This is a genomic window from Pseudomonas sp. dw_358 (genome assembly GCF_018449655.1).
GTDB lineage: Bacteria > Pseudomonadota > Gammaproteobacteria > Pseudomonadales > Pseudomonadaceae > Aquipseudomonas.
On sequence record NZ_JAAVUX010000026.1, the window covers coordinates 1 to 57671 of the forward strand.

Genomic DNA, 57671 nt, shown 5'->3' on the forward strand with positions numbered 1-57671 from the left:
ACGCACGGACTTTACCAACCAGACGGTTTCGTTGAAGTTGAAGATGCCGTTCTAATCGGTAGCTCTCAGACGACCTTCACGGGCAACCGCTATAGCGATTGCCCGTGAAGGCAGCCGTGCCATGTTCAGATCAGCCCCCTCTATAAATGCACATGAGGCATTTATACCGACCTCTTAAATTCCTCTTTTTAATAATTACCTTAGAACAAAATCGAACTTCACAGCCCCTCGACCGAGCATTATCGTCACCTCCATGGGAACGCAGCGAGCCTGTCGCCGCCCCAACGACCCAAGGAGAAACGATGTCTCAGGTACGCCACCCCGAGCGCTTGCGGGCGTTCATCGGCGCCCTTGCCGAACTGCTCGACAGTGCCCCCCGCGAAGGCGACACGCTGCACCGCGGCGGCCAACTGCTCAGCCAGTTGGTGAGTTACGATGACTGGCTGCCGGATGAATACGCCCAGCCCGACCCCGATCGCTATCAACAGTTTCTCCTCCACGCCGACTCCCGCCAACGCTTCTCCATCGTCAGCTTTGTCTGGGGCCCCGGCCAACAGACCCCGATCCACGACCACCGCGTCTGGGGCCTGATCGGCATGCTGCGCGGCGCCGAGTACGCCCAGAACTACCAGCGCGCCGCCGATAACAGCCTGCATCCGGAGGGTCCGCGCATTCGCCTGGAACCGGGCCACGTCGAAGTGGTCTCGCCCGACACCGTGGACATTCATCAAGTGAGCAATGCCTTCGCCGACCGAGTGTCGATCAGCATTCACGTGTACGGCGCCAACATCGGCGCGGTACACCGGGCGGTGTACCAGCCCGACGGCACGGAAAAACTGTTCATCTCCGGCTATTCCAACCGCACGCTGCCCAACATCTGGGACCTGTCCAAAGAGACCCCTGCACCATGAGCGCAACCAAGACCCGTTCCTTTGCCGATATCCGCCACGCCCTGCTGGAGCGCCAGGAAGTCGCCCTGATCGATGTGCGTGAAGAAGCACCGTTCGCCGAAGCCCATCCGCTGTTTGCCGCCAACATTCCCCTGTCGAAACTGGAAGTCGAGATGTACCCGCGTGTCCCCCGGCGCGACACAGCGATCACCGTCTATGACCATGGCGAAGGCCTCGCCGAGCGCGCCATCGAGCGCCTCGGGGCACTGGGCTACACCGATCTGGCGTTGCTGGAAGGCAGGCTGGACGGCTGGCGCCAGGCCGGTGGCGAGTTGTTCATCGACGTCAACGTACCGAGCAAAGCCTTCGGCGAACTGGTGGAGCACGAGCGCCATACGCCTTCCCTGGCGGCCGAGGAAGTCAAGGCGCTGCTCGATCAGGGGGCCGATGTGGTGGTCCTCGACGCGCGCCGCTTCGACGAATATCAGACCATGAGCATTCCCACCGGCATCAGCGTACCCGGCGCCGAGCTGGTGCTGCGCGCCCGAGAACTGGCCCCGGACCCGGCCACGCGGATCATTGTCAACTGCGCCGGGCGCACCCGCAGCCTGATCGGCACCCAGTCGTTGATCAACGCCGGCCTGCCCAACCAGGTCGCGGCCCTGCGCAATGGCACCATCGGTTGGCTGCTCGCCGGCCAGACCCTGGATCACGGGCAGGCCCGTCAATTCAGCAACACCGACGAAGCCACCCGCCAGATCGCCAGCGCCGACGCCCGCCGCGTGGCGGACAAGGCCGGCGTTGGACGGGCCCGTCTGGCCGACTGGCAACAATGGCAGGCCGAGCCCGGACGGACCACTTACCTGTTCGACGTGCGCACCCCTGAAGAATTTGCCGGCGGGCACCTGCCGGCGGCCCGCTCCAGCCCCGGCGGTCAACTGGTGCAGGAAACCGATCATTATGCCAGCGTGCGCGGTGCGCGAATCGTGCTGGCCGACGACGACGGCGTGCGCGCCAACATGAGTGCTTCGTGGCTGGCGCAGCTGGGCTGGGAGGTATTCGTCCTCGACGACCTGCAAGTCGAATCCTTTTGCGAGACCGGCGCCTGGAAACCGGCGATTGCCCAGGTGGCGCCGTTCGAAACCATCAGCCCGCAAACCCTGGTCGAGTGGCAGCAGACCGGCGACACCCAGCTGCTGGATTTCACCACCAGCGCCAACCACGTCAAGGCCCATATCCCCGGCGCCTGGTGGACCCTGCGCGCGGACCTCGCCTCGGTGCTGGGCAAGATCCCCGCCGCCGAACGCTATGTGCTGACCTGCGGCAGCAGCCTGCTGGCGCGCTTTGCCGTCGGCCAGGTCGAAGCCCTGACCGGCAAGCCGGTGTTTGTGCTGGGCGGGGGCACCGCCAGCTGGCTGGCAGCCGGTTTGCCCATCGAAGCCGGTGAACAACGCCTGGCCTCGCCCCGGATCGACCGCTATCGCCGCCCCTATGAAGGCACCGAGGCGCCTCGTGAGGCGATGCAGGCGTACCTGGACTGGGAGTTCGGCCTGGTGGAGCAGTTGGGCCGGGACGGCACTCACGGCTTTTTCGTGATCTGAGCAGGCCGCTGTTCCTCCGGCACCGGCTGCCGGTGCCGACGGCCAGGCGGTTTGCCCCTGGCCGAATAAATCCCCTAGACTGCGGCCATCGCCACCGGAACCGAGCCGTCATGTCCGCCCTTGTCCAATCGTTCTTCGATCATGCATCCTCGACCTTCAGCTATGTGGTCCACGAGGGGGCGGGCAGCGTCTGCGCCATCATCGACTCGGTGCTGGACTACGACCACAAATCCGGCCGCACCGGTACCGAGCAGGCCGATGCCATCACCGCTTTCGTCCAGCAGCAGCAACTGACCGTGCAGTGGCTGCTGGAAACCCACGCCCACGCCGACCACCTGTCCGCCGCGCCCTTGCTGCGCTCGCGGCTGGGCGGCAAGATCGCCATCGGCGAGGGGATTCGGCAAGTGCAAGCCGCGTTCAAGGCGGTGTTCAACCTGGAACCGGCGTTCCGCCTGGACGGCTCGCAGTTCGACCACCTGTTCACTGCCGACGAAGTCTTTACCATCGGTCATCTGCAAGCCCGCGCCCTGCCCGTGCCAGGGCACACGCCGGCGGACATGGCCTACGTGCTGGAAGAGACGATGATCTTTGTCGGTGACAGCCTGTTCATGCCCGATGTCGGCACGGCCCGCTGCGATTTTCCCGGCGGCGACGCACGCCAGCTGTACCAGTCGATCCGCCGTCTGCTGGCCTTTCCCGCGCAGACCACGCTGTACCTGTGCCACGACTATCCACCGGCGGGGCGCGGCCCGCAGTCCAGCATCAGTGTCGGCGAGCAGCGCCAGCGCAACATCCACGTGCGCGACGGCATCGACGAAGCCAACTTCGTGGCCATGCGCACCGCCCGCGACGCCACCCTGCCCATGCCGGTGCTGTTGATGCCCGCCGTGCAGGTCAACATCCGTGCCGGACAGCTGCCGCCGGCGGAAACCAATGGCGTGCGCTACCTGAAGATCCCGCTGGATCACCTGTAAGCCCCATCCAACTATCGGCTCCGAACAAAGTCCCATACCTGCGGGACTTAATTCAAACCGGGCGTGGACGCCCTGACGGGGAACGATGAGCTTTATCCTCTGCATGGCCGTGCTGGGCAGCCTGTTACTGCTGCTGGCGCTGGCTTCTTCCTATCTGCGCTGGTTGCCGGTGACCACCTCGGCCGTGTGCCTGGGCTTCGGCCTGGTGACCGGACCCTGGGGCCTGGACCTGCTCAAGCTCGACATTCAGGACGCCGCCCCGTGGCTGGAGCGCCTGACTGAAGTCGCCGTACTCTTCTCGCTGTTCAGCACCGGGGTCAAACTGCGTCTGGGCTTTCACCGCTCGGCCTGGCGCTCGGCCTACCTGCTGGCCGGCCCGGTGATGATCGCCACCATTGTCGGCACCTGCCTGGCGGCCCGCTACCTGCTGCATTTGCCTTGGGACCTGTCCTTGCTGCTGGGGGCGATGCTGGCGCCCACTGACCCGGTGCTGGCAAGCATGGTTCAGGTCAGCAGCGCCCATGATTTCGATCGCGTGCGCTTTGGCCTGTCCGGCGAGGCCGGGTTGAACGACGGCACCGCCTTCCCCTTCGTGATACTGGCCTTGAGCCTGATCCACTACGGCCACTTCGACGGCGACTGGGTCTCGGCCTGGGCGGTGAAGAACCTGGTCTGGGGCGTGCCGGCCGGCCTGTTGATCGGCTATAGCCTGGGCCGCCTGATCGGTCACCTGATGATCCGCCTGCGCATTCGCAACGCCGACAGCACCAGTTCGCCCAACGATTTTCTAGCCCTGGCGCTGATCGCGCTGTCCTACGTGGCCGCTTACTGGGTCGATGCCTTCGGCTTCCTCGCCGTGTTCGCCGCCGGGCTGGGGCTGCGCCAGGCCGAGGCGCGCACCTCCAACACCGACATACCTGCCGAGCACCTGGCCAAGCCGGTGCTGGGCCACAGCGAGTTGGCCCCGGAACATGCCATCGTCGGCAAGCGCGAGGAACTGGAAGACAGTCAACTGGCCGCCGGAGTGATGATGGGCGATATCCTTGCCTTCGGCAGCCTGGTGGAGCGCTCCATGGAAGTGCTGCTGATTTTCCTGCTGGGCGCCGCGCTGGCCAGCTACTGGGACTGGCGCGCGGTCACCCTGGGGCTGGTGTTGTTCGGGGTGATCCGGCCAGTGTGCGTGTGGCTGTTCACCGGTCCGCGCCTGCTGGACCGGCACCAGCGCCTGCTGCTGGGTTGGTTCGGCATCCGTGGCATCGGCTCGATCTACTACCTGTGCTACGCCCTCACTGCCCACCTGCCCGACAGCATCGAGCGCAGCTGCATCAGCCTGACGCTGTCGGTGGTGGCCCTGAGCATTCTGCTGCACGGGGTCAGCACCCAGCCGCTGCTGGAACATTACGAGCGACGGCTGTCCCGCGACCGTCAACGTGCCGAAGCGGCCAACAATGCGGCCAGGTCACGGTAATGCTCGGCCCGGTGAAAACCGGGCCGGCCGGCATAGAGGCTGAAGTCGGTGTCCACCCCATACCCCGCCACTTGGGTGCCCGCCGCCAGACCGGCCTGGACCCCGGCGTGGCTGTCTTCCACCAGCAGGCACTCGTGGGGCGCCAGTTCCAGCAAGTGGCACGCGGCGAGGATCAGACCCGGCGCCGGCTTCCACGAATTGACTTCGTAGGCACTGACGATGCGATTCTCGAACCACGGCAACAATCCGGCCGCTTCCAAGGTGGTTTCGATCTTGTCCCGGGGGCCGTTGGAGGCCACGCAGCTGGGCAGCTGCAGCGCCTCGACAAAGGCCAGCGCCCCCGGCATCGGCGCGAGCCCCGAGCGGAACTGCGCCAGACTGGCGGCGCGAAAGTTGCTGACGAAACGGTCGATGTCCAGCTGCGGCGCCTGCAACGCCACATCGGCCATGAACAGGGCGAACTGTACCCCGCGAAAGCGCTCCAGTACCTGATCGGCGTCCAAGGCCACACCCTGCTCGTTGAGCATCTGGTGCAGCAGGGCCGAAGCCATGCGCTCGCTGTCGACCAGGGTGCCGTCGTTGTCGAAGATGATGCCTTTGATGTTCAATGCGTGGGCTCCGGGGGGCAGTGGACGAGTGGTCAGCGTAGGGGGTCTGGCGGATGGGTGCAATGTGCGGCCCCCCCTTAACGCTCAACCCCGCCACAACCACCTCAGCACCCAAGCCAGATTTCCCAGCAAACCCAATACAGCCAACATTCGCCACACCTTCAGCGGATTGCGCTGCAACAGCGGCCGAGGCCCGAGACTGTCCTGGCGTTCGCCTTTGTCCAATTGCAGCAGCGCTTCTTCGGCGGTCTCGAAGCGCCGTTCAGGCTCGGCATCGAGGCAGCGCAGCAACCAGTCTTCCAACCATTGCGGCACATCGGCGCGCGCCGCCCGGGCGCTGGCGGGTGTGCCGTGGCGCGGGGTCTGGAAAGGTTCGATCTCGCCATAGGGGAAGCGCCCGGTGAGCAGACGGTACAGCGTCACGCCTGCGGCAAACAGATCCTGGCGCGGCGTCAGCGCGGCGCCGTGATACAGCTCCGGGGCCAGGTAGGACGGCGTTCCCGCCACGCTCGTCGGCGCGGTGCTCAGCCCTGGGCAATGCACCAGACCGAAATCCAGCAGCCGCAGCTCGCCATCGCGGCCCCAGTGCAGGTTCTCCGGTTTGATGTCGCGGTGCAGCAGGTTGCGTCGGTGCAGCTGTCCCAACGCTCGCAGCAAGCGGCTGGCGCACTCCAGCCAGTGGGCCATGGGCAGCGGGCCGTCGGCATGGAGCTGGGCGGCCAGGGTCCGGCCGGGGTACTCACGCTGAACGTAGTAGAGGGATTGACGGTTCGGGGTCGGATGCACTTGCACAAAGGCTCGGCCCGACACCCGCCGCAGGAACCACTCTTCCATCAGCAGGGCCTGCGCGGCCTCGGTGTCATCGGCCAGCTGGGCCGGCAAGGTCTTGAGCAACCAATCATCGCCCTGGCTGTCGCGCACCCGGTACAGCGTGGACTGGCGTGAGGCACTGAGCGCTTCGATCACCTGCCAGCCCTCGAACTGACTGCCGGGGCGTAGCGTCCGGGGCACGGGCATTCGCTCGCCCGGCACCCGCCAGTCGCTGGCGGGCAACTGGTCCACCCACACCACCAGCGCGCTGGCGTTGTCCTGGCTGCCGGCGCGGTGGGCGGTCTCCACCAGCAGGCGTGCAGCCACGGCGGGGTCTTCGGTGCCTTGCAGGATGTCCCGCAGGCCCCGTTCGCCCAAGGTCGCCCAGACGCCGTCGCTGACCAGTACATAGCCGTCGCCCTCGACCACCGTAAAGTCCTGAAAGTCCACCAGAACGTGACCCTCCAGACCCAGCGCACGGGTCAGCACGTGCTCCATGCCCGGCTGCTGCCAGGCGTGGTCCTGAGTCAGCTGCTCCAGGCTCCCGGCGCGCCAGCGGTAGGCGCGACAGTCGCCGACATGGGCCAGGGTCATGCGCTGTCCGCGCAGGACCAGCGCGGTCAGGGTGGTCAGCAGCGACTGGCCGCGGGCCGCACTGTGCAACCAGCGGTTTTGCGCGGCCAGCACCCGCTCCAGCGATTGCGCTACCGCCCAGGTCTGCGGTGTGGCGTAGTAGTCCTCGGCCAGCGCCTGCACCGTCGAATGGGCGGCCAGGCGCCCGTCGGCACAGTGGCTGACGCCGTCGGCCAAGGCCAGCAGGCAGCCCTTGCTGGCAATGAGATCGGCCTGCGGCTGGACCCAACGGATAGCGTCCTGATTCTCCGCCCGTGGCCCGGTGGCGCTGGCGTGGCCAACGCGCAGGCGCAGGGGGGGTAACGCTTGCAGAGCGGTCAACGACTCAGACCCGCGCCGCCGTCAGGCCGACGCTGCCCCAGGTGGTGCGCCAGCGACGCTTGACCCCGAACAGGCCGAACCACGCCAGCAGGCACAACCCGGCAAACAGCCACAGGCCCGCCTGGTAGTCGCCGGTCATCTGCTTGATGGCCCCCAGCCCCGCCGTCAGGGCAAAACCGCCGACGCCGCCGGCCATGCCCACCAACCCGGTCATGGCGCCGATTTCCTTGTTGAAGCGCTGCGGTACCAACTGGAACACCGAACCGTTGCCCGCGCCCAGGCAGAGCATGGCGCCGACGAACAAGGCCAGGGCCGCAAACGAACTGGCCAGATGAAAGCCGACCAGTGCAATGCAGATGCCCGCTGCGACGTACAGCACCAGCAGTGCCTTGATCCCGCCGACGCGATCGGCCAGCGCCCCGCCCAGCGGGCGCATCATGCTACCACCGAAGACGCAGGCGGCGGTGTAATACCCGGCCATCACCGGGTCCAGCTGGTACTGGTCATGGAAGTAGCCTGGCAAGGTGCTGGCAAGGCCCAGGAAGCCGCCAAAGGTCACGCTATAGAAGAACATGAACCACCAGCTGTCCGGATCGCCCAGAGCCCGTGCGTAATCCGCGAGCTTTTTCGGCGCCGGACGCGAAGGCGCATTGCGTGCACAAAGGATGAACAACGCCAAGGTGATCACCAACGGAATCAGGGCAAAGCCGAACACATTGCTCCAGCCGAACGCCTTGGCCAGCGCCGGGGCAAACAGCGCGGCAAACACGGTGCCCGAGTTGCCGGCCCCCGCAATGCCCATGGCCTTGCCCTGATGCTGCGGCGGGTACCACTGCGACGCCAGCGGCAGCGCCACCGCAAACGAGGCCCCGGCGAAGCCCAGACAAACCCCCAGCAGCAAGGTCTGCTCATAGGTTTTCACCCCCGCCAGCCAGGCCACTGCAAGGCCGGCAATGACGACGCATTGAGCGACGATGCCCGCGGTTTTCGGCGAATAGCGGTCGGCGAAATACCCCAGGATCAAACGCAAGATCGCCCCGGCCAGAATCGGCGTGGCCACCATCATGCTGCGCTGCTGCGTGCTCAGCTGCAGGTCAGTGGCGATCTGCACCGCCAGCGGCCCCAGCAAGTACCAGACCATGAAACTGAGGTCGAAATACAGAAATGCCGCCAACAGGGTCGGCGGATGCCCGGCTTTCCAGAAACTTGAATTCATCAGAGCGACCTCGGCCAATCAGAGAAAAGGGGTTATTCGGCAGCCGCCTCAACAGCGGCAAAAAACGGTGACAGGCTGACGTGTACCTGCTCGTCGTGAATCCGCACCGGCCACACGCGCAAGCGCTGCTCGGGGTCTTCCAGGCAACTGCCGTCGCGCAGGCGAAAATGCTGCTTGTACAAGGGCGCGGCGACCACCAGATCGCCACCCACCTGACCGACCAGACCCCGGCCGATCACGTTGGCACCGGATTTCGGGTCATGGTTGTCGATGGCGAACAGGGTCTGGCCGTCTGCATCGGGCAGGTAGAACAGGGCGATCTGCGCGCCGTCCAGCCAGGCCACGACGCCGGATTGCGCCACCAGGTCGTGCACGCTGCACAGGGGTTGCCACTCCATCTCAAGACGGGTCATCACATCACCTCCTCGCGCACTGCGATCCGTTGTTCATCGGCCCGGGCCGGCCGGGGCTGTTGGCGTTCGGTGACGAACTGGATGTCCGGGTCGGCGCGCCGGTCGTTGACGAAGGTGCGGAAGCGCTTGAGCTTCTCCGGGTCCTTGAGGGCGTCGGCCCACTCGCATTCGTAGCGCTCGACCACCAGGGCCATCTGCGCTTCGAGCTCGGCGCACAGGCCGAGGCTGTCGTGGATGATCACGTCCTTGAGGTAGTCCAGACCGCCCTCCAGGCTCTCGCGCCAGACCGAGGTGCGCTGCAGTTTGTCGGCGGTGCGGATGTAGAACATCAGGAAGCGGTCGATGTAGCGAATCAGCGTGGCGTCGTCCAGGTCAGTGGCGAACAGCTCGGCGTGGCGCGGGCGCATGCCGCCGTTGCCGCTGATGTAGAGGTTCCAGCCATTCTCCGTGGCGATCACGCCGACGTCCTTGCTCTGAGCTTCGGCGCACTCGCGGGTGCAGCCGGACACCGCGAACTTGAGCTTGTGTGGCGAACGCAAGCCCTTGTAGCGGTGTTCGATGTCCAAGGCCATTTTGACGCTGTCCTGTACGCCGTAACGGCACCAGGTGCTGCCCACGCAGGACTTCACCGTGCGCGTGGATTTGCCGTAGGCGTGGCCGGTCTCGAAACCGGCGGCGATCAGCGCTTCCCAGATGTCCGGCAGTTCGTGCAATTGCGCGCCGAACAGGTCGATGCGCTGGCCGCCGGTAATCTTGGTGTAGAGATTGTATTTGGCCGCGACCTGACCGATGGCAATCAGCCCTTGCGGGGTGATTTCGCCAGCCGGAATTCGCGGCACCACTGAATAGGTGCCGTTCTTCTGCATGTTGGCCATGAAGGTGTCGTTGGTGTCCTGCAACGGCACCAGGGACGGGTTCATGATCGGCCGGTTCCAGCACGAGGCGAGGATCGACGCCACCGCGGGTTTGCAGATGTCGCAACCCACGGCGCCGCGACCGTGGCTGTGCAGCAGCTGCTCGAAAGTCTCGACGGCGCCAACGCGGACGATGGCGTACAGCTCCTGGCGGGTGTAGGCGAAGTGTTCGCACAGGCTCTTGTCCACCACCACGCCACGGGCGCTCAGTTCGTGTTCGAAGACCTGCTTGAGCAAAGCGCTGCAACCGCCGCAGCCGGTGGCGGCCTTGGTGCAGGCCTTGAGGCCGGCCATGTCGCCGCAGCCGTTTTCGACGGCTGCGCAGATCGCCCCTTTGCTGACGTTGTGACACGAACATACGGTGGCCGTGGCCGGCAGGGCATCCACCCCCAGCGCGGGTGCAGCTGAACCCTGTGGCAGAATCAGGATCGAGGGGTCGGCAGGCAGGGCGATGCCGTTCTGTACGTATTGCAGCAGGGTGTCGTAGTAGCTGTTGTCGCCCACCAGCACGGCGCCCAGCGCGGTCTTGCCATCGGCAGACACCACCAGCCGGCGGTAGCTGGAAGTGGCTTCGTCGGTGAAACGATAGCTGCGTGCACCCTCGATCGCACCGTGGGCATCGCCAATGGAGCCGACGTCGACCCCCAGCAGTTTGAGCTTGGTGGACATGTCGGCGCCGCTGAACACGTGGCCACTTTCACCGCACAGGGCGGCTGCGACGCCACGGGCCATCTGATAGCCAGGCGCGACCAGGCCAAAGATGCTGCCGCTCCAGGCGGCGCATTCACCGATGGCATAGATGTGCGGGTCGACTGTCCTGCAGTCGTTGTCGATGGCCACACCCCCTCGCGGACCCAGGTCCAGGCCAGACTGACGGGCCAGCGCATCCTGCGGGCGAATGCCGGCGGAGAACACCACCAGATCGGTCTCCAGGAAGTCGTCGCCGGCAAAGTTCATGCGGTAGCGATAGGCCATGCCCGCGCTGATGGACTGGGTGGCCTTGGCCAGGTGCACGCCCACGCCCAAGGCTTCAATCCGCTGTTTGAGGGCCAGCCCGCCCGGTTCGTCCAGCTGCACCGGCATCAGGCGCGGGGCGAACTCCACCACATGGGCTTCCAGGCCCAGGGACTTGAGCGCATTGGCCGCCTCCAGCCCCAGCAGGCCACCGCCGACCACCACGCCCCGGCGTGCCCCCTGGGCGGCGGCGCGGATGCGGTCAAGGTCATCCAGGGTGCGATAGACCAGCCGCGAATCGCCCTCGGCGCCGGGGATCGGCGGCACGAAGGGATAGGAGCCAGTGGCCAGCACCAGCTTGTCATACGCAACGGGGCCGGCGGCGGTCAGCAGTTGCTGAGCCGCGCGGTCGATCCCCAGCACGCAAGTGCCCAGGTGCAAGGTCAGGCCCTCCTGTGCATAGAAGCCCTCCTCGCCCATGGCCAGGCCCTCGGCGTCGCGACCGGTGAAGTACTCGGACAGGTGCACACGGTCATAGGCGCGCACCGGCTCTTCGCCCAACACATGAATGCGGTAGTGCGCCAGGGCGCCGCGCTCGATCAGTTGCTCCACACAGTGGTGGCCGACCATGCCATTACCCACCACCACCAGGGTGGGCAGGTCGTTGTGCAAGCCGATGCTGGAGTTCATGGGGTTGGCCTCTGGGTTGGGTAAAAAAAAGCAAAAAAAAACGCCCGGACCGTTGAGGATCCAGGCGTCTTTGCCAGTATTCGTTCAGATTGTGGGCAGGCGGTTGAAGCCTGCGAAGGGGTCATTGCACGGGTTGTGCCAGTTTTACCGGGGCGCCCGGATTCGGGCCTCTGGCGGCTGTTCGGCCCGGTAAGGCGCCCGATAAAAGCCACAAAAGAGTGCGATTTCGCGCTGAGCGCACAGTCATGAGGCTACGCCGCCCCTGTGGGAACAGCGCTTGGGCGTGAGGCCAGCGCCGCGCAATACCGCCAGGCCGCGTCGCCTGCATCGCGGCCCAGGCCCACCCCTACAGGGTCTGCGCCGGACGACCGTCCGTGTGAGAGCAGGACCGGGCGAAACTGGCCTGCCCCTTGCAACCCCCTCGACACAGCAATCGGAGAAATGATTGCCTCGTTCACGACAAAGGCGCCGTGTCCCTCCCGTTTATGACGGAGAGCGATCAGGCGCCTTTTTTGCGTTGGGTGCAGGAAGGTGCAATGACAACCACATCGATCAAAAGCGTGTGCCCCTACTGTGGCGTCGGCTGCGGCATCGTCATGCAAGTGCAGGACAACACCGTAGTGAAGGTCATCGGCGACAAGCACCACCCGACCAATTTCGGCCGCCTGTGCACCAAGGGCACCACCTGCGGCCAGGCCATCGCCGTCCCCGGCCGGTTGACCCATGCCTATACACGCCCCTCGCGAGATCAGGAGCCGGTGCGCACCGGCATCGACCAGGCCATCGACACCACCGCGCTGCGCCTGCGTGAGCTGCTCGACCGGCACGGCCCGCAAGCGCTGGCCTTCTACGTCTCCGGACAGATGTCGCTGGAAGCGCAATACCTGGCCAATAAACTGGCCAAGGGTTTCGTCCGCACGCCCCACATCGAATCCAACTCGCGGCTGTGCATGGCCAGCGCCGGCAGTGGCTACAAGCTTTCGCTGGGTAGCGACGGGCCACCGGGCTCCTATCAGGATTTCGATCACGCCGACCTGTTCTTCGTCATTGGCGCCAACATGGCCGACTGTCACCCGATCTTGTTCCTGCGCATGATGGACCGGGTCAAGGCCGGTGCCCGGCTGATCGTGGTCGACCCGCGCCGCAGCGCCACCGCCGACAAGGCCGGGTTGTTCCTGCAAATCAAGCCCGGCACGGACCTGGCGCTGCTCAACGGCTTGCTGCACCTGCTGGTGAAGAACGGCCACACCGACCCGGCGTTCATCGCCGCCTTCACCGAGGGCTGGGAGGCGATGCCGGAGTTCCTCGAGGATTATGCCCCCGACACCGTCGCCGCGATCACCGGTCTGGCCGAAGCCGATATCCGTGAGGCGGCGCAGTGGATCGGCAACGCTGCACAGTGGATGAGTTGCTGGACCATGGGCCTGAACCAGAGCACCCACGGCACCTGGAGCACCAACGCCCTGTGCAACCTGCACCTGGCCACCGGCGCCCTGTGCCGCCCCGGCAGCGGGCCGTTCTCCCTGACCGGCCAGCCCAACGCCATGGGCGGCCGGGAAATGGGCTACATGGGCCCCGGCCTGCCTGGCCAGCGTTCGCTGCTGGTGGAGGCCGATCGCGCCTTCATCGAAGACCTTTGGCAGATCCCCCCCGACCACCTCCCCCGCAGCGCCGGCAACGGCACGGTGGCCATGTTCGAACAGATGCGTGCTGGCCAGATCAAGGCCTGCTGGATCATCTGCACCAATCCGGTGGCCAGCGTGCCCAACCGCCAAACGGTGATCGACGCCCTGCAGAGCGCCGAGTTGGTGATCACCCAGGACGCCTACCTGGACACCGAAACCAACCGTTACGCCGACATTCTCCTGCCCGGCGCTCTCTGGGCCGAGGCGCAAGGGGTGATGATCAATTCCGAGCGCAACCTGACCTTGATGCAAAAGGCTGTGGAGCCGCCGGGTGACACCCTCGCCGACTGGCAGATCATCGCCAGGGTGGCCTGCGCCATGGGGTTTGCCGAGTCGTTCAGCTACGCCTCGGCCGCCGAGGTGTTCGAGGAAATCAAACGCGCCTGGAACCCCAAGACCGGCTACGACATCCGTGGTGCCAGCTACGCACGCCTGCGCGAGGCACCACTGCAATGGCCGTGCGCCGCTGCCGACTCGGCCGAGCGCAACCCCATTCGCTACCTCAACAACGGCATCAGCCAGACCTTGGCCCGCGATGCTTGCGGCCAGGCCCCGGCGCTGGTCTTCCCCACTGATAGCGGCAAGGCCCACTTCCTCCCGCGCCCGCACATGGACCCGGCGCAGATGCCCGACGAGGCCTTCCCCTTCGTGCTCAACACCGGTCGCCTGCAACATCAATGGCACACCCTGACCAAGACCGGCAAGGTGGCAACCCTGAACAAACTCAACCCCGGGCCCTTTGTGGAAATCCATCCGCAGGATGCGGCCGCGCTCGCGATCAAGGACAAGGATCCGGTCGAGATCCGTTCCTCGCGCGGTCACGCCGTGTTGCCGGCAGTGGTCACGGACCGGGTGCGGCCGGGCAACTGCTTCGCACCCTTTCACTGGAACGATGTGTTTGGCGACGATCTGGCCATCAATGCCGTGACCAGCGATGCGGTCGACCCCCTGTCGCTGCAACCTGAATTGAAGTTCTGTGCAGTGGCCTTGCGCCGGCTCGCGTTGATCGGCCACCAGACCCTCGAGGACGTCAGTCCGCAAGCGGCCACGGAGCCCGCCGACATCACCCTGCTCTGGGCTTCTCAAACCGGTAATGCCCAAGCCCTGGCCGAGGGCGTGGCCCAGCAGTTGCGCGATGCCGGTCGCAGTGTCGAACTGAGCGCGATGAACGATTTTACGGTCGCGCGCCTGGCGCGCATTCGCGAGCTGGTGCTGATCAGCAGCACCTTTGGCGACGGCGATGCCCCAGATAACGGCGCCGTTTTCTGGAAGGCCCTGCTGGCTGACGCGCCCCCGTTGCCGTCGCTGCGTTACGGGGTACTGGCGCTGGGCGACCCGAACTACGATCAGTTCTGCCATCACGGTCGGCAGTTGGACCGGCGCCTGCATGAGTTGGGCGCCATCCGCCTGCTGGACCGGGTGGACTGCGACACCGATTACACGGCGCCCGCCAGTGCCTGGATGGGCCAACTGCGGCAATGCCTGGGCCTGGCCGTCGCCCCGGCACCGAGTGCGTGCGCAGGCGAGGCCTCGGAGCCGAACAAAGCGCGGCCCTACGCCGCGCGACTGGTGATCAATCGGTTGCTCAACCAGCAGAGCGAGGAAAAGGAAACGCGCCTGTTCGCGTTGGACCTGGCCGATTCGGGCATTCGCTACGAAGCTGGCGATGCCTTGGGCGTCCTCCCGCGCAACTGCCCGCAGCTGGTCGATGAGCTGCTGCAGCGCACGCGGCTCAAGCCTGACACATCGGTGAACCTGCCAACGGCGGGCGAGATGCCGCTGTACCAGGCTCTCAGTGCCCACTTCGAAATCGCGCGACCCAGCCATGAGGCACTGTCCTTCATCGCCGAGCGCAGCGGCCAGCCGCAACTCAAGCACCTGCTCGGCGAGCACGACAAGGCGGCGCTCAAGGACTGGCTGTGGGGTCGCCAACTGGCCGACGTGCTGTCGGCGTTTCCCGTTGATTGCTCCGCCGAGGAGTTGCTCGGCCTGCTCAAGCCGCTGCAGCCACGGCTCTATTCCATCGCCTCGAGCGCCAAGGCTCATCCCGATCAGGTACACCTGACGGTATCGGCCGTGCGCTATGGCAACCGCAAAGGCGTGTCCTCGACCTTCCTCGCCGACCGCGCCGAAGACGCCGAGGTGCCGATCTTCGTCCAGCCCTCGCGGCACTTTCGCGTACCGGTGGACGGCGATGTGCCGATCATCATGATCGGCCCCGGCACCGGCGTCGCCCCGTTTCGCGGCTTTCTGCAAGAGCGCCGGGCGCGCGGCGACAAAGGCCGCAACTGGCTGTTTTTCGGGGAGCAGCGCCGGCGCACGGATTTCTACTACGAGGACGAACTGACGGGCTACCAGGCCGACGGCTTGCTCGATCACCTGAGCCTGGCCTTCTCCCGGGACCAGCCGGAGAAGGTCTACGTTCAGGACCGCATGCGCGAACACGGCGCCGAACTCTGGGCCTGGCTGCAGGAGGGTGCGCAGTTGTACATCTGCGGCGATGCCAGCCGCATGGCCAAGGACGTCGACCGCGTGCTGCACGAGGTGGTGGCGCAGCATGGCGGGATGGGGGAAGACGGGGCACAGGCGTACGTGGCGGGGATGCTCAGGGCGAAACGGTATCTGCGGGATGTTTATTGAGGGGGGGATGTGGCGGGATGAGGTATCCCTTCATGTTTTTTTTCAGCCACCTCGCCTCCTGCGCTGTCCAACCTCCAAACCCACCCTGTCCTCGGAGATCATATGACCCCAACAGCCCTCGTCGTCGGCTCAAGCGGCATCGTCGGCAGCGCCACCGCGCGCCTGCTTCTGGCCCAAGGCTGGACGGTTGCCGGCCTTGCCCGCAGACCGTCGGCCCTGCCTGGCCTGACCCCGGTCAGCGCCGACCTGCAGGACCCCGCTGCGCTGAGCGTGGCACTCGAGGGCCTGGCGCCGAGCCACGTGTTCCTCACCACCTGGTCCCGACAAGCCACTGAAGCCGAGAATATCCGGGTCAACGCGGCCATGGTGCGCAACGTGCTGCAAGCGCTGCGCCCGGCCAGCAGTGTCCGCCATGTGGCCCTGGTTACCGGGCTCAAGCACTACCTGGGCCCGTTCGAAGCCTATGGCAAGGGCGCCTTGCCGCAGACGCCGTTTCGCGAGGAGCAAGGCCGGCTGGATGTGGAAAACTTTTACTACGCCCAGGAAGACGAAGTGTTTGCCGCCGCCGCCCGCGACGGATTCACCTGGAGCGTGCACCGTCCGCACACCATCACCGGGGTGGCGGTGGGCAATGCCATGAACATGGCCACGACCCTGGCGGTGTATGCCTCATTGTGCAAAGCCAGTGGTCGGCCTTTTGTCTTTCCCGGCTCGCGAGTCCAGTGGGACAGCCTGACCGACATGACCGACGCAAGAGTCCTCGCCCGGCAACTGCTGTGGGCCTCGACCACGCCAGCGGCGGCCAATCAGGCGTTCAACGTGACCAACGGCGATGTGTTTCGCTGGAAGTGGATGTGGTCACGGATCGCCGAGTGGTTTGACCTGCCCGCCGCACCGTTCCCGCATGCCCCCGCGCCGCTGGCCGAGCAGATGGCCGACGACGCGCCGGCGTGGGCACAACTGGCCCGAGCCCACGGTCTTGAAGAGCCCGACCTCACCCGGCTGGTCTCTCCCTGGCACACCGACGCCGACCTCGGACGGCCAATCGAAGTGGTGACAGACGTGTCGAAGAGCCGCCGCCTGGGCTTTGTGGATTTCGAGGCCAGCGACCAGGCATTTTTCGATGTCTTCGCTCAACTACGGGCCGAGCGTTTGATTCCCTGACGCAGGCATCTGCGCGGTGCTCGGCTGCGCACAGCTACGACGCCGGTAGTAGTGCAGCAAGGTTGCATCGGCCTGTTCTTGAAACGCCAACGCCCACTGGTCTGGCGGTGGGTAGCGCTGCGGGTCGGTCGCCACCGCGAACACCCATAGCCCGCAGGTCGCTGCGGGCAAGTCGGCGTAACTTGGCAGCCAAGGGCTGCGGGTACCCCGGCTCAAGGTGGCGAATGCCCCGGTGAACGTCGGCGGTTTGCCGTCCACCCGCAACCATGGCTGGGGGTGATGGCGCAGGTAGTAAAGAAGCCCGAAGTAATTGGCGCCGTCGGACACTGCCTCGTCACCCACACGCCACTGCTCATTGGCAATGGCGGACAGGGGCCCGGTGCCGTTGAGGGTGGCGTGAGGGCCATCCAGTACCCCGCCGCCCTGCCAGGCGTTGTGCACCCCCACGCACTGGACCCCGGCCAGTGCAACAAACACCATGGATGCCGCCCTCGGCCGTGAGCGCGACAGGGTGTCAATGGCCATGGCCAGCAACAGGGTCATGGGCAGGGCCGCAAAACTGAGATAGCGGGTGACGAACACCGGCTTGAACACCGACACCAGTGCGGCCAAGGCAATGGGCAACAGTGCCAGCAGCATCACCGCCGTGCGCTGGCTGCCCAAGGAAGTCGCACGAGTCTGCCAGATCGCCCACGTCAATAACGCCGGCATGACCAGACCCAGCACCGGCCATAGCGACCACGGACTTCCCGCCCAGATGAACTCCCAGAGCGCCGTGGGGACCGTGCCCGAGTCCAGTGGCAATATCCAGTCCAGGCCACGGTTGGCATTCAACTGCTGAAACAAGGACGGCAGCCAGGGAGCAAACAGCGCCGCAGCCACCCCGTTGGCCAGCCACCAATCCCGTCGTCCGAGCAAGCGGCTGCGACCCCGACGAGTGAACGCCACCCACGTCCAATGACTGCTCAGGCCCAGCAGGGCAAAATAGTGGGTGTACAGCGCAGCAGCAGCCAGCCCGGCGTACACCAGCGGGTAACGCCACGGACCCGGCTTGTGCTGCCACCCGGCCAGGGTCCAGCTCGCCGCCATCAGCCACAGGCCCAGCAGCGCGTACATCCGCGCCTCTTGGCTGTAGCGTACGGCGATGGGCTGTATGACCAGCAGCGCGAGGGCGATACGCACCGCACGAAGGGGAGCAAACGTGTGCAACCAACCCGCCGCCAAGGCGACCGCGCCGACGCCGGCGGCCACACTCAAGCCGCGAATGGCCCACAGGCTGTCGCCAAACAGATTGATCCACAGATGCAAGACCCAATAATACAGCGGCGGATGCACATCCAGCGTCACCAGCCCCCAAATGTCCGCCAGCGGCTGGCGAGCGACCGCCACGCTGTAGGCTTCGTCGAACCACAGCGTGCGCTCCGGCAAAAAAACCAGACGCGTCGCCAGTGCCGCCAACAGCAGCACCAGCACCCAAGGATCACGGAACATCGATAGCCAACGTTGACTCACAGGATCCGGCCCCGACGCAGGCATTCATTCCACCTTGGAGCAGGTGGCAGAGCGGGTCAAAGGATCATTTCTGCCGAGACCCGAGTGGATGAAACTTTGACACGCATTGTTATAAAGTTACGCACAACCGGCTAGACTCGCCGCCATTTCAACGGAGGCGTACGTGTGAGGGTAGATCTGAATGCCAGCGGGCGTGACCTGCACGGCTTGCCCAGGTTCCAGCGGGCAAACTGGCAGGCCAGGCGGTCACTGGTGCTGTTGGTCACACTGGCCGTGTGGCTGGTGCTGGCATTGCTGGCGGGAGTCTTTGTGCGATTGTTCGCCGCCGACACCGTCTGGACGCCCTTGCTGTACTTGCTGGGCGCCTCGTCGCTGCTGCTGGCCGGTCAACTGCAATGGGTGTGGCGGATTGCCCTCTGGCGTGAGCGCACCCTGCTCGGCGCCCTGCCCGACGCGTCCGCTGACCCCGCGGCCCCCGACACCTCACTGAGCGCCTACGATCGCCTGCTCAACCGCGTGGTTGCGCGCAGCCATCGTCTGGTCGCGCGCCTCGGGGTCGGGGCGTTGTGGATGATCGTCGCCGGCGTGCTGGCCCTGTGGGTGCTGCAAGCGAGCTGGACCCTGAACCTGCAACCCGCCGTCGTCGGCCAGAGCGCCTATGTCGTGGCCGCGTTCGGCTTGGTACTGGCCTTCGGCCTGCTGGTGCTCGAGCGTCACCTGTCCCATGCCGACCCTCAGGAATGGCCTGAGGCCAATGGCCTGGCGCTGCAGATCCGCGTGGTGCTGGCGTGCCTGGTCATCGCCGTGATCTGCCTGTTCTTCGCCGGCGCCCAGAGCGTCTGGCCACTGCGCCTGGCCGTGTGGTCGAGCCTGTTGCCCGGGCTGGTGGCCATCGAATTGTTGCTTCGCGCAGCCTTTTCGATGTTCAACCCCCAGCGCGCCACCCTTGAACCGCAGATCATCGCCGATAGCCTCTTGGCCGGCCTGCTGCAATGGCCACCGCGCCCGCTGGGGCGCTTGCAGGACGAAGTGCATGAGCGATTCGGTATCGACCTGCGGCAGATCTGGGCCTTCGGCTTCATGCGCCGGGCTTTCCTGCCGGTGCTGAGCCTGATGCTGTTGATCGGCTGGGGCCTGAGCGGCGTGACCCAGATCGCCATGAACGGCCGCGGTATCTATGAGCGCTTCGGCAGGCCGGTCGAGGTCTACCCGCCCGGCCTGCACGTAGGCCTGCCCTGGCCGTTCGGCCAAGTGCGCGCGGTCGAGAACGGGGGGATCCATGAACTGGCCACCAGCGGCGACAGCAACACCGCCGCCGACGAACTGGCCAGCACCGACGGCCCGGCTCCGGCCAGTGCCAACCGCCTGTGGGACGCCACTCACCAGAGCGAAAAATCCCAGGTCATTGCCAGCCGCGCGGGCGACCAGCAGAGCTTCCAGATCGTCAACATGGACCTGCGCTTCGTCTACCGCATCGGCCTGACCGACAAGGCCGCGCTGGCCGCGACCTATCACAGTGCCGACATCCCGGCACTGATCCGCAGCACCGCCAGCCGGGTGCTGGTCCACGAATTCGCCGGGCGCACCCTCGATGACCTGTTGGGCGAAGGCCGCAACGGCCTGTCCGCCGACATCGGCAAGGCCGTGCAGGCCGACCTCGACCAACTGGACAGCGGCGTCGAACTGCTGGCCACCGTGGTCGAAGCCATCCACCCACCGGCCGGTGCCGCCGATGCCTATCATGCCGTGCAGGCCGCACAGATCAGCGCCCAGGCCCTGATCTCCCGCGAGCGCGGCAAGGCCAGCGAAGCCATGAGCCAGGCGCAAATGCAAGCCACCGACCTGACCGACTCGGCCAACGCCGGCCACGAGGAAACCCTGGGCACCGCCCGCGCCGCGCAACTGCGCTTTGGCGCCGAAGAGCAAGCCTGGCGCAGCGCCGGGCAGGCCTTTATCGATGAACAATATTTCACCCAGCTGGCCTTGGGAATGAGCCACGCCCACGCCTTGATCCTCGATCACCGCCTGGCCGGCAGCCAGCCACCTACCCTTGACCTGAGAAGCTTTGCCGCACCGGTCGACCCCGTCCCACCACAGGCCGGTACCGATCGCGCCGCCGCAGGAGTAGCCCCTTGAGCGCACCCCATTCCCACGCTGGGCATGACCACCATGACCACCACGATCACCATGATCACGATCACAGCGGCCACGACCACCCTCCAGCGCTGACGCCCCCCCGCGCCCAGCCCTCACGACCTTGGCGGCGCATGGCTCTGGCCGGGGTATTGGTGGTGTTCGCCATCGGCACCGCCTGCCTGGTGCAGGTGCGTTCCGGCGAAGCCACGGTCATTACCCGTTTTGGCAACCCCGGCCGAGTCCTGCTCGAACCGGGCCTGGCCTGGCGCCTGCCGATTCCGTTCGAGGCGGCGGTGCCGGTGGATCTGCGCCTGCACACCACTTCCAGCGGCCTGCAGGACGTCGGTACCCGCGATGGCCTGCGCATCATCGTCCAGGCCTACGTAGCCTGGCAGGTACAAGGCGACACTGAAAACGTGCAGCGCTTCATGCGCGCCGTGCAGAACCAGCCGGATGAAGCCGCCCGGCAGATCCGCACCTTCCTCGGCTCGGCCCTGGAGACCAGCGCCAGTGCTTTCGACCTCGCCAACCTGGTCAACACCGACGCCAGCCAGGTGCACATGGCAGAATTCGAAGAGCACGTGCGCCAGCAGATCGCCGGCCCTCTGCTCAGCACTTATGGCGTGCGCGTGCAACAGGTCGGCATCGAACGCCTGACCCTGCCGGCCGTGACCCTCAATGCCACGGTCGAGCGCATGCGCGCCGAACGAGAAACCATCGCCACCGAACGCACCGCCGAAGGCAAGCGTCAGGCCGCGCAGATACGCTCGGCCGCCGAGCGTGACGCGCGCATTCTGCAGGCCGATGCGCAGGTCAAAGCCGCGGATGTGGAAGCGCAGTCGCGGGTCGAAGCCGCGCAGATCTACGGCAAGGCCTACGCGGGGGCACCAGAGTTGTACAACCTGCTGCGTTCGCTGGACACGCTGGGCACCATCGTCAATTCCGGCACCCGCCTGGTGCTGCGCACCGATGCCGCGCCGTTCCGCGCCTTGGTGGACGGGCCGCCGCAATTGCCGGCGCCGAGCGGGAGCAAGCCATGAGTGCAGCGCCTCGCGACGCGGCGCAAGGCCCTTGGTGGCAGGCGGGCCGCCTGGCGTTCCTGGCCTTGTACGCCATTACCTTGCTGACAGCGCTGGCCTGGGGCCTGGGCAATATCCGCCAGATTGGCCCGGAAAGCCGCGCCGTGGTCATCCGCATGGGCGCCCTGGAACGGGTGCAAGGCGCCGGGCTGTTGCTGGCCTGGCCGGAACCCTTCGAAAAAGTGGTGCTGCTGCCCTCCCCTGACCGGGTCATCGACCAGCGCGTGGTCACTTTGCTGCGGGACAACCCGGCCAGCAAGGCCGACCTCAACACCTCGTTGAGCAATGACGCGCTGGCCGGTTCCGGTTATTTACTGACCGGCGACGCCGGGGTGGTGCAACTGGACGTGAGAGTGTTCTACAAAGTCACCGACCCCTACGCCTACGTCCTGCAACAGCCCAACCTGAACACCGCCCTCGATCGCCTGGTGGCGCGCAGCGCCGTGGCTGTGTGCGCCTCGCGGGACCTGGACACCATCCTTGTGGCCCGCCCGGAACTGGTCGGCAACGACAGCCAGGCCGCCGAACGCCGCGAACGCCTGCGCGGCGATCTGGTGCAAGGGATCAACCACAGCCTGGCCCAATTGCAGGCCAACGGCGCCGGCCTGGGCATTCATATCGACCGTGTCGACGTGCAATCGAGCCTGCCGGAGGGCGCGGTCAATGCCTTCAACGCCGTCCTGACCGCCAGCCAGCGCGCCGAGCAGAACATTGCCAGCGCCCGCAATGACGCCGCCCGGGTCAGCCAGGCCGCTACCCAGGACGCCGATCGTACGCTGCAGGTGGCCCATGCCCAGGCCAGCGAACGCCTGGCCAAGGCCAACAGCGACACCGCCACCATTACCAGCCTTGCTGCCACCGCCCGCGACCACAGCGACCCCGGCCTGCTGCAACGCCTGTACCGGGAGCGTATCCCGGGCATTCTGTCCAAGGCCGGCTCGGTCACCACGGTCGACCCCCGCGACGACAGCCGCTTGATTCTGCAAGGCAGCCAACCATGAGCCATCCCGCGCACGACCACGCCCATCACGACCATCACGACCATCACGACCATCACGACCAAGATGACCATGAGCATGACCCCCACTGCGGCCATAACCATGGCCACCTGACCGGCACCATGCTCACCCGCGACGAGCAGCGCAGTGCGGCGCGCCAGTTGAGCATTGCCATGATTGCCCTCGGCCTGTTGGGCCTGGGCCTGCTGTGGCGCTGGTTCGACCCGCTGCAGGACGGCGTGGCACAGCTGCTGTTCGGCGCCGCCTCGCTGCTGGTGGCGGTGCCGGTGCTCCGTTCGGCCTGGTACAGCCTGCGCTTTCCCAGCCTGCACGGCATTACCGACCAATTGGTGGCCTTGGCGCTGCTGGGGGCCTGGGCCACCGGCGATCTGCTGACCGCGGCCCTGCTGCCGGTGCTGATGATCTTCGGCCACGTGCTGGAAGAGCGCAGCGTGATCGGTTCCCAGGAAGCGATCGAGTCCCTGGGCAAGTTGACCCGCAGCCAGGCTCGCCTGATCGGCGCCGATGGCCGGGTCAGCGAAGTCGACAACAGCGAGTTGGTCAGCGGCAACCAAGTGGAGGTGCGCGCCGGTGACCGCATCCCTGCCGATGGCCGGGTACTGGAAGGTCAGGCGAGCCTGGACACTGCGCCCATCACCGGGGAATCGGTGCCGGTGCAGGTGGTTCCGGGCATGGAAGTGTTCGGCGGGGCCATCAACCTCGATGGTCTGCTGCGCATCGAAGTGTCGCGCACCGGGCAGGATTCCACCCTGGGCAAGGTCATCGCCCTGATGCAGAAGGCCGAACGGGCCAAGCCCCCCATCACCCGCCTGCTGGAACGCCATGCCGGGCAGTACATGGTGCTGGTGTTGCTGATCGCGGCCGTGACCTGGTTCATCAGCAAGGATGCCCAGGCGATGCTCGCGGTGCTGGTCGCGGCCTGCCCTTGCGCCCTGGTGCTGTCGGCACCCGCGACGGCCATCGCCGGGGTCGCGGTAGCGGCCCGACACGGCATCTTGATCCGCAGTTCGGCGTTCCTCGAAGAGTTTGCCGACCTCAGCTCGCTGGTGATCGACAAGACCGGCACCCTCACCTATGGCGCCTTGCACTTGCAGCGCATGGAACAGGTGGCCGGCGCCGGACTGGACGAGCACCTGCTGCTGACCCTGGCCGCCAGCCTCGGCGCGGCCAGCAGCCATCCGGTCAGCCGCGCGCTGGCCGGTGCGGTTGCGCCACACGCCTGGCAGACCCTTGAAAACCTGCGCGAACGCCAGGGGCTGGGGGTCATCGCCAGCACCGCTCAGGGCGAAGCCGCGCTGGGCCGCGCCGAGTTGTTCACGCAATTGGGCATCGACCTGCCGCCGGTGCCTGAGCACGATGGCCCCATGGCCGGGCTGGCCCTCAACGGGCGTTTTCTGGCCTGGATGCTGCTGGCCGACCAGGTCCGTCCGGAAGCGGCGCTGGCCATGGCCGACCTGCGGGAACTGGGGCTGGGCCGGCAGTTGCTGCTGACCGGCGACCGATTGCCGGTGGCACAGAATCTCGCGCGGGTGGTGGGCATCACCGACGTCGTCGCACAGGCCCTGCCGGAAGACAAGCTGAGCCGGGTCACCGATGAGATTCGTGGCGGTTTCAGGCCACTGGTGGTGGGTGACGGGATCAACGACTCGCTGGCACTCAAAGCCGGAGTGGTGGGTGTGGCCATGGGCGCAGGCGGTTCGGATATCGCCCTGGCGTCCGCTGACATCGTCCTGATCGGCAGCGATCTGCGCCGCCTGGGCACCTGTGTGCGCTTGAGCCGCCAATGTCGCCGGACCTTGCAGGTCAACGTGGCCATCGGCCTGGGCTGGACCCTGGCGATTGTTGCGGCGGCGGCCTTCGGCTGGCTGGGAGCGGCCGGGGCCATGGTGGCCGCGATCCTGCATAACCTCAGCACTCTGCTGGTGCTGGGCAACGCCGGTCGACTGCTGCGTGTGGAAGAGCCACTGGAAGCGTTGTAAGTGTCATTTTACCCGGCAGCGGAGCTGTCGGATAATGCCGGGCGCAATCGTTTCAGCGCTCGGCAATCAAGGAGCAGAGGGAAAGATGGGTCTCAAAACGGTCACCGCCAAACAACTTGAAGTCCAGCGCATCGTCGATGTCCTGTCACGGGGTATCGCCCAGCATCGCTTGCGCCCGGGAACTCGTTTGATCGAGGCGCAGATCGTCGAAACCCTGAATGCCAACCGCAATCACGTACAAGTCGCACTGCAACGCCTGGCCATGCAGCGCATCGTCAGCATCGAGCCTAACCGCGGCGCGATTGTTGCCCAGCCCAGTGCCCGCGAGGCGCGGGAAGTGTTTGCGGCTCGGCGGGCCATCGAGCGCGCCATTGTCGAAGGCATCAGCGCCGCGACCATGGCCGAGCATCAGACCCGCGTCGTCCAGCACATGTCCAACGAGCGCAAGGCCACCAACGCCACCGACCGCCGGGAAATCGTCCGCGAACTGTGCGAGTTCCACTTACTGTTGGGGGACTTGGGCGGCAACGCCGTGATGGCCGAGATCCTCGACAACCTGATGGTGCGCAGCTCGCTGATCGTCGCCCTGTACCAGCGCGGTGACGTGCCCTCCTGCGCCTCGGATGAGCACCAGGCAGTACTGGATGCGTTGAGCGCCGGGGACAATGAGTTGGCGGTGGCGGTGATGCTGGCGCACCTGGACGAACTGGAAGCGCAACTGGCGCTGGATGAGCCGGGGCTGCCGGAAGTCGACCTCCTCGAGGCGTTGGCGGGATTGTAAGACCCTCCTTGGCCCCTCCTGCGCTGGAGGGGCCATGCGCCCGATCAGGTGATCGGCGCCGGGTTGAACAGCACGATGTCATTGTGCAATTTCAAATGCTCGGCACAGGTCTGCTTGCGTCCGCTGGCCACGTCCAGGTAGTAGTGAAACAACTCCCAACCCAACTCCTCGATGCTCGCCCGGCCGGTAGCGACGCGGCCTGCATCAATGTCGATCAGGTCTGGCCAGCGCTCGGCCAGTTCGGTGCGGGTCGATACCTTGACCACCGGGGCCATGGCCAGCCCATACGGCGTGCCGCGTCCGGTGGTGAACACGTGCAGGTTCATCCCTGCCGCCAACTGCAAGGTGCCGCAGACGAAATCGCTGGCCGGGGTGGCGCAGAAAGTCAGGCCTTTGCGCTTGAAGCGCTCGCCCGGACCGACCACGCTGTTGATCGCGCTGCTACCGGACTTGACGATGGAACCCAGGGATTTTTCGACAATGTTCGACAACCCGCCCTTCTTGTTGCCCGGCGTGGTGTTGGCGCTGCGGTCAGCGGCGCCGCGTTCCAGGTACTGGTCGTACCAGTCCATCTCACGCACCAGGTCGGCCGCCACTTCCCGAGTCTCGGCCCGGGACGTCAGCATGTAGATGGCGTCGCGCACCTCGGTGACTTCGGAAAACATCACCGTGGCGCCGGCACGGATCAACAGGTCAGAAGCAAAGCCCAGCGCCGGGTTGGCGGTAATCCCCGAGAACGCGTCACTGCCGCCGCACTGCATCCCCAGGATCAACTCCGAGGCTGGCACGGTTTCGCGACGGCGCAGGTCGAGTTTCTGCAGGCGGGATTCGGCCAAGGCCATGATGTCGTCGATCATTTCAGAGAAGCCATGGCTGGCGTCCTGCAGGCGATACATCCACGGTTCGCTGAGGTCCACCGAGGCGTCGTCTTCGTGCATCACCTGGTTGGCTTGCAGTTTTTCACAGCCCAGCCCCACCACCAGCGCTTCGCCGCCCAGGTTGGGGTTGCGCGCCAGGTTGCGCACGGTGCGGATCGGGATGTAGGCATCGCGGGCGGTAATGGCCACGCCGCAGCCGTAGCTGTGGGTCAGGGCAATGACGTCGTCGACGTTCGGGTATTTGGGCAGCAATTCGGCCTTGATGCGCTTGACCGCATGGTCCAGCACACCGGTCACGCACTGCACCGTGGTGGTGATGCCAAGGATGTTGCGGGTGCCCACGGTGCCGTCGGCGTTGCGGTAGCCCTCGAAGGTAAAGCCTTCCAGCGGCGGCAATGGCGCCGGCACGGCATTGGACATCGGCAGGCTGTCCAGGGGCGGTGCGGACGGCATGGCCAGCATGGTTTCGCGCACCCAGCTGCCCTGGCGGATGTTGTCCAGCGCATAGCCGATGATCTGCCCGTAGCGCACCACCGTGCCGTCCTTGGGAATGTCCACCGTGGCCACCTTATGGCTCTGGGGGACGCCCTCGACCACGGTCAGGCCGTCGGGAAACTGGCTGCCCTCAGCCACGCCCTGGTCGTTGACCACCACGACCACGTTGTCATCGGGATGCAGGCGGACGTAGCGCGGGGAGTCGGAATGTTCGATCAACTGCATGGGGGCACCTTCTGGTCGTTGCTTATAGTTGTCGCTCAGGCTGTTCGATTTTCGACACAGCCCAGGGGCAGCGTCGAGGGGTACATGCATCAGTGGCTGGTCACCAAAGGCGCAGCAGGGTCAAGCACCAGGCTGCCATCTTCTTCGCGCAATTCGATGCGCTTGATCTCGCCGACAATCACCAGGTAGCTGAACACCGCCACCAGCGCATTGGCGCCGACATACACCAGCGCCCATTTGAACGAGCCGGTGGCATTGATGATAAAGCCGATCACGATCGGCGTGGTGATCGAGGCGATGTTGCCGAACATGTTGAACAGGCCGCCACTGATCCCGGCAATCTGCTTGGGCGAGGTGTCCGAGACCACGGCCCAGCCCAGCGCACCCACACCCTTGCCGAAGAAGGCCAGCGCCATGAACGCCACCACCACCCAGTCCAGCTCCACATAGTTGCAGATGATCATGGTGGTCGACAGCAGCAACCCGCAGACGATCGGCAGCTTGCGCGCAAAGGTCAGGGAATGGCCGCGCCGCAGCAAGGCATCGGATATCACCCCGCCCAGTACCCCGCCGATGAAACCGCAGATGGCCGGCAAGGAGGCGATGAAACCGGCCTTGAGAATGGTCATGCCGCGTTCCTGGACCAAGTACACGGGAAACCACGTCAGGAAGAAGTAGGTGATACCGTTGATGCAGTACTGGCCCAGGTACACCCCGAGCATCATGCGACTGGTGAGCAACTGACGGATGTAGCCCCATTTCGGGCCGGCCGCGCCGCTTTTGCGGCCCTTGTCCATGTCGATCACGCCGCCATTGTCGGCAATCAGCGACAGTTCTGCCGGGCTGATCTGTGGGTGATCCCCCGGGTTATGAATGAACTTGAGCCAGAACAGCGAGAACACGATGCCGATGCTGCCCATGACGATGAACACGTGCTCCCAGCCGAAGGCGTGCACGATCCAGCCCATCAGCGGTGCAAACAGCACGGTGGCGAAGTATTGCGCGGAGTTGAAGATCGCCGAGGCGGTGCCCCGCTCAGCGGTGGGGAACCAGGCAGCGACGATGCGCGCGTTCCCGGGAAAAGCCGGTGCTTCGGCAAAACCTACCAGAAAACGCAGCATGAACAAGGTCAGCACCGCATTGGCAGCCGGCATGTAGCCGACGAAGCCTTGCAGCACAGTGAACAGTGACCAGATGAAGATGCTGAAAAAGTACACCTTCTTCGAGCCGAAGCGGTCCAGCAGCCAGCCGCCGGGAATCTGCCCGATGACGTAAGCCCAGCCGAAGGCGGAGAAGATGAAGCCGAGGGTGATGGCGTCGATGCCAAGGTCTTTTTGCAGGCTGGAGCCGGCAATGGAAATGGTCGCGCGGTCAGCGTAGTTGATCGTGGTCACGAGAAACAGCATGAACAGGATCAAATAGCGGACATGCGTTTTCTTGATGGCTTGCATGCAGGTGCGGCTCCCACTCATTATTTTTTTTGCGGGGAATTCGGGTACTTTCGATGACACATCCCACTGTGGGAGCAGGGCTTGCCCGCAATGGGGTCGCCGAGGTCTGCCTGACAGACCGCGGCGCCTCTATCGCAGGCAAGCCCTGCTCCCACAGGGTCTTGCGGCGGATCGGACGCTGCTTATTGCGGGCCCATCTTGTCCATCAGGGCGGCGAGCATTTCGTACTCTTCGCCGGTCAGGTCAGTCAGCGGCGTGCGCACAGGGCCTGCGTCATAACCGGCGATCTTGGCGCCGGCCTTGACGATGCTGACGGCGTAGCCGGCTTTACGGTTCCGGATGTCCAGGTACGGCAGGAAAAAATCATCGATCAGCTTGCCGACAGTGGCGTGATCATCCTTGGCAATGGCGTGGTAGAAGTCCATCGCGGTTTTCGGGATGAAGTTGAACACTGCCGAGCTGTACACCGGCACGCCCAGCGCCTTGTAGGCCGCAGCGAAGACTTCGGCGGTCGGCAAGCCGCCCAGGTAGCTGAAACGGTCGCCCATGCGGCGACGGATCGAGACCATCAATTCGATGTCGCCCAGGCCGTCTTTGTAGCCGATCAGGTTCGGGCAACGCTCGGCCAGTTGTTCCAGCAACGAAGGCGTCAGACGGCAGACGTTGCGGTTGTAGACGATGACGCCGATCTTCACCGATTTGCACACGGCCTCAACGTGGGCGGCAACGCCGTCCTGGCTGGCTTCGGTCAGGTAGTGCGGCAGCAGCAACAAGCCTTTGGCGCCCAGGCGCTCGGCTTCCTGGGCGTACTCAATGGCCTGACGGGTCGCACCACCGACGCCAGCCAGAATCGGCACGCTCTTGGCGCAGGTGTCGACGGCGGTCTTGATCACTTGCGAGTATTCGCTGGCGGCCAGGGAAAAGAACTCACCGGTACCACCGGCCGCGAACAACGCACTGGCACCATACGGGGCGAGCCATTCCAGGCGCTTGATGTAGCCAGCCTTGTGGAAATCGCCTTGGGCGTTGAAATCGGTCACCGGAAACGACAGGAGGCCTTCGGAGACGACAGCTTTGAGTTCTTGTGGAGTCATTGTTAGATCACCCTGGACACACGGAAAGAGGATGGAGACGCTTTGTTGCGAATCTAGGTGTTACGTTATCGTACAACTGCATGAATGACTATAGCTTTCAACATTAAATTTGAGTTGTCAGCGGGTTTCATCTCGGTTGAACCCATCGCGAACAAGTCCCGCCCCCATAGATTTGACCTTGACGTCAAGGTCAGGACGGCGGGAGCAACATTTGTCCGCGATGAAAACGCCACGTTTTAAAGCGTTATCCCAAAACCGTCACCAACTTGGTATTCAGATAAGCCTCGATGGCCTCGGTCCCACCTTCAGACCCATACCCCGAATCCTTGATCCCGCCGAAGGGCAACTCGGGCAAGCCAATGCCCAGGTGGTTGATGCTGACCATCCCCGCCTCGATCCCGCTGCTCAGGGCCTGGGCGGTTTTCGTCGACGACGTGAACGCATAGGAGGCCAGGCCGAATGGCAGACGATTGGACTCCTCGATGGCCTCTTCCACAGTGTCGAACGGGATCAACAGTGCCACCGGGCCGAAAGGCTCCTCGTTCATGATGCGCATCTGCCGGTTCAGACCGCTGATCACCGTCGGTGCATAGAAATAGCCCGGCCCTTCGATGGCCTTGCCGCCGGTGTGGACGGTGGCGCCTGCCTTGCGGGCGTCATCCACCAGCGCCGCCACGGCCGGGACCCGGCGATCGATGGCCAGCGGGCCCATGGTCACGCCCTCCTCCAGACCGTTGCCGACCTTGATCGCCTTGGCGTGCTCGATGAACTTGGCCAGGAAAGGTTCGAACACCTCGCGCTGCACCAGAAAACGTGTCGGCGAGACGCACACTTGCCCCGCGTTGCGAAACTTGGAAGTGGCCAGGGTCTTCGCCGCGACGTCGATGTCCGCATCGCTGAACACCAGCGCCGGGGCATGACCGCCCAACTCCATGGTAGCGCGCTTCATGTGCTGCCCGGCCAGGGCCGCCAGTTGCTTGCCTACCGGGGTGGAGCCAGTAAAGGTGACCTTGCGGATCACCGGATGGGGAATCAGGTAGTTGGAGATCTCCGCCGGCACACCGTAGACCAGGCCGATGACTCCGGCCGGGACGCCGGCATCGGCGAAGGCGCGGATCAGCTCGGCCGGCGACGCCGGAGTCTCTTCCGGGGCCTTGACGATGATCGAGCAACCGGCCGCCAGCGCCGAGGACAGCTTGCGCACCACCTGGTTGATCGGGAAGTTCCACGGGGTGAAGGCGGCCACCGGGCCCACGGGCTCCATGATGACTTTCTGCTCGACCCCTTCGGTCCGTGCCGGCACCACCCGGCCGTAGCTGCGGCGGCCCTCTTCGGCCAGCCAGTCGATGATGTCGGCGGCGGCCAGGGTTTCCATGCGCGACTCGGCCAGTGGCTTGCCCTGCTCCTGGGTCATGATGCGCGCGATCAGGTCGACACGGTCACGCACGATCTGCGCGGCCTTGCGCATGAGTTTGTAGCGCTCGAACGCGGACGTCGCGCGCCAGACCTTGAAACCGCGCTCGGCGGCAGCCAAGGCCAGGTCCAGGTCGGCGATGCCGGCATGGGCGACGCTGCCCAGGGTGTCGCCGGTGGAAGGGTCCAGCACGGCCAGGCTGGCGCCGCTGAGGCTGGGGCGCCATTGGCCGTCGATGTACAGCTGTACGTCTGGGTACATGTGCAAATTCTCCTGACTGGAACCGCGGGGGTGTTCAGCGCAACCGCTGCTGATACACCGAAAGATGGGCATTCACCGCCGCCAGCAGCGGTGTCGAGAGGTTGGCCTGTTGCGCCCGGAGCAGCAGATCGCCCACGATCTGCTCGGCCTCGATGGGCTGACCGGCCTGCAAGTCACGGTACATAGATGAGGTCTGTGGGGAATCTTTCAAGGTCAGGGCGCTGCGGGTCTGGTCGAGGTAGGCCTGGCTGGGGCCATGGCCGGACGCCTGGGCAACACGGGCGATCTCGTCGATCAAGGCATTGGCAAAGGTCAGCCCCGCCTCGGTGGACGCCACCTCGCCGACAGTGCCGCGCATCAGGCTGTTGATGCAGCCCAGCGACGCCAGCATCAGCCACTTGTCCCACAGGTCCTGGGTAATGTTCTCAGACCAGCGAGTGGTGAAGCCGGCGTTGCTCAGAGCGGCATCAATACGTTGGAGGCGCTCGCTGCGGCGGCCGTCCAGTTCCCCGTAGAAGACTTCATTGATTTTCGCGCCCTGGACGATCCGGCCCTGGGCGTCGAGGCTGCCGATGATCTTGCACACCCCGCCAATCACTGTGTGCTGGCCGAAGCGGGCGGCGATGCGGTCGATGTGACGAAAACCGTTGAGCACCGGCAGGATCACCGTGTCCGGACCTACGGCCGGGGCGATGTCCTCAAGGGCTTGCTCCAGGGCGTAGGCCTTGACGGTGAGGATAATCAGATCAAAGGGCTGGTCCAGCTGCTCGGCGCACAGCAATGTCGGCCGAATACTGAAATCACCGTGCGGGCTGATGATCTGCAAGCCATGGGCGCGCAACGCGGCGGCCCTTCCCGGGCGCACCAGAAAGGTCACGTCACGCCCGGCTTGAGCCAGTCGCGCGCCAAAGAAACCACCGGTGGAGCCGGCGCCAACGATCAGGATGCGCATAGTATGATTCCCGGAATATGATTGCCGAGACTTTAGGCCTCTGAGCCGTTCAGAGCAAGGGGGTTGGATCGTCAGCCCCTTACCCTAAAAACCGCTGCACCAGATCTTCCTGCGACAGCGGCTTGGCAAAATAATACCCCTGGGCCTGCCCTGCCCCGATCTCGCGCAGCAACTCCAGGGTCTCGGCGTCCTCCACCCCTTCGGCCACCACCGTCAGGTCAAGGGACTCGGCCATGCGCACGATGGCCCGCACGATAGCGCGACTGCGCGGGCTGGTGGTCAGTTCGAGGATGAATGACTTGTCAATCTTCAAGCCGCTGAAGTGGTACTGGTGCACGTAACTCAGCGACGAGAAACCGGCGCCGAAGTCGTCCAGTACCACCGAGACGCCGTTGTCGGCCAGCTGCTTCATGGTCCGCTTGGCCAGGTCCGGCTCCGCCACCAGGGCGCCCTCGGTCAGCTCCAGGCAGATGCGCGACGGGGCCACGCCATGGCGCTGCAGCAGCGCCAGCACCTCGGCGGCGAACTCGGGGCGGGTGATGCTGTAGCTGGAGCAGTTGACGTGCACCGGCGGCCAGTGGGCATGCTCGGGCTGCGCGAGGATCTGGGCCACCCCGGTGAGCATGTACAGGTCTAGCCGGCCGATCAGGCGCAAGCCTTCCAGGGCTGGCAGAAAGTCGCCCGGCGGGGTAATCCGCCCGTCCGGGTGGCGCCAGCGGATCAGGGCTTCGAGCGCCAGCAGGCGGCCGCTGCCGACGTCGACGATGGGCTGGAAGTACGGCAACAATTCGTCGGTGCGCTTGAGTGCATTGCGCAGTGCGCCTTCGCGCTCGACCTGGTCGGAGACCTCCCGGCGCAACTCCTGGTTGAACACCGCATAGCTGTCGCGCCCGCCGTTCTTGACCCGGTACATCGCGGTGTCGGCGTCGCGCAGCAGGTCCGCCGGCTCGTCGTGAAACTGGCGGTCGGCGTTGACGATGCCAATGCTGCAGGATGAGAACACCGTGTGCCCGTCGATCAGGAACGGCAGGTCGAACGCCACCAGAATGCGCTCGGCGATTTCCACTGCGCCGTCCAGGGTCAGTTCCGGCGCCAACACCGCGAACTCGTCGCCGCCCAGCCGCGCCAGCAGGTCGGCTTCGCGCAGGCAGCCGCGCAGGCGCTCGGCGGCCTGCATCAGGAGCAGGTCGCCGTAGTGATGGCCGAAACTGTCGTTGACCATTTTGAAGCGGTCCAGGTCGAGGAACATCACCGTGACCTGGCGCTGATCCTCCAGAAAGTTCTGCCAGGCCGCCTGCAGCCGCTGCAACAGGTGGGTGCGGTTGGGCAGCCCGGTCAGCGCGTCATGAGCATTTTCGTGCTGCAGCTTGGCATTGGCATGGTCCAGCTCACGGGTGCGGCTTTGTACCCGCGCTTCGAGCTTGAGATTGGCGGCGTGAATGGCTTCGGCGGCGCTGCGACGAGACAACGCAGTGTCGATGTGCCGGGACACAAAAGTGAGCAATTCCTGATCGCGTTGAGTGTAGCGAATCAGCGGGGTATAGCTCTGCACCGCGAGAATCCCGCGCACCTCGTCGCCGTCGAACAGCGGAATACCCAGCCAGGACTGGGAGCGGATCGGGTCGGTGGTCTCGGCAATTTCGCCGCTCGCGGTCAGCTGCGTGGCGTCGTCGTAGTCGATCAGGCACGGGCGGCGCTGACGGATGACGTATTCGGTGAGTCCACGACGGCCGCGCCGAGGGGGTGGGCTATCATCCTTCTTTTCGTCCACGTAGTAGGGGAATGTCACCAGTCCGGTGGCATGGTCAAACAGGGCAATATAGAAGTTATCAGCCGACAGCAGGTCGCCGACGATGCCATGCAGGCTGCGGAACAGTTCGGCCATGTCGCCGGGCTGGCTCGACAGTTCGGCGATCTGGAACAACGCGCTTTGCAGGTGCTCGGCGCGCTCGCGCTCGGCGACCTGCTGGCGCAGGGCATGGTTGAGCTCGGACAGCTCCTGGGTACGGCGCGAGACCGTCTCCTCGAGGTCGGCGCGGTGTAGCAGGCGATCCAGGGCCATGGCCACGTGGCGCGCGACCACCAGAAACAGCGCGCGGTCTTCGGCGCTGTAAACCCGGGACACGTCATACACCTGCATTGCCAACATGCCGAACACTTCGTCGGAGGCGTTCTTCAGCGGGGCGCCCATCCAGAATTCCGGGCGGTGCCCCACGCAATGGAAGCGCCCTTCCTCCTGCGCAGCTTCGATGCCGGCGGCGTCGGTCAACAGCGGTTGACCGCTGGTCAGAACCCTCCCAGTGAGCGACAGATGGTCACGATCAAGGTACTCGTAGGCCTCGGGTTCCACCGCTTCGACGTCGATGATGTCGACGTAGTACGGGTAGGTGATCTTGCCGCTGTGGGGTTCGTACAGCGCCAGGTAGAAGTTTTCGGCATCGATCAGGCGCGCCAGCTGACGATGCACGCCCTCCAGGAACGGGCCCCGCTCGCGGGTGGAACTGGCCAGGTAGGTGATTTCGTACAGCACCCGCTGGGTGTTCTGCGCGCGGGCCAGCGCCTCGGACTGCACACTCAGCCCCAGACGGCGCGCCAAGTCGGCCAGGGCCGGGTTACGGGCGTCGGTCTGCGGCGCCAACAGCCAACCCAGTACGCTTTCGCCCTTGCCCGTGGGCCAGCGACACAGGTCGTGACGGGAACAGAACGTTTCGAACTCCTCATGCTCGAGGCTCGCCGGCCACTGCGCGGCCGGGTTGCCCTGACCCACCAGGTGCCACTGATCACCGGCACGGTACGCCACCCACCGGCTCATGGCACTGGTATCGCTGTGTGCCAGCGGCTGCTCATCGTCGAGACAGGACGCCGCAGAGCAATCGTCGTTGGCCATTGGCTGGCCGGTCACATACCGGGGTGAAAAGGTCATGGGTAGCTCCGTGCTCGTACGTTGACTTTGCGCATGTTCTGGCCAACTGGCAAGGGGCAAAGGGCCATGTTTTGCGTGCTTATGCGCGATACAGGCTGCGGCAAGGGTCAAGGCACTGTTGTGGTGCGCGGCTCGTCGGCTCGGTGCACGGCCGGGCTCAATATTTTCCCCGACGTACCGATAGTCTAGCCATGCAACACCTCCTATCCATTTGCCCTGGCGTTTCAATGACCCACGTGTTTACCCCCACGTCCGCGACGCTGCGCGAGCGACGACACGCCCTCACCGACTACCTGTTGCCGCTGAGCATCCTGGTGGTGGGCAGCGTGCTGTCCTGGTGTGTCGGCAGCCTCGATGCCCGTTCCCGTCAAGGCGAAGAGCGCGCAGCCGTGGAACTGCGCCTGGGTGCCCTGCGAACCGAAGTGCAAAGCCAGATACGGGCCTCGTTCAGCGAGGTGGAAGGCATCGCCCAGCTGTTGACCGTGGACGGACAGATCACCCACGAACATTTCCAGGGCATGGCACGGGAGGTCATCAATGCCGTGCCGGACCTGGACAACATCATCATCGCGCCGGACGATGTGGTCCGCGATGTCTATCCCATGGCCGGCAGTGAACAGTCCGTCGGCATGGACACCCGCAACCTGCCTCATCTCTACCCCATGGTCCATCGCGCCCGGGTCCTTGGCCGGCCGATGCTGGCCGGGCCGATCCCGCTCACTGGCGGCGGCCAGGGGTTGGTGTACCGCCGACCGATTTTCGTCGCCGGTTCAGCCGGCCCGCGCTATTGGGGCAGCGTTTCGGTGATGACCAATGTCGGCAATTTCCTCGTCGGCGCTGGCATGACCGCCCAGGACGACCTCGAACTGGCCTTGCGCGGCGTCGACGGCAAAGGCGCCGAGGGCGAGCCGATCTGGGGCGACATCGCGCTGTTCGGCCAGCCGGTGCAATTGATCACTGTCGATATTCCGGGCGGCAGCTGGCAACTGGCAGGACGCCCGCGCGGCGGCTGGACCCAGACCGGGCTGCTGGATTCACCGCTGTTTGTCCTGTCACTGGGGGCGACGCTGGTGCTGTCGCTGTTCGCCAGCCAGTTGAGCCGTCGCAACCGCCTGATCCAGCGCCGCAACATCGAGCTCAATGCCGAGGTCGAGGAGCGCTGCAATATCCAGAACTCTCTGGCGCAGAGCGAAGACCGTTTTCGCAATTTGTTCGAGCACTCACCGGATGCCGTGTGGATTTTCGATCAGAACGACCGGTGCATTCAGGCCAACGACGCGGCCATGGGTACCTTCGGGTTTACGGCCGTCAGTCAATACCAGAACAAAAGCCCGGCCGAACTCTCGCCGGTCTGGCAACCGGACGGTCAGCGCTCCAGCGACAAATCCCACCGGATGTGCGTATTGGCGCGGGAAAACGGCGTGCAGCGCTTTGATTGGGTGCACCAGCGCACCGATGGCACCACCTTCCCGGCCGAGGTCACCTTGTGCACCATGCAGGTGGACAACCAGATCATTACCTATGCCGTGGTGCGGGACGTCTCCGAGCGCAAGCAGGCCGAGAGCCAGTTGCTCGAGCACAAAGCGCTGCTGCAGGCCATCGTCGACAACGCCCCGTCGCTGATCTACATGTTCGACACCGATGCTCGCCTGCTGCTCTGCAACCACCTGTACGAGCGCTCGGTGCGCCACCCCAGCGAGTTGATTGTCGGCCACCGGCGCAGCCATTTCATGGACCATCAGGACGCGCGCCTGCAGGAGCTGGACGACCAGGCCGTGCTGGTCAGCGGCACCGCCCAGCGCTTCGAGGACGTGCACCACGTGCAAGGGCATTCGCGCACCTACCTGACCACCAAGTGCCCGTTGCGCGATGCCGATGGCCGGCTGTTGGGCATCCTCGGTATTTCCAACGACATCACCGAGATTCGCCAGACCACCGAACAACTGCGCCTGGCCGGCCTGGTGATGGACAACACCGGTGACGCCGTGATCATCACCGATGCCCAAGGCCAGATCGTGCGGGTCAACCGCGCATTCACCACGATCACCGGCTTTGCCGCCCATGAAGTGGTGGGCAGGACCCGCAGCCTGCTGCGTTCCGACCGGCATGACCGGGCATTCTATCGACGCCTGCGCGCGAGCCTGGCCGACAGTGGTCACTGGCGCGGGGAAATCTGGAGCCAGCGCAGCGACGGTGCCGATTACCCGCAATGGCTGACCATCAACGCCATCACCAACGAACGCGGTGAGCGGGTCAATTACGTGGGCGTCTTCTCCGACATTACCAGCATCAAGCACGCCCAGGCGGAACTGGAGCGTCTGGCCCACTTCGACGCCGTCACAGGCCTGGCCAACCGCGTGTGTTTCCAGGAGCGCCTGGCCGACGCCATCGAGCGCACCTTGCGCAACAACACGTGCATGGCAGTACTGATCCTCGACATCGACGGCTTCAAGATGGTCAACGACACCCTGGGCCACCCTATGGGCGACCTGCTGCTGCAACAGGCGACCCAGCGTTTCGTCTCGGTGACGCGTACGGCCGACAGCGTGGCACGGCTGGGCGGCGACGAATTCGCTTTCATCCTCAACGACCTCGAGGCGGCCGAAGATGCTGTGGTGCTGGTGCAGCGGTTGTTGCAGACGCTGCAGAGCCCGTTCGACCTCAACGGCACCCATGCACTGGTAACCGCCAGCGTGGGCGTGGCCATCTGTTCGGCCGACGGCGCCTCGCCCGAAGTACTGCTGCGCCATGCCGACACCGCGATGTACAGCGCCAAGGAAGCCGGGCGCAACGGTTTTCGTTTCTATCAGCGGCAGATGACCGAGTTCATCCAGCAACGCGTGTCCATGGAAGCTGCCTTGCGCCGTGCCCTGCACGATGGCGAGTTCGAGCTGTGGTACCAGCCCAAGCTGGACTTGGCCAGCGGTCAGGTGAAGGGTGCAGAAGCCCTGCTGCGCTGGCGCGACCCGGAGCATGGCATGGTCATGCCCTCGGACTTCATCCCCTTGGCCGAGCGCACCGGCCTGATCATCGCCATCGGCGAATGGGTGCTGGACCATGCCTGCGGGCAGTTGCGCGAATGGCTGGACAATGGCCTGTTCGACGGCCGCATCGCCATCAACGTCGCCGCACCGCAGATCGACCGCAGCGACTTTGTCGAAAGCGTGCGCCAAGCCCTGCAACGCCATGACCTGCCGGCCTGCGCACTGGAGGTGGAAGTCACTGAAAGCCTGCTGATGGAAAGCCAGGACCATGCCTGCGAGGTCTTGACCCGCCTGCAACACCTGGGGGTCACCACGGCGGTAGACGATTTCGGCACCGGCTATTCGTCGCTGGCTTACTTGAAGATGCTGCCGATCGACAACCTGAAGATCGACCGGGCCTTCATCCGCGATTTGCCGGGGGATGCCACCTATGTGGCGATCACCCGGGCGATCATTGACCTGGGCCGCGCGCTGAATTTCCAGGTGACTGCCGAAGGGATCGAGACCCGGGAGCAATATGACTTCCTGCGCGCCGCCGGGTGTGATGCCGGGCAAGGGTATTGGATGGGCAAGCCGATGCCGGCGAAGCTGTTCGAGGCTTGGCTGGCCGACCAATGAGGTCTCATCAGGCCCCTTACATCTCGAACCGATCCACCGCCCGCCGCCGTTCGTTGTCGTCCCTGACGTCATAACTGGCGGTGGTCTGGATATTGGTGTGGTGCGCCAGTTTCTGCGCTGTCGACAGATCATGCTCCTCGATCACCCGGGTGATGAACGAACGGCGAAAATCGTGGGGCATGATCTTGATGCCCACTTCGGCGCCACGGGTGCGAGCGATGTAATATATCGCGTGCTTGGTCACCCGCTCGCGGGTGATGTGGCTGCCGCGGCGAATGCGGTTGAACAGGAAGCTGTCATCCCCCACCCCTGCCGGCAACTGCGAACGACGCAGCGTCAGCCAGGCCTCCAGGCGTTCGAAGGCCCAGGCGGGCGCATACTTGAGCAACTGCTTGTTGCCCTTGCCGGTGACCTGCAGGCAACGCTCGGCAAAATCCACCTGGGCCAGGTCCAGATTGACCGATTCCGACTTGCGCATGCCCGAGCCGTAGAGCAAGGCAATCACGGCCGCATCCCGCCGGCCTTGAGGACGTGGATCGCCGTCGCAGACTTCCATCAGCTGACGAATCAAGGTGCGCTTGAGGTTGCGACCCTGGCTCAGGCGGGTGCCCGCCGCCGCCTTGACCGAGCGCATCCTGAGCAAATGTTCATGGTCGATCAGCCCTAGCCGCCAGCCCTCGTTCAGCACCCCGCGCACGGCGTTGACGTACAGTGACGAGGTGTTTGGCGCATAGCCATCATCTCTCAGCGCCGCCACCAGACTGCCAATGTGGCCAGGCTGCAATTGATGCCAAGGCACGTCGCTGATATCCATGTCGGCGAAACCCAGACGGTCGGCGGCGTCCTGCAGCACGTAACGCAAGGTCAGCTGGCTGGACGGCATCAGCCGGGCGAGGTACTGCTGCAAGGGGTTATGCGGGTCGAACACAAGTGGGGCCTTGTAAAGCTTGGCAAGTTCGCCATGTTAACAGCCCATCAACCGAATGACGTGGAGGCAGTACCCGATGCGCAGTGGATGGATCGCTCTTTTTGCTTTGATGTGGGCCGGAACAGTGCTGGCCGCAGGCGACTACACCGCCTTCGAGCCGCAAGCCGGTGGTGGCACCCTGCACTACTACGTGACCCCTGGCGTGAAAGCGCCCAGGGCCGCCTTGATCGTCCTGCACGGACACCCACGGGATGCCGAGAACACCTTTGACGCCGCCACCGAGGCCGTGGCCAACGCCGGCGAAAGTGCCGACACCGTCGTTGTCGCCCCGCAATTTCAGGTCTCGGCTCGCAGCGCAGATAAATGCACCGGCCAGGGCGTGCCCGATGCCGAGCCCGGTGACCTGCTGTGGACCTGCCGCTCCTGGGTAGAAGGCGAACCGGCCCGCAATGGCGCAGGCGTCAATTCTTACGCGGCCCTGGATGCGCTGGTGCACCGCCTGCATGAACAATGGCCGAGCCTGCACGAGGTCACCGTCGCCGGGTTCTCCGCCGGTGGGCAGATGGTGCAGCACTATATTGGCTATGCAGCCATCGAACCTGGGGTCAAGCTGCGCTACGTGGTGGGCTCCCCGGGTTCGTATCTGTATTTCGACCCGCAACGGCCAGACCCGGTGGCCAGCTGTGCTGACGCCAACCAGTGGCGCTACGGCACTGACAATGCCCCAGCCTGGCTGACCCGCAGCCCAGCCGACGCCCGCGCCCACTACGCCGGCGCCGATGTGCATTATCTGGTCGGCGCGCTGGACAGCAGCACGGCCAAGGGCACGTTTTACCCCATCCTCGACAAGTCCTGTGGCGCCATGAGCCAGGGCGAGTTCCGCCTGCAGCGGGCACAGGGTTTCGTCGAGTATGCGCGCAAGCGCCTGGTCAACGGCCACCAGAGCGAATTGGTCGTCGTGCCAGACTGTGCCCATGATGTGCGTTGCGTATTCCCGGCCCCGGCTGCACGTCAGGCCTTGTTGGGTCGCTGACGGCCACGCCGAGCGTATTCAATAGGTTGCCCTGCCGCCGCTGAGGTCGAACACAAAGCCTGTGGTAAAGCTGCATTCGGGACCGGCGATCCAGGTCACCATGTTGGCGATTTCATCGATTTGCAGGAAGCGCCCCATGGGGATCTTGGCCTTGCTGGCGACAATATGCTCAGGCGTCATTTCCGCCATCAGACCGGTTTCCACCATGGCCGGGGCGATGCAGTTCAGCAGTACGCCGTCCTGGGCCAGCTCCTTGGCGGCCGACTTGGTGAAAGCAATCACCCCGGCCTTGGCCGCCGAGTAGGCGCTGATGTATTGCACGCCGTCCTTGCCGGCCATGGACGCGACGTTGACGATGCGCCCATAGCCGCGTTCACGCATGTGCGGGATGACCGTACGGCAGCTATAAAACACGGCGGTCAAGTCGATGGCGATCACTTGGTCCCAAGCCTCCACCGGGTATTCCCAGGAAGGAACCACCGGACCATTGATGCCGGCGTTGTTGATCAGGATGTCGATGCGGCCCTGCTGGGTCAGCACCTGGTCCACTGCGGCCTGCACCGACGCCAGGCTGGCCACGTTGACGGCCTGGCGCAGCACCGGTTCGAAACCATTGGCTTGACTGTCCCAGCTGTCCACAGCCAGGTCCCAGATGACGATTTGCGCGCCGGCCTGGCTCAAGCGTTTGGCGATGCCCAGGCCGATGCCGCGCATGCCACCGGTGACGATGGCGGTCTGCCCTTCAAGACTGCGACTCATGCGGTGCTCCTTGTTGTTCTCGAACGTGTTCTGAAAAGTGTGTTCAAACGGCCAGGGTCGCTCAGCCGGAAAAACCGAACAGCCGCCGTGGCGTCTCCCACATCACCTGGCGTCGAACGGCCGGGTCGGGCATCAGCCGCTCGGCCAGTTTGAGCAACGGGCCGTAATCGACCCGCGCCTGCTCGCGAATGAACGGCCAGTCCGAACCCCAGATGCAGCCCTCAGGGCCAAAGGCTTCGAGCAGCGCGCGGACGTAGTCACCCGCCTGCTCGTCGAGGTGGTTGATCGACGCGTACTTCTGCATGCCGGAGATCTTCACGCAGGCACGGCCGCTGTCGGCCAGTTGCAGCAAGGCTTGAAAGCCGGGTTGGGCAAGGCCCTTGCGAACGTCCGGGCGCCCGCAGTGATCAATCAACAGCCGTGGCGAGGTGCTGTCGATCAGCCACAGCAGGTCCATCAGTTGATCGCCCTGCACTTGAATCTGCGCAAACAGGTGCAGTTCGGCGAGGCGGCCGAACAAAGGCGCGGCGTCGTCCAGCACGCTGACCCCTTCCAGCGCCGGGTTGAAAGCAATGCCCACCACGCCCTGCGCCTTGAGTGCAGCCAGCGCGTCGATGCCGATGGCGTGATCGACCACCGCCACGCCCTTGAAGCGCTGGCTGTCATGGGCCAAGGCGTTGAGCAACAGGCGGTTGTCCGCGCGGTAGCCGCTGGTGGGTTGCACCAGCAAGGCGTGCTGCACCCCGTAGGCATCCAGCACCCGCTTGAATTGCTCGAGGGTTGCCACTTCCTGCCCCGAGGGCGCGTAGACCGTGTCGGCGAGGTAAGGAAAGCGCACCGGGTCGAACAGATGGTTATGGCAATCGATCTTCGGTTCGTCGTAAATGCTCATGGGCGGCTCCTGCCAAGCGTGGCTGCGCTTGCACGGTGACTTTGTTATTGTTCGCCGCATCGGGCGACCCGGCACCTGGAACTTTAAGACCCTCCAGGCCGCCGCGCGACTATCCAAATGGCCCGGACAATAACCAAAGGTTAAGCATTCATGCCCTACGGCGAAGGCCCTGACGCCCAGACCATGGTGTTCAAGCTCAGGCACATGGAGGTGTTCCGCGCGGTGATGCTCACCGGGTCCATCAGTGGCGCGGCGAAAATGCTCTATGTGTCGCAACCGGCCGTGAGCAAACTGATCGGCTACATCGAAGGTCGTCTGGCCTATCGCCTGTTCGACCGCATCAACAACCGTTTGGTGGCCACAGCCGAGGCGCAGATCCTGCACCGTGAGGTGGAGCGGGTCTATCAGGCCGCCCTGGCGGTCAACGAGTGCGCGCGAGGGTTGGCCAACGGCCCGAGCCGCCAACTGAGCCTGTGCTGCAGCGCCTCGCTGTCCACCGTGGTCATCCCCTTCGGCCTGGCCCGGCTCAAGCAGCAGATGCCTGCATTGCAGATCGAATGGCAGACCACACTGATGCGTGACATGCCCAACCAGATCCTCTCGAAAAAGGTCGAACTGTCGGTCTCGGCGCTGCCGGTGGTCCACGACCACTTGCACTCCCTGCCCTACATGCGCGCCCGGCTGGTCTGTGTCATGGCGGCGGAGCATCCGTTTGCCCAGCGCGCCGTGTTGTCGCTGCATGACCTCGTGGGCCAGCCCCTGCTGCTGTTTCGTCCGGACATGCCGTTCGGCCGCCTGCTGGCCGACGCCATCGAACGGGAAAACCTGCACCTGACCTCCCTGCTCAGTTTCACCAACGCCACGGAAGCCGTGGCCTTGGTCAAACAAGGCATGGGCATGACCATCATCGACGAGTTCGTCGCCCAGGACAGCGCACTGGTGGTGGTGCCGTTAGAGGAGGCCATCGAGTTCGACGTCAGCTTCGTCTATTCCCGGTTCGAGCCGCTGTCGGCGGCGGCGCTGCGGCTGCTGGGCGTGCTGCACGAACAAGCCGTCAAGCTGGGCAGGAACATCCCCGGCTTCACCCTGCCGAGCGCCTGAACCATGCGGATCATCGAAAAAAGTGGCACCCCGGTGCGCAGCCTGACCCCAGCCGAACGGGCCCTGCTGGAAGCCTTCGTCGGCGGCCAACTGGAAAACGTACAGCGGTTGCACGCCAACCAGTGGCTGCTCAAAGTGCGCAGCGAAGGCCAATGGCTGGCCTGCGATTGCCAGACGCGCAGCGCACCGGTGATGAACGTTACCCTCGACGGCAGCACCGGCACGCTGTTCCTGAAAGACAACCCCGGCAGCGCCGAGCACGCTCGGGGCTGCCCCTTCATCAAGGACGATCGCGAGCCCGGCGAGCGCAGCGAGGTGGACGATGTGCCGGCCAGCTGGCTGGCACCGGACCGGCCGCTCAAGCTGATCGGCGACTTCAAGCCGGCCGGCGCCGACAGCGTCGGTACTGGCCTCTACGAAAGCCGCGAACCCCATCGCCTGCTATCGTTGCTGCTGACCCTGGTGGAAGCCTCCGGCCTCAATGTCTACGCCACACACCTGAAGAAAGACCTCAGCGCCCAGTTTGCGGAACTGCGCACTGTCGCCGCCCGTTACCCACTGATCGACCGCGTGCCCGCCAGCCATTTCCTCGAGACCCGTGTGGACATCAAGCACATGATGATGCTCAAGGGCCGGCTCAAGGATTCGGCGGCGTTCGGCGAGCACCGTCGGCACGGTCTGCTGCTGGACTGCGTTGCCCAGGTGCAGGCGCGCAAGGTGCTGACCGATGCTCACGGCAGCGGCTTCGACTATCAGGGTCACCATTCCCGCTGGGGCGGGGCCAAGACCCAGGGCCCGTTGCTGGCCTTGGCCATCTATGCAACCACCGCGCCGCAGCGACAGTTTTACGAAATGATCCACCTGGCCACCCTGCCCGTCCTGTCCCGTGGCCAGCTGTTTCCGATTTATCGCGATGAAGAGCGTGAACCGCTGAAGATGCTCATCGGTCTGATTGACTGGATGGCCGACAAAGGCGTCAAGGTCACCATGCGCCGTCCGGTGATCGGCGGCGTGGTGATGGACGAACTGGTGCTCAGTGCCGCGCGCGAACGCATTCTGTCGGTGTCCTTGACCCACAGCCCGCAAGGGCCGGAGCCACGCTCGGAAACCTTCAAGCGCCTGGCCGATTTCAAGAGCCTGGAGACGTTCAAGCGCTATGTCGCCGGTTTTTTCATGCGCGCCTGACGGTTCAACCTTGTGGCAGTAGCCCTTGGGCGCGATCGCATCACCGCGCAAGCAGGAGCGCGCGAAGCCCGCGATGCGGCCGACACCGTCTCAAACCCACAAAACCCAGAAAGGCCCCCACATGCCTGACCTCGACACCTTCTACCGCAACTACATCCGCTGCCTCAACCATCAGAGCTGGACGGAACTTGGCCAGTTTGTCAGTGAGGATGTCGAATACAATGGCCTGCGCGTCGGCCTGGACGGCTACCGGCACATGCTCGAACGGGACTTTCAGCAGATCCTCGACCTGCAATTCGTCATCCGCCTGCTGGTCACCGACAGCCAGACCATCGCCGCCCGCCTGGCCTTCGACTGCTCACCCACCGGGGTTTTCCAGGGAGTGGCCGTCGACGGCCGGCGGCTGCACTTTTGCGAGAACGTGTTCTACGAAGTCAGCAGCGGACGCATTGCCCAGGTCTGGTCGGTGATCGACAAAACCGCGGTCGAGATGCAGATGGCCTAGATAGAGATCCCGCCATCGGCAATCAACGTCTGCCCTGTGGTCATTTTCGCGGCGAAACCGAGATAGAGGATCATCTCGGCAACGTCCCCGGTGGTGCACCAGCGTTGCAGGGGCGTGGCGCTTTCCGAGGTTTTCTTGTGATCCTCGGTCCACTCGATGGCCCAGCTGCTGATCACCGCCCCCGGCGCCACGGCGTTGACCCGAACCTCGGGGGCCAGCGCGCGTGCCAGGTTCTTGGTCAAGTTGATCACTGCCGCCTTCGAAGCGCTGTAGCTCAGGCTGCTGCTCACCGAACTGAAACCGGCGATGGACGCCGTATTGACGATGGCCCCGCCGCTGGCCTTGAGGGCCGGGGCGGCGGCCTTGGCGCAGCGGAAGACGCTCATCAGGTTAGTGTTGAGAATCAACGCCCAGAGCTCTTCACTCACCGCCTCCAGATCGCTGATCGGGATCGGCTTGCTGAGGCCGGGGGTGCCCGCATTGTTGACCAGCAGGTCGAGGCCGCCCAGATCACTGATTGCCTGCTTGACCATGGCGTCGGCCGCTTCCGGAATGCCCAGATCTCCAGGCGCCGCGATCGCCTGGCCACCTGCGGCGAGAATCGACTCCACCGCCTGGGGACCACGCGGGTCGCCAGGCAGATAATTGATGGCCACCACGGCCCCTGCCGCCGCCAGCTGCCGCGCGGTTTCCAGGCCGATACCCGATGCGCCGCCGGTGACCAGCGCGCGTTTGTTGGCTAAGTCAAAACTGAGCATGTGTAGTCCTTGGGATAAATGAACAGACAGTTCTTAGAAATCTACGCCCTTGACGCCCAGTACTGGCGGCGCAAGATCACTGATGTAGTGGTGATAGACCTCGGCAAAACGGCCCGACGCCACCTGGTTCCAGACGAACAATTTGACCCAGTCGAGGGTCTCCTGGTCGTCGCGACGCACAGCAATGGATACCAGATCTGGCGGAAACGGCGCTTCGCCGGCCATGGTAAAGGTCGGAAACTGACCGCTTTTGATCAGCGTATTGGCCACGGCGGTGGCTTGCAGCACGGCATCGACCTTGCCTTGTTGGAGGGCGAGAAAAGCTTCGGTGTCGCTGGCATAGCCGATGTAGGAGGTCTTGGGGTCGTTCCAACCGGCAATGTCCTTCTTGAGCATCTGCTCGGTGGAAGTGCCCGTCACCCCGCCCAGGGTGTGGCCCTTGAGGTCGCCATAGCCCTTGATGCCGCTGTCCTTGCGGGTGATGACGGCAGTGGTGTAGTTCATGTACGGCTGGCTGAAGCCCACGGTCATGCCGCGGGCCACGGTGCTGGTGGTGGACGCGATCAACACGTCGATGCGGTTCGAGACCAGCGCCGGAATGCGATCGGACGACGGCGTTTCGACGATCTCGGCAGTGGCGCCCAACGCCTTGGCCATGTCGTTGCAATACGCCACATCGAAGCCATCGGGCTGGTTGTCGGCGTTGCGAAAGCCCGACGGCGGCGAGTCAAGCATGACCCCGCAGCGCAGCTTTTTCGACTGCACGATCTTGTCCAGGGCGGGTGTCGCCTCGGCCGCGGGGCTTGCGAGAACACCGGTCAGCGACACCAGTACGGCGCACAGGGTCAGGTATTTCAGGTTCATGCTCAATCCCTCAGTAGTTGACGCCGTTGACACTCAGGGACGGTGCATCGCCCGGAGCGAAGTACTGGTTGTAGATTTCCTTGTAGCGACCCGAAGCCACCTGGTTCCAGACAAACAGCTTGGTCCAGTTGAGGAACTCGAAATCGCTGCGCTTGACCGCGATGGACAGCAGGTCCGGCGGCATCGGCGCGTCGCCGGCCATTTCCAGGTGAGGAAACTGGCCACTCTTGATCAGCAAGGTGCACACCGGAATCGACAACAGGATCGCATCCACCTTGCCCTGCTCCAGGGCCATGTAAGAGTCGTTGTCGTTGCCATAGCCGGTGTACGCGGTATTGGGCGCGTTCCACTTGCCGATGGCCGACTTCAGAAACTGCTCGGTGGTGGTGCCGGTGACGCCCCCCAACGGGTGGCCCTTGAGGTCGTCCCAGCCCTTGATGCCCGAACCTTTGCGAGTCAGCACGGCGATGGGCACGCTCAGGTAGGGTTGGGTGAAGGCCACGCTCAAGCCCCGGGCCGAGGAGTTGGTGGTCGAGGCCACCAGCACGTCGATGCGGTTAGAGACCAGTGCCGGAATGCGGTCCGGCGACGGCGTTTCGACGATCACCGCCTTGGCGCCCAATGCCTTGGCCATGTCGTTGCAGTAGGCGACATCGTAGCCATCAGGCTGGTTATCGACGGTGCGAAAGCCCGAGGGTGGCGAATCGAGCATGACCCCGCAGCGCAGCACCTTCGACTGCACCACCGCATCCAGTGTCGAGGCGGCCTGGGCCCCGCCCGACACGCTGGCCCCCACCAGCAGCACGGTACCCCACGATACCCACAGTGCACGTTTCAGCATTTTCTTCGCTCTCTCTAAGGATGATGGTTGAAGCGGCTTACTGATGTTCGCGACGCAGAAACTTTTTCGTATGCTCGCTGCTCGGCTGGCCCAGCACCTGGCCGACGGTGCCGATCTCGGCCACGGTGCCGGCGTGGAGAAAGGCCACCCGGTCGCTGGAGTTGCGCGCAAAGGCGATGTCGTGGGTCACTACCACCATGGTCATGCCTTCCTTGCGCAGCATGCGCATGGTGTCCAGCACCTCGCCCACCAGCTCCGGGTCCAGGGCCGAGGTCACCTCGTCGAACAGCATGTAAGTGGGTTGCATGGCCAGGGCGCGGGCAATGGCCAGGCGTTGCTGCTGGCCGCCCGACAAACGTGACGGCAACAGGTCGGCCTTGCCTGCAAGGCCCACGTGCTCCAGGTGCTTGACCGCCAGCTCCCGCGCCTCGCGGCGGCTCTTGCCGCCGACCAGACGCGGCGCCAGGGCGACGTTCTCCAGTGCCGTCAGGTGCGGAAAAGCATTGAACTGCTGGAACACGATGCCCAGCTTCTGGCGCAGCTTGTTGAGGTCGGTCTTGCGATCATGAACATCGATGCCGTCGACCTTGATGTGGCCGCCCTGGATCGGCTCCAGGGCGTTGATGCATTGCAGCAGAGTCGACTTGCCCGAACCACTGGCCCCCAGCAGGCACAGCAGTTCACCCTTGTTCACGTCCAGGTCGATGCCCTTGAGAATCTCGATATTGCCGAATTGCTTGCGCACGCCACGGATCTCGATCACAGCGCCATCCTCCTTTCCACACGGGCGCTATAACGCGACACCGGGTAACAGATCACAAAGTAGAAAATCCCCACGCCCGCCAGCAGCAACAGGGTTTCATGAGTGCGGCTGATCAGAATCTGCGAGGACTTCATGAACTCCACGTAGCCCACCACGCTGACCAGCGCGCTGTCCTTGGCCAGCCCCAGCAGCAGGCCGACCCAGGCCGCGAAACTGGTGCGCACCGCCAGCGGCGCGCTGATATGCACGAATTCCTGAGCGCCGCTCAGGCCCAGCGAGCGAGCGGAGCGGCGAAAGGTCGGCGGCACGGAGGCCAGGCCTGCGCGCACCACTTCGGCGGTGACCACTGCCATGGATGAGCTGAGCACCGCCACGCACAGCCAGAAGGTGTTGACGTTGGCACCGGCCAGTGCCAGAAAACTGTTGGTCAGCACCAGTTGAATGATCAGCGGCACGCTGCGCACCACATCGATGTAGGGCGCCGTTACCACCCGCAGCACCCCTGAGCTGTAGCGCATCCAGCCCAGGGCAATGCCCAGCAAGGTGCCCAACAGCCCCGCCACGGCGGTCACCCACAGGGTGTGCCCGGCGCCCTGCAACAAAAACCAGGCGTCGCGCCAGTGCAGACTTGGATCGGCCAGTACAAATTGCATGGTTCAGACCCTCAGCCAGCGCCGAAACACCACCCGCGCGCCCAGTTCGACGAACTTGGCCAGCAGGTAGTAGATCAAGGCGGTAATAAAGAAGAATTCGAAGCTGCGGAAACTCACCGACTGCGCAGACTGGGCGGCGCCGGACAGCTCGTGCAGGCCCACCAACATGCCCAGCGAGGTGTTGAGCAAGGCCCACACGGCCTGGGTGACATAGCCGTAGAAGACGATGCGCAGCAGCTGCGGAAAGATCACGTGCAGGTAGCTTTGTAGCGGCGAAAGCCCCAGCGAGCGTGCCGCCGACAGTTGCTGGCGATGCACCGCGGCCAGTCCTCCACGGAAGATTTCCGCGAGGTAGCCGGCGTTGTTGAAGGACAGCGCCGTGAGCACTGCCGCGTAGCTGCTGATCTGGATGCCGATGGCGCCCAGGCCGAAATACATCATGTAGATCTGGAACAGCACGGGTGTGTTGCGGGCCATTTCGACCCAGGCGCTGGCCAGGCGCAGCGATACGCCTTGGCCTTTTTGCCTGATCAGGGCCAGACCCAGGCCGATGACCGTGCCGATGAACATCGACAGCAAGGCGATCTGCAGGGTCAACCACGCGCCGGCCAACAACTCCGGCAGCGCGTCCCACACCAGTGACCAATAAAAAACGTAGCCGAACATGCGTCGCCACCTTGTATGAAGGGCCTTGGCAGCTGAATCGCAAACAGGTGTGGCCGACCTGCGCTGTGCCGCGCTTGGGTCGTGGATCGGCGGTGCTCCGAGTTCAGCGCTTGCCGATAAGCTCCAGCGGCCCCAACTCACGCTCGATCATGGGCACCACCTCGTTGGCAAAACGCTCCAGCGAGCGGCGGGCGCGGCTCAGCGGCATGCAGCCAAACTGGAAATTGCAGGCGTAATGCACCGGGTCCAGGTGGCGGATGTTGTCGATCATCTTCGCCGCCACCTCCTCGGCGCTGCCCACCACGGTGTTGGCGGTGTATTGCTCGATGCTCTGTTCGCCGTCCACGGCCTGATCGCGGATGAAGTGGCCATCCATCGGCAGAATGTTGTGGCGCAGGTGATGGGCCATGCGCCCCACGTAGCGGGCACGCTCGCCGGCTTCCAGGGCTTCACTGCGGCTGTCGGTGATGTGCACGTATTGCATGATCGACAGCGGTTTCGTCGCCGGCTCGCAACCCACCGCCGCCCAGTTGGCATTGAGCCCGTCAACCATTTTGTACAACACCGGCGAGCCCAGGGTACTGGCGGCCAGAAACGGAATAGCGTCGGTGTTCTTGAAGCGCTCGAGCAGGGCTGGCTGAGTCGAGGTGTAGTAGATGGGCGGCAGCGGCTTCTGCAACGGGCCGAGGGCAAAGGTGGTGCGCGGCACCTGGATGTGCTTGCCGTTGAATTCCACCTCCCCGCGGGTCAAGGCTTGCTCGATGACGTCCCAATACTCCAGGAAGATGTCGACTTTGTCTTCGATGGCCACGCCGAAGCGCTCGAACTCGAACAGCTGATAGCCGGTGCCCAGACCGATCACTGCCCGCCCTTGGGACTGGATGTCCAGCAAGGCAATTTCCTGGGCCAGGCGCAGCGGGTTGTACAACGGCAACACCAGCACCCCGGCCCCCAGCTTGATCTTCGAGGTCCAGCCGGCGGCGTAACTGGCCATCATCAAGGGCGACGGTGACGACGAATAGTTGCAGAAGTGGTGCTCGGCAAACCAGGCGATGTCGAAGCCAGCTTGCTCGGCACCCTGCACCATTTGCTTGGTGTCGGCCATCACACCGGCGGCGCCTTCAGGGTGGTCACGCAGGGTCATCAGACTGAAAAGACCAAACTTCATTGAAACGTTCCTCACACAGGGGCGCGGGTGCGCACAACAAATGGATTAAAGGCTGCAAGCCAGTGGCGTAGTGCCTACGTACAGGCCGTTCTGGTAAATCAGTGGCGCCACCTGCTCGGTAAAACGCACGTCCTTGACGCGGCCGATCACCACGATGTGGGTGCCGTAGGCAATGGTGTGTTCGACCTGGCAAAAGAGGTTGGCCTGCGCGTCTTCCAGGTACGGCACGCCTTCCTCGCCCAAGGCCCAGCGGCCTTCGGTAAAGCGCTCGGAGCCTTTGAGGCGCCCGCCAAAGCTGTTGGAAATCGCCACGTGTTCGCTGCGTAGCAGGTTCACGTAGAAGTGCCGGGAGGCGTTCAGCGCCGGAAGTACCGAGGAGCTGGCGTTGATGCAGGTGACGATCGATGCCGGCTCTGCGCATAGCGACGTCACCGCCGTGGCAGTCAGGCCGTGCCATTGATCGTCAGCCGCGCAGGTAATCACGCTGACGCTGGCGGCCAGGCGACGCATCGACTGCTTGAACAACATCTGCAGCTGCTCGCCGCGCTCTGCCGTGGTGTCGCTGGAGTGGAGATTGGAATGCATGGTGGCTTGAACCTGTCGCTGCCCGAATTCCGTTTTAAAATTGCAGATTGTCAACAATCCGTCAAGCAAGCTGAATGAACTTTTTTCAGGGCCCTGTGCCTGCAAGCGCGCAGGCAGAAGCCCGTGATAAGCTGCGCCGAAATACGCACAAGGCGGATGGAAGGGAAAATGGTTGCAAAGAAAAACGCCGCGGGCGCTGTGCTCGCGCCCATGTCCAACCTGGAAAGTGCCGAACATGCGGCCGATCAGATCCGCGCCGCGATCATTGCCGGTCAGTTCCAGCCCGGTGACCGCCTGATCGAAAAACAGCTCACCGACCAGCTCAATCTGTCCCGTCATCCGGTCCGCGAAGCGCTGCGTCGATTGAGCCGCGAAGGCCTGGTGGAGATGCGGGTCAACCGGGGCGCCATCGTTGCCGAGCTGGATTCCAATGCGATCCTGGAGGTCTACGCGATTCGCGCGTCCCTGGGCAAGCTGGCCCTCAAGGCATTGATCGACAGCCCCGACCGCCTGACCCCGGCGGTGCTCAAGGCCCTCGAAAGCCTGGCCAAAAATGCCCTGAAACTGGCACGCCAGGACGATCAGGCCAAGACCATCGCCAACGACCTGGAGTTTCAGAGCCGCATTGTCCAGGCCAGTGGCCAGGAGCGTTGCACCCGCTACTTCGACGAACTGACCGCCGAAGTCCAGCGCTTCAACAACTTGTCCCACATCACCTACACCGACCGCGAAGGCGATGCGATCAACTACGTGCTGGCCCTGTTCGAAGCCATCAAGGCCCGCGATTTGCAACGTGCCGAGTCCATCTGGCAGCTGAAATTCAGCCGCGCGGCGGATCGCTTCATCGCCCATACCCACGGGCAGGAACCGTCCGGCCATGCCGTGGCGGTCCCTCGCTGAAGCATCGGCGGCGCGCCACGTCGGCACCCAAAAAACTTTGATTTATTTTCTGCACCCTTTTAGTTCGAACGCTTGCCTACCGTGCATTTCCTGCCCCGACGGCGAGCGTGTTTCACAGCGCAGGGCCAGCCTTCATGGCCAGCCACCGGCGCCGCAGGATGACCACGCCGCCTTCTCTCACGTCATAAAACAACATGGAAAACAAGAAGATGCCTTGAGGGAACGCTGGCAAAGCTGACGCCTTCGGGCATTTTTTCCGCGTGACCTGCCGGTTTTAACCGCCGTCGCATCCCCTGGTTTTCGCCCTTCGTCGGCTCATGGGCTCGTATTGACACGCCACGAATTGTTGATAATCATCAAAACACGCCCGCTGTTTCGATACCCGGAACGGCCCGTCTGGACAGGTCTGGAGTGGAGCATGCTGAAAAAATTTGCCGTAGCGATGTTGGGATTGTTGCTGATCACTGGAGCGGTCGAACACGCCCAGGCCCGGCCGCTGGACGAGATTCTCAAAAGCGGCACGCTGCGGGTCGGCGTATTACCCAACTCGCCGCCGCAGTCGGCCATCGGCGCCAACAACGAGCTCGAAGGCTTCGACATTGACGTCGCGAAAAAGCTGGCGGAGACCTTGGGCGTCAAACCTGAATTTGTCATGACCGAAATTGCCCAGCGCGTCCCCTTTCTGGTCACCGACCGCATCGATATCTGCCTGGGTGGCCTGACCCGCACCGTCGAACGGGCCAAGCTGATCAGCTACACCGTGCCGCTGCACACCGAATCCATGGGCGTGCTGACCACCGACAAGCTCAAGATCAGCAACTGGAAAGAACTCAACGACAGCAAATACACCTTGGTGTTGATCCGTGGCGTCTGGACCTCCGACTTCCTCAAACAGAACCTGCCCAATGCCAAGGTGCTGTTCGTCGACACCATGGCCGACACTATCCGTTCCATCGCTCAAGGCCGCGCCGATGCACTGGTGGAGAACATCGAGTTCTACGTGCCCTTCACCAAGAACTATCCCGACGTGCATTGGGTGACCATGCCCGAAGCCCTCAATACCGCCTACGACGGTATAGGCCTTGCACAGAACAACACGGCATTGCGCGATGTGCTCAACGTGGCGCTGTACAACCTGCACACCTCAGGCTTCGTCAACCAGACCTGGGAGACCTGGTTCAAGGCCCCCATGCTGGTCAAGGTCGTGCCCTCGCCTTACTTCTGATGCCGTGGGTCCACCGGGGAGTCAACCATGCATTACAGCTTTCAGTTCGGTGACATTCTCAAGGCCTGGCCCGACCTGCTGGCCGGTGCCGCAGTCACCCTGGTGGTCGCGTTCCTGGCGTTCTGGATCGGCATGTTGATCGGCCTGGCCGGCGCCCTGGCGCAACAGCAGGCGCGGCCGTGGATACGACGCCTGGTGCGCAGCTACGTGGTGTTCTTCACCAACACACCCTCGCTGATCCAGATCTTTGTGCTGTTCTATGGCCTGCCCGATGTCGGCATCGTGCTGTCGCCGATGGCGGCGGTGTTGATCGGCCTGTCCCTGAACGGCGGCGCCTACCTCACCGATATCATCCGCGGCGGCTTGCTCTCCGTGAAACAGGCCGAGCTGGAAGCGGCCGCGACCTTGAACATGAGCGCCTGGCAGAGCTTTCGCTACGTGACCCTGCCGCATCTGGCGGCAACGCTATACCCGATGCTCTCCAACTTCTTTATCTGGATTTTGCTGGGCAGCTCCATCGGCGGCCTGTTCGGGGTCAATGAACTGGCCGGCAAGGCCATCGACATCAGCTCCACTACCATGCGCAGCATCGAGGCGTTCACCGTCACCGCCGGGATCTACGTGGTGCTGACCTTCATCGCCAGCCTGTTCCTGTACGCGGTGGGCTATTTCGGCTTTCGCGTTCGTGCGAGGTTCATCTGATGCTGACCCTGTCCCAGCAACTGCACCAACTCTTCAGCGGCTTCACCTTAATGTTCCTGCTCCAGGCGGCTGCCACCACCTTGGCCTTGGCGGCCGTGGGCTGCAGCATCGGCCTGCTGATGGGCTTCGTCATCGCCTGTGTCCGTCGCACCCGCAGCCTATGGTTGCTGCCGCTGCGGGGGCTGCTGATTGTGTTTGTCGAACTGATGCGGCGCATTCCGTTTCTGGTCACGCTGTTTCTGACCCTGTTCGTGCTCCAGGCCATGGGCACCAACCTGTCCTTCTTTGTCATCGGGCTGATCGCGGTGTGCCTGATCTCCACGGCCTACCTGGCGGAGATCTTTCGCGCTGGCTTCGACTCGGTGCCACAGGCGCAGATCGAAGCGGCGCAAACCCTGAACTTCAGTCAGGCCCAGCTGATTTTTCTGGTGCTGCTGCCACAGGCGTGGAAAGTGGTGCTCCCGCCGGCCTTCAGCTTCATGGTCTCGTTCATCAAGGACACCGCGCTGGCCTCGCAGCTTGGCGTCGTGGAATTGACCTTCGCGGGCAAGATCCTCATCACCCGTGGCTACTCCTCGTTTCTGATCTACGGGCTGGTGCTGGTGATCTACTTCGCCATGTCCTACCCGCTGAGCCGCCTGGGCGCGCGCCTGGAGCGCCGGGTCAGCCGGGCGCTGATTGCCGAACTGCCCGCCGCCGAGAGCATGCTGTTGACCCCTGCCACCCCCCTTCTGGACCGGAGATAACCATCATGGCCCATCTGCAAGTCAACAACCTGTCGTGTTCCTACGGCCCATTGAAGGTGCTGGACGGGGTCAACCTAAGCCTGGAAAAAGGTCAGGTGGTCAGCTTGATCGGTGGCTCGGGCTCGGGCAAGAGCACCCTGCTGCGGGTGATCATGGGCTTGACCAAACCGGATCAAGGCAGCATCGACCTGGAGTCGCAACCCATCGACTACCACTCACCGGGCAGCGTGCGCAGCGCCCGGGAAAAAATCGCCATCGTCTTTCAGCAATACAACCTGTTCCACAACATGAGCGTGTTGCAGAACGTCATGGTCACCCCGGTCAAGGTGCAGAAACGCCCGGCCGCCAAGGTCCGCGAAGAAGCCCTGGCGCTGTTGGCCAAGGTCGGCCTGCAAAGCAAATCCGAGGTCTACCCGGCGCAACTCTCGGGTGGCCAGCAGCAACGGGTGGCCATCAGCCGGGCCCTCGCGCTGCACCCGCACATTCTGTTGCTCGATGAAGTGACCTCGGCCCTGGACCCTGAGCTGGTGGGCGAGGTCCTCGACACCGTCCGCACCCTGGCCAACGAGGGGATGACCATGCTGATCGTCTCCCACGAGATGCGCTTTGTGCGCGAGGTCTCCGATCAGGTGGCGATGATGGACAAGGGCCGCATCATCGAAATGGGGCCGCCCGAGCAAGTCTTCGATGCACCGCAGAACCCCCGCACCCAGGCGTTCATGAAAAAGATCGCCTGGCATTGATCACTCACTTTTCTTTCAGGACTTTTATTGTTCATGGCACAGATAACCAAGCTCAAATCCGGCAGCATTCTCGAAGAGAAGGAAAGCTTCTCCCGTGCGGTGGTGGTCGACAACTGGATCTTCATGTCCCTGACCTCCGGGCGTGACTATAAAAGCCGGGTCATGCCCGACACCGCCCTGGGCCAGGCCGAAAACGCCCTGCGCAATGTCGAGGGCGCCTTGCAGGCGGTGGGGTCGCAACTGAGTGACGTGGTGCGCTCGCGGATTTTCATTCCCCGCCAGGCCGACGTTTCCGCCGTCATGGCCTTCATCGGCGAGCGCTTTCGCGGCATCGACCATGCACACTGCGTGACCTGCTCGGCGCTGGGTGGGCCGGAATACCTGTTCGAGATTGAAGTCACCGCCTACAAAGGCGCCGGCAACGGGCCGCAGGAGCGGTTGGTGATCAGTCTTTGAGTTGAGGAGGCCTTTGGGTGCCTGCCCTGAGACGTCATCCAGGCAGGCACCACATATACCTTTTAGTTACCATAAAGTAGCAATCTGTAATTATTCAGGCATAAAAAATCTTGCTACCTTGGCCTCTACATTCAAGCCAGACCAGCAGTCCACGGCCATGCCCAATTACCTCGACGCCCAGCACCGCGAACAGATCCTGCACCTGCAATCCTCCTTCACCGCCCGCACCGACTGGCCCACCTGGCTGCTGCTGATCGGCACCGTCGGCGCCTGGTTCACCCTGCTCCAATACACGACCTCCCTGGGCCAGGCCCTGACCCTGCTGTTGCTGGTGCCTCTCATTACCCTGTGGATGTCCCTGCAACACGAGTTGCTCCATGGCCATCCAACGCGTTGGGTCGGCTTCAACAAATTGTTGGGTTATGCCCCCTTGGCAATCTGGTATCCCTACACCCTCTACCGCGACAGCCACTTGCTGCACCACCGTGATGAAGCCCTGACGCGCCCGCACCTGGACCCGGAAAGCCGCTATTTCGACCGCCTGGCCTGGGACCGCAGCAGCCCCGCCGAGCGTGCGGTGCATTGGTTGAACAAGACCTTGTGTGGTCGCCTGCTGGTCGGACCCGCGCTGGCTCTGACGGGCCTGCTCATGGCCGAAACCCGACGGTTGCGCCAGGGCTCGCTGCAGGCGTGGCGGATGTGGTCGAGCCATGCCGTGGCGGTGACCCTGCTGCTGGTCTACGTCCACAGCCAAGGCCTCGCTGTAGGCGCCTATCTGGCAGCCAGCCTGTTGGCACTGGCCTTGTCGATGGTGCGCTCCTACTACGAGCATCGCCCCGCCGATGCCCCTGAACACCGCTCGGTGCTCAACGAGGCCGGCTGGCCGTGGCGCTGGCTGTTCCTGAACCTTAACCTGCACCTGGTCCACCATGACCTGCCGGGCCTGGCCTGGTATCACTTGCCCCGGGTCTATGCCGCGCGCCGTGAAGAGTGGTTACAGCGCAGCGGGCATTTTCTGGTCAAGGGGTATGGCGAGCTGTTTGGGCGTTTTGGCGTGGTACCGATCGACAGCCCCCGGCATCCCTGGCAATGATACAGCGCGACATCAGCCCGCTGGCCAGCCATGCCAGGCTGACGTACTTGGACACGTCGCGATAGCCCCCGCCGCAGCCAAAAGGGAGTCGCTGTAAAAGCGAAAGGGGCCTTCGGCCACCCTGGAGATGCCGGATAAGCTAGCCGCATTTCAGTAGCAACTCTGAGATCGTCATGGCGACCCGAATTCAAGTGAGCGAATCCGTGTTACGCAGTGATGCCCGCGCTGTTCCGTTCGGCCAGCTGAGGGCGCGGACAATCAAGATCAACAGCCAGATCAACAGCGGATCGCGGCCGGGATCACGGCGGCGCTGTTGCTCTGGC

General features: G+C 64.2%; 46 protein-coding genes. 23 read left to right on the forward strand and 23 right to left on the reverse strand.

Annotated elements, in window-relative coordinates; all coding sequences use genetic code 11:
• Positions 1-302: 302 nt before the first annotated feature.
• The 4 genes from HB675_RS24525 to HB675_RS24540 all read left to right on the forward strand — a co-directional run bounded on the left by HB675_RS24525 (position 303) and on the right by HB675_RS24540 (position 4933).
• Positions 303-911 carry a cysteine dioxygenase gene (locus HB675_RS24525; protein WP_213881749.1) on the forward strand — a complete coding sequence of 203 codons (609 nt, stop codon included), beginning with the start codon at positions 303-305 and terminating at the stop codon, positions 909-911.
• Positions 908-2491: a rhodanese-related sulfurtransferase gene (locus HB675_RS24530; RefSeq protein ID WP_213881750.1), complete on the forward strand. Its 1584-nt coding sequence runs from the start codon at positions 908-910 to the stop codon at positions 2489-2491. The genes HB675_RS24525 and HB675_RS24530 overlap by 4 nt, the downstream gene beginning before the upstream one ends.
• Positions 2492-2601: 110 nt before the next feature.
• On the forward strand, positions 2602-3465 hold the full coding sequence (locus HB675_RS24535) for an MBL fold metallo-hydrolase (RefSeq protein WP_213881751.1): 864 nt from the start codon (positions 2602-2604) through the stop codon (positions 3463-3465).
• An 85-nt stretch (positions 3466-3550) separates the two neighbouring features.
• Positions 3551-4933, forward strand: coding sequence for a cation:proton antiporter (locus tag HB675_RS24540; protein WP_213881752.1), 1383 nt, complete (start codon positions 3551-3553; stop codon positions 4931-4933).
• Here HB675_RS24540 and HB675_RS24545 read toward each other — a convergent pair.
• The 5 genes from HB675_RS24545 to nirB all read right to left on the reverse strand — a co-directional run bounded on the left by HB675_RS24545 (position 4891) and on the right by nirB (position 11492).
• Positions 4891-5541 carry an HAD-IA family hydrolase gene (locus tag HB675_RS24545; protein WP_213881753.1) on the reverse strand — a complete coding sequence of 217 codons (651 nt, stop codon included), beginning with the start codon at positions 5539-5541 and terminating at the stop codon, positions 4891-4893. The two genes, HB675_RS24540 and HB675_RS24545, sit on opposite strands and share 43 nt — an antisense overlap.
• A gap of 84 nt (positions 5542-5625) precedes the next feature.
• Positions 5626-7305, reverse strand: coding sequence for a bifunctional protein-serine/threonine kinase/phosphatase (locus HB675_RS24550; protein WP_256737671.1), 1680 nt, complete (start codon positions 7303-7305; stop codon positions 5626-5628).
• Between the two features lie 4 nt (positions 7306-7309).
• A complete protein-coding gene (locus tag HB675_RS24555) occupies positions 7310-8521 on the reverse strand; it encodes a nitrate/nitrite transporter (RefSeq protein WP_213881754.1) in 1212 nt (403 codons plus the stop codon).
• Positions 8522-8553: 32 nt separating this feature from the next.
• Positions 8554-8934, reverse strand: a complete 381-nt coding sequence (gene nirD / locus HB675_RS24560; RefSeq protein ID WP_213881755.1) for a nitrite reductase small subunit NirD — start codon at positions 8932-8934, stop codon at positions 8554-8556.
• Positions 8934-11492 carry a nitrite reductase large subunit NirB gene (nirB, locus tag HB675_RS24565; protein ID WP_213881756.1) on the reverse strand — a complete coding sequence of 853 codons (2559 nt, stop codon included), beginning with the start codon at positions 11490-11492 and terminating at the stop codon, positions 8934-8936. Before nirB ends, nirD begins: the two co-directional genes overlap by 1 nt.
• 536 nt (positions 11493-12028) lie before the next feature.
• On the opposite strand from nirB, the gene HB675_RS24570 reads away from it, so the two are divergent.
• Both HB675_RS24570 and HB675_RS24575 read left to right on the forward strand, forming a co-directional pair.
• Positions 12029-15817 carry a bifunctional nitrate reductase/sulfite reductase flavoprotein subunit alpha gene (locus tag HB675_RS24570; RefSeq protein ID WP_213881757.1) on the forward strand — a complete coding sequence of 1263 codons (3789 nt, stop codon included), beginning with the start codon at positions 12029-12031 and terminating at the stop codon, positions 15815-15817.
• A 102-nt stretch (positions 15818-15919) separates the two neighbouring features.
• On the forward strand, positions 15920-16981 hold the full coding sequence (locus HB675_RS24575; RefSeq protein ID WP_213881758.1) for an SDR family oxidoreductase: 1062 nt from the start codon (positions 15920-15922) through the stop codon (positions 16979-16981).
• Here HB675_RS24575 and HB675_RS24580 read toward each other — a convergent pair.
• Positions 16955-18472, reverse strand: a complete 1518-nt coding sequence (locus HB675_RS24580; protein ID WP_213881759.1) for a glycosyltransferase family 39 protein — start codon at positions 18470-18472, stop codon at positions 16955-16957. The genes HB675_RS24575 and HB675_RS24580 overlap by 27 nt on opposite strands.
• Positions 18473-18658: 186 nt before the next feature.
• Here HB675_RS24580 and HB675_RS24585 point away from each other — a divergent pair, with 186 nt between their 5' ends.
• The 5 genes from HB675_RS24585 to HB675_RS24605 all read left to right on the forward strand — a co-directional run bounded on the left by HB675_RS24585 (position 18659) and on the right by HB675_RS24605 (position 25487).
• Entirely contained in the window at positions 18659-20629 is a 1971-nt protein-coding gene (locus HB675_RS24585) for an SPFH domain-containing protein (protein WP_213881760.1), read from the forward strand.
• Positions 20626-21669, forward strand: coding sequence for a protease modulator HflC (locus tag HB675_RS24590; RefSeq protein WP_213881761.1), 1044 nt, complete (start codon positions 20626-20628; stop codon positions 21667-21669). Before HB675_RS24585 ends, HB675_RS24590 begins: the two co-directional genes overlap by 4 nt.
• Complete coding sequence (locus tag HB675_RS24595) at positions 21666-22709, forward strand: protease modulator HflK (RefSeq protein WP_213881762.1); 1044 nt, start codon at positions 21666-21668, stop codon at positions 22707-22709. The genes HB675_RS24590 and HB675_RS24595 overlap by 4 nt, the downstream gene beginning before the upstream one ends.
• Positions 22710-22828: 119 nt before the next feature.
• Entirely contained in the window at positions 22829-24706 is a 1878-nt protein-coding gene (locus tag HB675_RS24600) for a heavy metal translocating P-type ATPase (protein ID WP_256737672.1), read from the forward strand.
• An 85-nt stretch (positions 24707-24791) separates the two neighbouring features.
• Positions 24792-25487, forward strand: a complete 696-nt coding sequence (locus tag HB675_RS24605; RefSeq protein WP_213881764.1) for a GntR family transcriptional regulator — start codon at positions 24792-24794, stop codon at positions 25485-25487.
• A gap of 44 nt (positions 25488-25531) precedes the next feature.
• Here the strand turns inward: HB675_RS24605 and garD are convergent, their stop codons facing one another.
• The 6 genes from garD to HB675_RS24635 all read right to left on the reverse strand — a co-directional run bounded on the left by garD (position 25532) and on the right by HB675_RS24635 (position 35180).
• A complete protein-coding gene (garD, locus tag HB675_RS24610; protein WP_213881765.1) occupies positions 25532-27085 on the reverse strand; it encodes a galactarate dehydratase in 1554 nt (517 codons plus the stop codon).
• Between the two features lie 89 nt (positions 27086-27174).
• The gene (locus tag HB675_RS24615; RefSeq protein WP_213881766.1) at positions 27175-28536 is read right to left on the reverse strand and encodes an MFS transporter; all 1362 of its coding nucleotides are present in this window, start codon (positions 28534-28536) and stop codon (positions 27175-27177) included.
• 182 nt (positions 28537-28718) lie between these two features.
• Positions 28719-29630, reverse strand: a complete 912-nt coding sequence (gene kdgD, locus HB675_RS24620) for a 5-dehydro-4-deoxyglucarate dehydratase (protein WP_213881767.1) — start codon at positions 29628-29630, stop codon at positions 28719-28721.
• A gap of 244 nt (positions 29631-29874) precedes the next feature.
• Positions 29875-31305, reverse strand: a complete 1431-nt coding sequence (locus tag HB675_RS24625) for an NAD-dependent succinate-semialdehyde dehydrogenase (protein ID WP_213881768.1) — start codon at positions 31303-31305, stop codon at positions 29875-29877.
• A gap of 34 nt (positions 31306-31339) precedes the next feature.
• Positions 31340-32257 (reverse strand): 2-dehydropantoate 2-reductase, encoded by a 918-nt coding sequence (gene panE, locus HB675_RS24630; RefSeq protein WP_213881769.1) that lies wholly within the window; start codon positions 32255-32257, stop codon positions 31340-31342.
• A gap of 79 nt (positions 32258-32336) precedes the next feature.
• Positions 32337-35180 (reverse strand): EAL domain-containing protein, encoded by a 2844-nt coding sequence (locus HB675_RS24635; RefSeq protein WP_213881770.1) that lies wholly within the window; start codon positions 35178-35180, stop codon positions 32337-32339.
• Positions 35181-35407: 227 nt separating this feature from the next.
• Between HB675_RS24635 and HB675_RS24640 the strand changes: the two genes are divergently transcribed.
• The gene (locus HB675_RS24640; RefSeq protein ID WP_213881771.1) at positions 35408-38782 is read left to right on the forward strand and encodes an EAL domain-containing protein; all 3375 of its coding nucleotides are present in this window, start codon (positions 35408-35410) and stop codon (positions 38780-38782) included.
• A gap of 16 nt (positions 38783-38798) precedes the next feature.
• On the opposite strand, the gene HB675_RS24645 is transcribed toward HB675_RS24640, so the two are convergent.
• Complete coding sequence (locus tag HB675_RS24645; RefSeq protein ID WP_213881794.1) at positions 38799-39665, reverse strand: tyrosine-type recombinase/integrase; 867 nt, start codon at positions 39663-39665, stop codon at positions 38799-38801.
• Between the two features lie 121 nt (positions 39666-39786).
• Between HB675_RS24645 and HB675_RS24650 the strand changes: the two genes are divergently transcribed.
• Positions 39787-40743, forward strand: coding sequence for a hypothetical protein (locus HB675_RS24650; protein ID WP_213881772.1), 957 nt, complete (start codon positions 39787-39789; stop codon positions 40741-40743).
• An 18-nt stretch (positions 40744-40761) separates the two neighbouring features.
• On the opposite strand, the gene HB675_RS24655 is transcribed toward HB675_RS24650, so the two are convergent.
• On the reverse strand, positions 40762-41502 hold the full coding sequence (locus tag HB675_RS24655; RefSeq protein ID WP_213881773.1) for an SDR family NAD(P)-dependent oxidoreductase: 741 nt from the start codon (positions 41500-41502) through the stop codon (positions 40762-40764).
• A gap of 61 nt (positions 41503-41563) precedes the next feature.
• Positions 41564-42394 (reverse strand): amidohydrolase family protein, encoded by an 831-nt coding sequence (locus HB675_RS24660; protein WP_213881774.1) that lies wholly within the window; start codon positions 42392-42394, stop codon positions 41564-41566.
• 150 nt (positions 42395-42544) lie between these two features.
• On the opposite strand from HB675_RS24660, the gene HB675_RS24665 reads away from it, so the two are divergent.
• The 3 genes from HB675_RS24665 to HB675_RS24675 all read left to right on the forward strand — a co-directional run bounded on the left by HB675_RS24665 (position 42545) and on the right by HB675_RS24675 (position 45185).
• Positions 42545-43495 carry a LysR family transcriptional regulator gene (locus HB675_RS24665; RefSeq protein ID WP_213881775.1) on the forward strand — a complete coding sequence of 317 codons (951 nt, stop codon included), beginning with the start codon at positions 42545-42547 and terminating at the stop codon, positions 43493-43495.
• Between the two features lie 3 nt (positions 43496-43498).
• The gene (locus tag HB675_RS24670) at positions 43499-44680 is read left to right on the forward strand and encodes a hypothetical protein (protein WP_213881776.1); all 1182 of its coding nucleotides are present in this window, start codon (positions 43499-43501) and stop codon (positions 44678-44680) included.
• 121 nt (positions 44681-44801) lie between these two features.
• Positions 44802-45185: an ester cyclase gene (locus HB675_RS24675; protein ID WP_213881777.1), complete on the forward strand. Its 384-nt coding sequence runs from the start codon at positions 44802-44804 to the stop codon at positions 45183-45185.
• Here the strand turns inward: HB675_RS24675 and HB675_RS24680 are convergent.
• The 8 genes from HB675_RS24680 to HB675_RS24715 form a co-directional block, all read right to left on the reverse strand.
• A complete protein-coding gene (locus HB675_RS24680; RefSeq protein ID WP_213881778.1) occupies positions 45182-45943 on the reverse strand; it encodes an SDR family oxidoreductase in 762 nt (253 codons plus the stop codon). The genes HB675_RS24675 and HB675_RS24680 overlap by 4 nt on opposite strands.
• A 33-nt stretch (positions 45944-45976) precedes the next feature.
• The gene (locus HB675_RS24685; RefSeq protein WP_213881779.1) at positions 45977-46807 is read right to left on the reverse strand and encodes a transporter substrate-binding domain-containing protein; all 831 of its coding nucleotides are present in this window, start codon (positions 46805-46807) and stop codon (positions 45977-45979) included.
• Between the two features lie 10 nt (positions 46808-46817).
• On the reverse strand, positions 46818-47648 hold the full coding sequence (locus HB675_RS24690; RefSeq protein WP_213881780.1) for a transporter substrate-binding domain-containing protein: 831 nt from the start codon (positions 47646-47648) through the stop codon (positions 46818-46820).
• A 37-nt stretch (positions 47649-47685) separates the two neighbouring features.
• Positions 47686-48411 carry an ATP-binding cassette domain-containing protein gene (locus HB675_RS24695; protein WP_213881781.1) on the reverse strand — a complete coding sequence of 242 codons (726 nt, stop codon included), beginning with the start codon at positions 48409-48411 and terminating at the stop codon, positions 47686-47688.
• The gene (locus HB675_RS24700) at positions 48408-49064 is read right to left on the reverse strand and encodes an amino acid ABC transporter permease (RefSeq protein ID WP_213881782.1); all 657 of its coding nucleotides are present in this window, start codon (positions 49062-49064) and stop codon (positions 48408-48410) included. The genes HB675_RS24695 and HB675_RS24700 overlap by 4 nt, the downstream gene beginning before the upstream one ends.
• A gap of 3 nt (positions 49065-49067) precedes the next feature.
• Positions 49068-49730, reverse strand: coding sequence for an amino acid ABC transporter permease (locus tag HB675_RS24705; protein WP_213881783.1), 663 nt, complete (start codon positions 49728-49730; stop codon positions 49068-49070).
• A 103-nt stretch (positions 49731-49833) separates the two neighbouring features.
• On the reverse strand, positions 49834-50898 hold the full coding sequence (locus tag HB675_RS24710; protein WP_213881784.1) for an LLM class flavin-dependent oxidoreductase: 1065 nt from the start codon (positions 50896-50898) through the stop codon (positions 49834-49836).
• A gap of 45 nt (positions 50899-50943) precedes the next feature.
• Positions 50944-51483: a flavin reductase family protein gene (locus HB675_RS24715; protein WP_213881785.1), complete on the reverse strand. Its 540-nt coding sequence runs from the start codon at positions 51481-51483 to the stop codon at positions 50944-50946.
• A gap of 168 nt (positions 51484-51651) precedes the next feature.
• Here HB675_RS24715 and HB675_RS24720 point away from each other — a divergent pair, with 168 nt between their 5' ends.
• From HB675_RS24720 to HB675_RS24750, 7 genes are all read left to right on the forward strand, one after another.
• A complete protein-coding gene (locus tag HB675_RS24720) occupies positions 51652-52383 on the forward strand; it encodes a GntR family transcriptional regulator (RefSeq protein WP_213881786.1) in 732 nt (243 codons plus the stop codon).
• Positions 52384-52801: 418 nt separating this feature from the next.
• Complete coding sequence (locus tag HB675_RS24725; protein WP_213881787.1) at positions 52802-53608, forward strand: transporter substrate-binding domain-containing protein; 807 nt, start codon at positions 52802-52804, stop codon at positions 53606-53608.
• Positions 53609-53635: 27 nt separating this feature from the next.
• On the forward strand, positions 53636-54310 hold the full coding sequence (locus tag HB675_RS24730) for an amino acid ABC transporter permease (protein ID WP_213881788.1): 675 nt from the start codon (positions 53636-53638) through the stop codon (positions 54308-54310).
• Positions 54310-55056: an amino acid ABC transporter permease gene (locus tag HB675_RS24735; RefSeq protein ID WP_213881789.1), complete on the forward strand. Its 747-nt coding sequence runs from the start codon at positions 54310-54312 to the stop codon at positions 55054-55056. Before HB675_RS24730 ends, HB675_RS24735 begins: the two co-directional genes overlap by 1 nt.
• Before the next feature lie 5 nt (positions 55057-55061).
• On the forward strand, positions 55062-55799 hold the full coding sequence (locus HB675_RS24740; RefSeq protein ID WP_213881790.1) for an amino acid ABC transporter ATP-binding protein: 738 nt from the start codon (positions 55062-55064) through the stop codon (positions 55797-55799).
• Between the two features lie 33 nt (positions 55800-55832).
• Positions 55833-56255: a Rid family hydrolase gene (locus HB675_RS24745; protein ID WP_213881791.1), complete on the forward strand. Its 423-nt coding sequence runs from the start codon at positions 55833-55835 to the stop codon at positions 56253-56255.
• Positions 56256-56412: 157 nt separating this feature from the next.
• On the forward strand, positions 56413-57348 hold the full coding sequence (locus tag HB675_RS24750; protein WP_213881792.1) for a fatty acid desaturase: 936 nt from the start codon (positions 56413-56415) through the stop codon (positions 57346-57348).
• The last annotated feature ends 323 nt before the right edge of the window (positions 57349-57671 follow it).

Excerpts from the sequence above, each read along its gene's own strand:
- HB675_RS24525 (WP_213881749.1), top strand. The coding sequence starts at position 303 with ATGTCTCAGGTACGCCACCCCGAGCGCTTGCGGGCGTTCATCGGCGCC.
- HB675_RS24530 (WP_213881750.1), top strand. The coding sequence starts at position 908 with ATGAGCGCAACCAAGACCCGTTCCTTTGCCGATATCCGCCACGCCCTG.
- HB675_RS24535 (WP_213881751.1), top strand. The coding sequence starts at position 2,602 with ATGTCCGCCCTTGTCCAATCGTTCTTCGATCATGCATCCTCGACCTTC.
- HB675_RS24540 (WP_213881752.1), top strand. The coding sequence starts at position 3,551 with ATGAGCTTTATCCTCTGCATGGCCGTGCTGGGCAGCCTGTTACTGCTG.
- HB675_RS24555 (WP_213881754.1), bottom strand. The coding sequence starts at position 8,521 with ATGAATTCAAGTTTCTGGAAAGCCGGGCATCCGCCGACCCTGTTGGCG.
- nirD (WP_213881755.1), bottom strand. The coding sequence starts at position 8,934 with ATGACCCGTCTTGAGATGGAGTGGCAACCCCTGTGCAGCGTGCACGAC.
- nirB (WP_213881756.1), bottom strand. The coding sequence starts at position 11,492 with ATGAACTCCAGCATCGGCTTGCACAACGACCTGCCCACCCTGGTGGTG.
- HB675_RS24570 (WP_213881757.1), top strand. The coding sequence starts at position 12,029 with ATGACAACCACATCGATCAAAAGCGTGTGCCCCTACTGTGGCGTCGGC.
- HB675_RS24575 (WP_213881758.1), top strand. The coding sequence starts at position 15,920 with ATGACCCCAACAGCCCTCGTCGTCGGCTCAAGCGGCATCGTCGGCAGC.
- HB675_RS24580 (WP_213881759.1), bottom strand. The coding sequence starts at position 18,472 with ATGTTCCGTGATCCTTGGGTGCTGGTGCTGCTGTTGGCGGCACTGGCG.
- HB675_RS24595 (WP_213881762.1), top strand. The coding sequence starts at position 21,666 with ATGAGTGCAGCGCCTCGCGACGCGGCGCAAGGCCCTTGGTGGCAGGCG.
- HB675_RS24600 (WP_256737672.1), top strand. The coding sequence starts at position 22,829 with ATGCTCACCCGCGACGAGCAGCGCAGTGCGGCGCGCCAGTTGAGCATT.
- HB675_RS24605 (WP_213881764.1), top strand. The coding sequence starts at position 24,792 with ATGGGTCTCAAAACGGTCACCGCCAAACAACTTGAAGTCCAGCGCATC.
- garD (WP_213881765.1), bottom strand. The coding sequence starts at position 27,085 with ATGCAGTTGATCGAACATTCCGACTCCCCGCGCTACGTCCGCCTGCAT.
- HB675_RS24615 (WP_213881766.1), bottom strand. The coding sequence starts at position 28,536 with ATGCAAGCCATCAAGAAAACGCATGTCCGCTATTTGATCCTGTTCATG.
- kdgD (WP_213881767.1), bottom strand. The coding sequence starts at position 29,630 with ATGACTCCACAAGAACTCAAAGCTGTCGTCTCCGAAGGCCTCCTGTCG.
- HB675_RS24625 (WP_213881768.1), bottom strand. The coding sequence starts at position 31,305 with ATGTACCCAGACGTACAGCTGTACATCGACGGCCAATGGCGCCCCAGC.
- panE (WP_213881769.1), bottom strand. The coding sequence starts at position 32,257 with ATGCGCATCCTGATCGTTGGCGCCGGCTCCACCGGTGGTTTCTTTGGC.
- HB675_RS24635 (WP_213881770.1), bottom strand. The coding sequence starts at position 35,180 with ATGACCTTTTCACCCCGGTATGTGACCGGCCAGCCAATGGCCAACGAC.
- HB675_RS24640 (WP_213881771.1), top strand. The coding sequence starts at position 35,408 with ATGACCCACGTGTTTACCCCCACGTCCGCGACGCTGCGCGAGCGACGA.
- HB675_RS24645 (WP_213881794.1), bottom strand. The coding sequence starts at position 39,665 with ATGCCGTCCAGCCAGCTGACCTTGCGTTACGTGCTGCAGGACGCCGCC.
- HB675_RS24650 (WP_213881772.1), top strand. The coding sequence starts at position 39,787 with ATGCGCAGTGGATGGATCGCTCTTTTTGCTTTGATGTGGGCCGGAACA.
- HB675_RS24655 (WP_213881773.1), bottom strand. The coding sequence starts at position 41,502 with ATGAGTCGCAGTCTTGAAGGGCAGACCGCCATCGTCACCGGTGGCATG.
- HB675_RS24660 (WP_213881774.1), bottom strand. The coding sequence starts at position 42,394 with ATGAGCATTTACGACGAACCGAAGATCGATTGCCATAACCATCTGTTC.
- HB675_RS24665 (WP_213881775.1), top strand. The coding sequence starts at position 42,545 with ATGCCCTACGGCGAAGGCCCTGACGCCCAGACCATGGTGTTCAAGCTC.
- HB675_RS24670 (WP_213881776.1), top strand. The coding sequence starts at position 43,499 with ATGCGGATCATCGAAAAAAGTGGCACCCCGGTGCGCAGCCTGACCCCA.
- HB675_RS24675 (WP_213881777.1), top strand. The coding sequence starts at position 44,802 with ATGCCTGACCTCGACACCTTCTACCGCAACTACATCCGCTGCCTCAAC.
- HB675_RS24680 (WP_213881778.1), bottom strand. The coding sequence starts at position 45,943 with ATGCTCAGTTTTGACTTAGCCAACAAACGCGCGCTGGTCACCGGCGGC.
- HB675_RS24685 (WP_213881779.1), bottom strand. The coding sequence starts at position 46,807 with ATGAACCTGAAATACCTGACCCTGTGCGCCGTACTGGTGTCGCTGACC.
- HB675_RS24690 (WP_213881780.1), bottom strand. The coding sequence starts at position 47,648 with ATGCTGAAACGTGCACTGTGGGTATCGTGGGGTACCGTGCTGCTGGTG.
- HB675_RS24700 (WP_213881782.1), bottom strand. The coding sequence starts at position 49,064 with ATGCAATTTGTACTGGCCGATCCAAGTCTGCACTGGCGCGACGCCTGG.
- HB675_RS24705 (WP_213881783.1), bottom strand. The coding sequence starts at position 49,730 with ATGTTCGGCTACGTTTTTTATTGGTCACTGGTGTGGGACGCGCTGCCG.
- HB675_RS24710 (WP_213881784.1), bottom strand. The coding sequence starts at position 50,898 with ATGAAGTTTGGTCTTTTCAGTCTGATGACCCTGCGTGACCACCCTGAA.
- HB675_RS24715 (WP_213881785.1), bottom strand. The coding sequence starts at position 51,483 with ATGCATTCCAATCTCCACTCCAGCGACACCACGGCAGAGCGCGGCGAG.
- HB675_RS24720 (WP_213881786.1), top strand. The coding sequence starts at position 51,652 with ATGGTTGCAAAGAAAAACGCCGCGGGCGCTGTGCTCGCGCCCATGTCC.
- HB675_RS24725 (WP_213881787.1), top strand. The coding sequence starts at position 52,802 with ATGCTGAAAAAATTTGCCGTAGCGATGTTGGGATTGTTGCTGATCACT.
- HB675_RS24730 (WP_213881788.1), top strand. The coding sequence starts at position 53,636 with ATGCATTACAGCTTTCAGTTCGGTGACATTCTCAAGGCCTGGCCCGAC.
- HB675_RS24735 (WP_213881789.1), top strand. The coding sequence starts at position 54,310 with ATGCTGACCCTGTCCCAGCAACTGCACCAACTCTTCAGCGGCTTCACC.
- HB675_RS24740 (WP_213881790.1), top strand. The coding sequence starts at position 55,062 with ATGGCCCATCTGCAAGTCAACAACCTGTCGTGTTCCTACGGCCCATTG.
- HB675_RS24745 (WP_213881791.1), top strand. The coding sequence starts at position 55,833 with ATGGCACAGATAACCAAGCTCAAATCCGGCAGCATTCTCGAAGAGAAG.
- HB675_RS24750 (WP_213881792.1), top strand. The coding sequence starts at position 56,413 with ATGCCCAATTACCTCGACGCCCAGCACCGCGAACAGATCCTGCACCTG.